At 45.1% G+C, this 57,671-nt stretch carries 53 protein-coding genes (2 of these 53 only partly in view); 42 read left to right on the top strand and 11 right to left on the bottom strand.

Features of this window, described 5'->3' with window-relative positions; genetic code table 11:
• Positions 1-684: the 3' portion of a membrane protein insertase YidC gene (gene yidC / locus ACR1R9_RS14245; RefSeq protein WP_076291022.1), read on the top strand. Its footprint begins 183 nt before the window's first position; 684 of the gene's 867 nt are visible here — the last part of the coding sequence; the start codon falls outside the window, past its left edge; its stop codon occupies positions 682-684.
• 144 nt (positions 685-828) lie between these two features.
• Here the strand turns inward: yidC and ACR1R9_RS14240 are convergent, their stop codons facing one another.
• Entirely contained in the window at positions 829-1,944 is a 1,116-nt protein-coding gene (locus tag ACR1R9_RS14240; protein WP_433923360.1) for a helix-turn-helix transcriptional regulator, read from the bottom strand.
• A 130-nt stretch (positions 1,945-2,074) separates the two neighbouring features.
• Between ACR1R9_RS14240 and ACR1R9_RS14235 the strand changes: the two genes are divergently transcribed.
• The 11 genes from ACR1R9_RS14235 to ACR1R9_RS14185 all read left to right on the top strand — a co-directional run bounded on the left by ACR1R9_RS14235 (position 2,075) and on the right by ACR1R9_RS14185 (position 14,129).
• Positions 2,075-2,782: a class I SAM-dependent methyltransferase gene (locus tag ACR1R9_RS14235; protein WP_433923361.1), complete on the top strand. Its 708-nt coding sequence runs from the start codon at positions 2,075-2,077 to the stop codon at positions 2,780-2,782.
• Positions 2,766-3,863, top strand: a complete 1,098-nt coding sequence (locus ACR1R9_RS14230) for a saccharopine dehydrogenase family protein (RefSeq protein WP_433923362.1) — start codon at positions 2,766-2,768, stop codon at positions 3,861-3,863. Before ACR1R9_RS14235 ends, ACR1R9_RS14230 begins: the two co-directional genes overlap by 17 nt.
• An 89-nt stretch (positions 3,864-3,952) precedes the next feature.
• On the top strand, positions 3,953-4,246 hold the full coding sequence (locus ACR1R9_RS14225; RefSeq protein WP_076291026.1) for a hypothetical protein: 294 nt from the start codon (positions 3,953-3,955) through the stop codon (positions 4,244-4,246).
• 86 nt (positions 4,247-4,332) lie between these two features.
• Complete coding sequence (locus tag ACR1R9_RS14220; RefSeq protein WP_433923363.1) at positions 4,333-5,625, top strand: amidohydrolase; 1,293 nt, start codon at positions 4,333-4,335, stop codon at positions 5,623-5,625.
• Positions 5,626-5,813: 188 nt separating this feature from the next.
• A complete protein-coding gene (locus ACR1R9_RS14215; RefSeq protein ID WP_076291028.1) occupies positions 5,814-7,778 on the top strand; it encodes an ABC transporter ATP-binding protein/permease in 1,965 nt (654 codons plus the stop codon).
• A 44-nt stretch (positions 7,779-7,822) separates the two neighbouring features.
• Positions 7,823-8,491, top strand: coding sequence for a response regulator transcription factor (locus ACR1R9_RS14210; RefSeq protein ID WP_099852690.1), 669 nt, complete (start codon positions 7,823-7,825; stop codon positions 8,489-8,491).
• Positions 8,488-9,825: a sensor histidine kinase gene (locus ACR1R9_RS14205; protein WP_433923364.1), complete on the top strand. Its 1,338-nt coding sequence runs from the start codon at positions 8,488-8,490 to the stop codon at positions 9,823-9,825. Before ACR1R9_RS14210 ends, ACR1R9_RS14205 begins: the two co-directional genes overlap by 4 nt.
• A gap of 278 nt (positions 9,826-10,103) precedes the next feature.
• The gene (locus ACR1R9_RS14200) at positions 10,104-11,939 is read left to right on the top strand and encodes a UbiD family decarboxylase (RefSeq protein WP_433923365.1); all 1,836 of its coding nucleotides are present in this window, start codon (positions 10,104-10,106) and stop codon (positions 11,937-11,939) included.
• 277 nt (positions 11,940-12,216) lie between these two features.
• The gene (locus ACR1R9_RS14195; protein ID WP_099852681.1) at positions 12,217-13,308 is read left to right on the top strand and encodes an HD-GYP domain-containing protein; all 1,092 of its coding nucleotides are present in this window, start codon (positions 12,217-12,219) and stop codon (positions 13,306-13,308) included.
• Between the two features lie 182 nt (positions 13,309-13,490).
• Positions 13,491-13,940, top strand: a complete 450-nt coding sequence (locus ACR1R9_RS14190; RefSeq protein WP_433923710.1) for an SRPBCC family protein — start codon at positions 13,491-13,493, stop codon at positions 13,938-13,940.
• Between the two features lie 27 nt (positions 13,941-13,967).
• Positions 13,968-14,129, top strand: a complete 162-nt coding sequence (locus ACR1R9_RS14185; RefSeq protein ID WP_157258459.1) for a hypothetical protein — start codon at positions 13,968-13,970, stop codon at positions 14,127-14,129.
• Between the two features lie 6 nt (positions 14,130-14,135).
• Here the strand turns inward: ACR1R9_RS14185 and ACR1R9_RS14180 are convergent, their stop codons facing one another.
• Positions 14,136-15,356, bottom strand: a complete 1,221-nt coding sequence (locus ACR1R9_RS14180) for an MFS transporter (protein ID WP_433923366.1) — start codon at positions 15,354-15,356, stop codon at positions 14,136-14,138.
• 244 nt (positions 15,357-15,600) lie between these two features.
• Between ACR1R9_RS14180 and ACR1R9_RS14175 the strand changes: the two genes are divergently transcribed.
• The 3 genes from ACR1R9_RS14175 (at position 15,601) to ACR1R9_RS14165 (ending at position 17,635) form a co-directional block, all read left to right on the top strand.
• On the top strand, positions 15,601-16,185 hold the full coding sequence (locus ACR1R9_RS14175; RefSeq protein WP_076291034.1) for a TetR/AcrR family transcriptional regulator: 585 nt from the start codon (positions 15,601-15,603) through the stop codon (positions 16,183-16,185).
• A 33-nt stretch (positions 16,186-16,218) separates the two neighbouring features.
• Complete coding sequence (locus tag ACR1R9_RS14170; protein ID WP_433923367.1) at positions 16,219-16,470, top strand: hypothetical protein; 252 nt, start codon at positions 16,219-16,221, stop codon at positions 16,468-16,470.
• A 190-nt stretch (positions 16,471-16,660) separates the two neighbouring features.
• Positions 16,661-17,635 carry a D-2-hydroxyacid dehydrogenase family protein gene (locus ACR1R9_RS14165; RefSeq protein ID WP_076291036.1) on the top strand — a complete coding sequence of 325 codons (975 nt, stop codon included), beginning with the start codon at positions 16,661-16,663 and terminating at the stop codon, positions 17,633-17,635.
• A gap of 135 nt (positions 17,636-17,770) precedes the next feature.
• Here ACR1R9_RS14165 and ACR1R9_RS14160 read toward each other — a convergent pair whose 3' ends face one another.
• On the bottom strand, positions 17,771-18,811 hold the full coding sequence (locus tag ACR1R9_RS14160) for a LacI family DNA-binding transcriptional regulator (protein ID WP_433923368.1): 1,041 nt from the start codon (positions 18,809-18,811) through the stop codon (positions 17,771-17,773).
• Between the two features lie 420 nt (positions 18,812-19,231).
• On the opposite strand from ACR1R9_RS14160, the gene ACR1R9_RS14155 reads away from it, so the two are divergent.
• The 4 genes from ACR1R9_RS14155 to ACR1R9_RS14140 all read left to right on the top strand — a co-directional run bounded on the left by ACR1R9_RS14155 (position 19,232) and on the right by ACR1R9_RS14140 (position 23,862).
• Complete coding sequence (locus ACR1R9_RS14155; protein WP_433923369.1) at positions 19,232-20,281, top strand: 2,3-butanediol dehydrogenase; 1,050 nt, start codon at positions 19,232-19,234, stop codon at positions 20,279-20,281.
• 281 nt (positions 20,282-20,562) lie between these two features.
• The gene (locus ACR1R9_RS14150) at positions 20,563-21,876 is read left to right on the top strand and encodes a hypothetical protein (protein ID WP_433923370.1); all 1,314 of its coding nucleotides are present in this window, start codon (positions 20,563-20,565) and stop codon (positions 21,874-21,876) included.
• 322 nt (positions 21,877-22,198) lie between these two features.
• On the top strand, positions 22,199-23,299 hold the full coding sequence (locus tag ACR1R9_RS14145) for an NADH:flavin oxidoreductase (protein ID WP_433923371.1): 1,101 nt from the start codon (positions 22,199-22,201) through the stop codon (positions 23,297-23,299).
• A 116-nt stretch (positions 23,300-23,415) separates the two neighbouring features.
• Positions 23,416-23,862 carry an Lrp/AsnC family transcriptional regulator gene (locus ACR1R9_RS14140; protein ID WP_175382618.1) on the top strand — a complete coding sequence of 149 codons (447 nt, stop codon included), beginning with the start codon at positions 23,416-23,418 and terminating at the stop codon, positions 23,860-23,862.
• Positions 23,863-23,934: 72 nt separating this feature from the next.
• On the opposite strand, the gene ACR1R9_RS14135 is transcribed toward ACR1R9_RS14140, so the two are convergent.
• The gene (locus ACR1R9_RS14135) at positions 23,935-25,488 is read right to left on the bottom strand and encodes an acetamidase/formamidase family protein (protein WP_433923372.1); all 1,554 of its coding nucleotides are present in this window, start codon (positions 25,486-25,488) and stop codon (positions 23,935-23,937) included.
• 482 nt (positions 25,489-25,970) lie between these two features.
• Here ACR1R9_RS14135 and nagZ point away from each other — a divergent pair, with 482 nt between their 5' ends.
• The 10 genes from nagZ to ACR1R9_RS14085 all read left to right on the top strand — a co-directional run bounded on the left by nagZ (position 25,971) and on the right by ACR1R9_RS14085 (position 37,640).
• Complete coding sequence (gene nagZ, locus ACR1R9_RS14130; protein ID WP_433923373.1) at positions 25,971-27,308, top strand: beta-N-acetylhexosaminidase; 1,338 nt, start codon at positions 25,971-25,973, stop codon at positions 27,306-27,308.
• Between the two features lie 75 nt (positions 27,309-27,383).
• The gene (locus tag ACR1R9_RS14125; RefSeq protein WP_053782085.1) at positions 27,384-28,088 is read left to right on the top strand and encodes a response regulator transcription factor; all 705 of its coding nucleotides are present in this window, start codon (positions 27,384-27,386) and stop codon (positions 28,086-28,088) included.
• Positions 28,085-29,071: a sensor histidine kinase gene (locus ACR1R9_RS14120; protein WP_064638807.1), complete on the top strand. Its 987-nt coding sequence runs from the start codon at positions 28,085-28,087 to the stop codon at positions 29,069-29,071. Before ACR1R9_RS14125 ends, ACR1R9_RS14120 begins: the two co-directional genes overlap by 4 nt.
• A 277-nt stretch (positions 29,072-29,348) precedes the next feature.
• The gene (locus ACR1R9_RS14115) at positions 29,349-30,119 is read left to right on the top strand and encodes an ABC transporter ATP-binding protein (protein WP_072732602.1); all 771 of its coding nucleotides are present in this window, start codon (positions 29,349-29,351) and stop codon (positions 30,117-30,119) included.
• Positions 30,094-32,046, top strand: coding sequence for an ABC transporter permease (locus ACR1R9_RS14110; protein ID WP_433923374.1), 1,953 nt, complete (start codon positions 30,094-30,096; stop codon positions 32,044-32,046). Before ACR1R9_RS14115 ends, ACR1R9_RS14110 begins: the two co-directional genes overlap by 26 nt.
• Before the next feature lie 196 nt (positions 32,047-32,242).
• Positions 32,243-33,670 carry a 4-hydroxyphenylacetate 3-hydroxylase family protein gene (locus ACR1R9_RS14105; RefSeq protein WP_433923711.1) on the top strand — a complete coding sequence of 476 codons (1,428 nt, stop codon included), beginning with the start codon at positions 32,243-32,245 and terminating at the stop codon, positions 33,668-33,670.
• A gap of 221 nt (positions 33,671-33,891) precedes the next feature.
• Positions 33,892-34,599 carry a response regulator transcription factor gene (locus ACR1R9_RS14100; protein ID WP_433923375.1) on the top strand — a complete coding sequence of 236 codons (708 nt, stop codon included), beginning with the start codon at positions 33,892-33,894 and terminating at the stop codon, positions 34,597-34,599.
• Positions 34,577-36,028, top strand: coding sequence for a HAMP domain-containing sensor histidine kinase (locus ACR1R9_RS14095; RefSeq protein WP_076291047.1), 1,452 nt, complete (start codon positions 34,577-34,579; stop codon positions 36,026-36,028). The genes ACR1R9_RS14100 and ACR1R9_RS14095 overlap by 23 nt, the downstream gene beginning before the upstream one ends.
• Positions 36,029-36,128: 100 nt before the next feature.
• Entirely contained in the window at positions 36,129-37,208 is a 1,080-nt protein-coding gene (locus tag ACR1R9_RS14090) for an AI-2E family transporter (RefSeq protein WP_076291048.1), read from the top strand.
• A gap of 33 nt (positions 37,209-37,241) precedes the next feature.
• Positions 37,242-37,640 carry an Asp23/Gls24 family envelope stress response protein gene (locus tag ACR1R9_RS14085; RefSeq protein ID WP_433923376.1) on the top strand — a complete coding sequence of 133 codons (399 nt, stop codon included), beginning with the start codon at positions 37,242-37,244 and terminating at the stop codon, positions 37,638-37,640.
• 78 nt (positions 37,641-37,718) lie between these two features.
• Here the strand turns inward: ACR1R9_RS14085 and ACR1R9_RS14080 are convergent, their stop codons facing one another.
• Positions 37,719-38,564 (bottom strand): AraC family transcriptional regulator, encoded by an 846-nt coding sequence (locus ACR1R9_RS14080; RefSeq protein ID WP_433923377.1) that lies wholly within the window; start codon positions 38,562-38,564, stop codon positions 37,719-37,721.
• Positions 38,565-38,767: 203 nt separating this feature from the next.
• On the opposite strand from ACR1R9_RS14080, the gene ACR1R9_RS14075 reads away from it, so the two are divergent.
• The 3 genes from ACR1R9_RS14075 to ACR1R9_RS14065 all read left to right on the top strand — a co-directional run bounded on the left by ACR1R9_RS14075 (position 38,768) and on the right by ACR1R9_RS14065 (position 43,015).
• Positions 38,768-39,772 carry an aldo/keto reductase gene (locus ACR1R9_RS14075; protein WP_099852647.1) on the top strand — a complete coding sequence of 335 codons (1,005 nt, stop codon included), beginning with the start codon at positions 38,768-38,770 and terminating at the stop codon, positions 39,770-39,772.
• Positions 39,773-40,048: 276 nt separating this feature from the next.
• Positions 40,049-41,659: an acyl-CoA synthetase MbcS gene (gene mbcS / locus ACR1R9_RS14070; protein ID WP_433956451.1), complete on the top strand. Its 1,611-nt coding sequence runs from the start codon at positions 40,049-40,051 to the stop codon at positions 41,657-41,659.
• A gap of 111 nt (positions 41,660-41,770) precedes the next feature.
• The gene (locus ACR1R9_RS14065) at positions 41,771-43,015 is read left to right on the top strand and encodes an aminopeptidase (protein ID WP_099852643.1); all 1,245 of its coding nucleotides are present in this window, start codon (positions 41,771-41,773) and stop codon (positions 43,013-43,015) included.
• A gap of 94 nt (positions 43,016-43,109) precedes the next feature.
• Here the strand turns inward: ACR1R9_RS14065 and ACR1R9_RS14060 are convergent, their stop codons facing one another.
• Positions 43,110-43,574, bottom strand: a complete 465-nt coding sequence (locus tag ACR1R9_RS14060) for an AraC family transcriptional regulator (protein WP_076291054.1) — start codon at positions 43,572-43,574, stop codon at positions 43,110-43,112.
• 237 nt (positions 43,575-43,811) lie between these two features.
• Between ACR1R9_RS14060 and ACR1R9_RS14055 the strand changes: the two genes are divergently transcribed.
• Positions 43,812-44,972 carry a leucine-rich repeat domain-containing protein gene (locus ACR1R9_RS14055; RefSeq protein WP_326064439.1) on the top strand — a complete coding sequence of 387 codons (1,161 nt, stop codon included), beginning with the start codon at positions 43,812-43,814 and terminating at the stop codon, positions 44,970-44,972.
• A 38-nt stretch (positions 44,973-45,010) separates the two neighbouring features.
• Here ACR1R9_RS14055 and ACR1R9_RS14050 read toward each other — a convergent pair whose 3' ends face one another.
• Positions 45,011-45,643, bottom strand: a complete 633-nt coding sequence (locus ACR1R9_RS14050) for a nitroreductase family protein (protein ID WP_090805861.1) — start codon at positions 45,641-45,643, stop codon at positions 45,011-45,013.
• 129 nt (positions 45,644-45,772) lie between these two features.
• Here ACR1R9_RS14050 and ACR1R9_RS14045 point away from each other — a divergent pair, with 129 nt between their 5' ends.
• On the top strand, positions 45,773-46,048 hold the full coding sequence (locus tag ACR1R9_RS14045; protein ID WP_326064438.1) for a hypothetical protein: 276 nt from the start codon (positions 45,773-45,775) through the stop codon (positions 46,046-46,048).
• A 251-nt stretch (positions 46,049-46,299) separates the two neighbouring features.
• Here ACR1R9_RS14045 and ACR1R9_RS14040 read toward each other — a convergent pair whose 3' ends face one another.
• On the bottom strand, positions 46,300-46,914 hold the full coding sequence (locus ACR1R9_RS14040; protein WP_433923378.1) for a TetR/AcrR family transcriptional regulator: 615 nt from the start codon (positions 46,912-46,914) through the stop codon (positions 46,300-46,302).
• A 155-nt stretch (positions 46,915-47,069) separates the two neighbouring features.
• Here ACR1R9_RS14040 and ACR1R9_RS14035 point away from each other — a divergent pair, with 155 nt between their 5' ends.
• On the top strand, positions 47,070-47,840 hold the full coding sequence (locus ACR1R9_RS14035; RefSeq protein ID WP_076291058.1) for an alpha/beta fold hydrolase: 771 nt from the start codon (positions 47,070-47,072) through the stop codon (positions 47,838-47,840).
• Positions 47,841-48,047: 207 nt separating this feature from the next.
• Here the strand turns inward: ACR1R9_RS14035 and ACR1R9_RS14030 are convergent, their stop codons facing one another.
• Both ACR1R9_RS14030 and ACR1R9_RS14025 read right to left on the bottom strand, forming a co-directional pair.
• Positions 48,048-48,824, bottom strand: a complete 777-nt coding sequence (locus ACR1R9_RS14030) for a M15 family metallopeptidase (RefSeq protein ID WP_433923379.1) — start codon at positions 48,822-48,824, stop codon at positions 48,048-48,050.
• A 246-nt stretch (positions 48,825-49,070) separates the two neighbouring features.
• Complete coding sequence (locus ACR1R9_RS14025; protein ID WP_310852799.1) at positions 49,071-49,433, bottom strand: iron-sulfur cluster biosynthesis family protein; 363 nt, start codon at positions 49,431-49,433, stop codon at positions 49,071-49,073.
• A 167-nt stretch (positions 49,434-49,600) separates the two neighbouring features.
• Between ACR1R9_RS14025 and ACR1R9_RS14020 the strand changes: the two genes are divergently transcribed.
• The 6 genes from ACR1R9_RS14020 to ACR1R9_RS13995 all read left to right on the top strand — a co-directional run bounded on the left by ACR1R9_RS14020 (position 49,601) and on the right by ACR1R9_RS13995 (position 56,242).
• A complete protein-coding gene (locus ACR1R9_RS14020; RefSeq protein ID WP_326064436.1) occupies positions 49,601-50,185 on the top strand; it encodes a TetR/AcrR family transcriptional regulator in 585 nt (194 codons plus the stop codon).
• A gap of 128 nt (positions 50,186-50,313) precedes the next feature.
• Positions 50,314-51,165, top strand: coding sequence for an NAD(P)H-binding protein (locus ACR1R9_RS14015; RefSeq protein ID WP_411835976.1), 852 nt, complete (start codon positions 50,314-50,316; stop codon positions 51,163-51,165).
• A gap of 234 nt (positions 51,166-51,399) precedes the next feature.
• Complete coding sequence (locus ACR1R9_RS14010) at positions 51,400-52,443, top strand: ABC transporter ATP-binding protein (protein WP_433923380.1); 1,044 nt, start codon at positions 51,400-51,402, stop codon at positions 52,441-52,443.
• A complete protein-coding gene (opuFB, locus tag ACR1R9_RS14005) occupies positions 52,436-53,950 on the top strand; it encodes an osmoprotectant update ABC transporter permease/substrate-binding subunit OpuFB (RefSeq protein ID WP_433923381.1) in 1,515 nt (504 codons plus the stop codon). Before ACR1R9_RS14010 ends, opuFB begins: the two co-directional genes overlap by 8 nt.
• A 39-nt stretch (positions 53,951-53,989) precedes the next feature.
• Complete coding sequence (locus ACR1R9_RS14000; RefSeq protein WP_310852802.1) at positions 53,990-55,333, top strand: dihydrolipoyl dehydrogenase family protein; 1,344 nt, start codon at positions 53,990-53,992, stop codon at positions 55,331-55,333.
• Positions 55,334-55,633: 300 nt separating this feature from the next.
• Positions 55,634-56,242, top strand: coding sequence for a DUF1349 domain-containing protein (locus tag ACR1R9_RS13995; protein WP_433923382.1), 609 nt, complete (start codon positions 55,634-55,636; stop codon positions 56,240-56,242).
• Positions 56,243-56,435: 193 nt separating this feature from the next.
• On the opposite strand, the gene ACR1R9_RS13990 is transcribed toward ACR1R9_RS13995, so the two are convergent.
• Positions 56,436-56,909 carry an SET domain-containing protein gene (locus ACR1R9_RS13990; protein WP_076291147.1) on the bottom strand — a complete coding sequence of 158 codons (474 nt, stop codon included), beginning with the start codon at positions 56,907-56,909 and terminating at the stop codon, positions 56,436-56,438.
• 245 nt (positions 56,910-57,154) lie between these two features.
• Between ACR1R9_RS13990 and ACR1R9_RS13985 the strand changes: the two genes are divergently transcribed.
• On the top strand, positions 57,155-57,671 hold the 5' end (the start) of the coding sequence (locus ACR1R9_RS13985; protein WP_063563476.1) for an ABC-F family ATP-binding cassette domain-containing protein. The gene runs 1,040 nt beyond the window's last position; only the first 517 of its 1,557 coding nucleotides appear in the window; its start codon is at positions 57,155-57,157; the stop codon falls past the right edge of the window.

The following is a 57,671-nucleotide window of genomic DNA, read 5'->3' as shown; positions in this document are numbered from 1 at the left end:
CAGCACATCGCAACGATATTTAATGGAAGTTATGGGGTAGCCATTATTGTGATTACCCTCGTTATTCGTCTTGCGTTGTTGCCATTGATGATGCGACAAGCAAAATCTCAGCAAGGCACCCGAGTGATCATGAATGCTATGAAGCCGGAGATGGATGCGCTCAAGAAAAAGTATGAGGGCAAAAACGACCCAGCCGATAAGCAGAAGCTTTCGCAGGAAACGATGGAGCTGTACAAGAAGCACAAGTTCAATCCGCTGAATATTGGATGCTTGCCACTGCTGATTCAGTTGCCCATTCTGTCAGGTATCTACACGGCTATTCGGCTTACGCCGGAGTTGTCATCTCACTCCTTTCTGTGGTTCAAATTAGGAGCGCCTGACTATGTGCTTGCAGTCGTGGTAGCAATAATTTATCTGATCCAAGCCAAGGTATCGCAAGCCAATATGGCGCCGGAACAGCGAAAACAATTCGCAATCATGGGATATATCTCTCCTTTGATGATGGCCTTTTTCTCGCTTTCGGCACCTGCAGCGATGCCACTGTATTGGACGATCGGCGGTTCATTCCTGGTCTTGCAGACGTTATTGTTCCGCAAATTGTATCCAGTTGAACACCCGCAAGAGCCCGTGGCTGTGCAGGTAAAGAACAAAAACATCAAACCTGCGAAGCCCGCTAAGTCCTAAGTTTTCACTCATGAGAATGGTGCACTAGAATTATATAAATTTAACGTATGTGTTGATATAACGGATGTTCTGCACCATCATGTAGCGCAAAGATGCCTTGTCCCATGGGACAAGGCATCTTTTTGTATGTCCAGGTTATGACATTCAAATTGCCGGCATATCAGACAACTGGAAACGGGATACAAAATACCAGATTAGCTCACGGCGGGAGGATACGTCTGTTTTGGCAAAAATGGATTTCAAATGATCCTGTACCGTGTAGGCTGATATATGCATCGCTTCCGCAATTTCTTTGGAAGAATAACTGCGCAGCACGTAACCCAATAGTTCCCGTTCCCGAATGGACAACCCATGACTCTCGGCGAGTAAAGGCAGTAAGTCCTGGGGCATAGCCTGTTCAAGCCTGATCGCAATCTGATCCGGACCTGAGAACTGTTGCATGCGGCTGGCATGAAGCACAAGGTAACGGCCATCCAGGAGTTGAATGCAAACTTTGGAAGGCGAATGAAGGATAGGTTCTTGCGCAACCATCAGGTCGGAATCTGTACGAATCTGACGCTGTAAATGCGAACTGACTGCCCGGACTGGGCGTGGCAATACATCTGGTCCCACATGCTCCAGTAAACGTAATTGCGATAGCCAATACTGAGCAGGAGCGTTCACGGATAACAGCTCGAAAGCGTCCGATGTGATCATAATACCTGGATCCGTGGGACTTCCGCTCTTAATCTCGTCCACAAGAGTCAGACTTGTGGATCGTAACATCGATGCAATAGAAGGAGTCCAGGCCTGAATGCTCAGTCGCTCCTCTTCCGTGAATAAGGGTTGTTCCGTCTTGCGATATAGTGTCAGATACCCCCAACAGGCTCCGCCACTGACCAGTACAGCCCGAAGTTCATCACCGAAACCTGCGGGTTGAAGGATGTTATGATATCGAGCGCTGGATACTGGGTTTCCGCTTATCGATGCATGAAGGATCGCTGTATACTCACCGCTGCGAATCAGATCAGCATACTTATGTATGTCTTCTTCCATGTATTCATTAACGAACAGCCGATCATGAATGGCTTCAATGCCGTCTTCTGTCACGGCACCCGTTGAGAGAAGAGTTTGTGGATCAACCGTTGTGAAGCAATACGCGTCATAGGGAACGATATTCTGAATTTGTTTTAGGACAGCTTCCCGGTAGGTACGTGAGGTCCAGGTTCCTTTTTCGAGAGAAGTAATGAGTCGCAGGTTCGGTTCCATACTTGATGTCATTAAAGCTATCTCCTCTCCTCATGCAGATATCCCATTGTTCTGGGATTGTAGGCTCTGCGTATCCTTTTATAATGAAATTAGACGAATGAAGAGTCAAGTCTAACTTGAATCCATGAGGAGTGTAGTATTGATGGACCATAATCAACCATCTATGAGCTGGGATACGGCAGATGAAAACCGTTACGAACAATCGATAGCCCTGAAAATTCCGGGTTATTCTCATATGCATGATCTGATGGAGCAGCTGCTTGTCGCTTCTATCACGGATAACAACGAGGCTAAAATACTAATTGTCGGAGCCGGTGGAGGTAAGGAAATAGCTCTGCTTGGTTCTCGCCATGCGGGATGGACGTTTACTGGAGTAGATTCTTCCCAGCCGATGCTTCAGTTAGCAGAGAGAAGAGTCCAGGAAGCGGGAATCGAAGCCAGAGTTCAACTTAAATTCATGATGCTTGAAGCGTTACCGGAAGATGAGGTCTACGACGGGGCAACAAGTATGCTAATGCTGCATTTTATTCAGGGGATCGAGTCCAAAAGACGGTTCCTGTCCAATCTAGCGGCCAGACTCAAGCCTGGGGCGCCACTCATTATTGCAGCAGTGAATGCCGATCTTCATTCGCCTGTATATCCAACCATGATGCAAGCCTGGCAGGATCACATGTTAAGTAATGGTATTCAGCTTGAAGAATGGGAGCGGTTTGCAGCTTCCCTTGGCCGAGAATCGGATCCAATCTCATCTGAACAAATGATTGGGCTGATGAAAGAATGCGGATTCTCGCACATTACACGTTATTTCGGAGCATTTTGGGTGGAGGGATATTATGCGAAACGAGACTAAAACAGATTCTGTGAAAGACCAGATTTGGGTTGTTGGCGGATACGGTCAGGTGGGGCAAATGATATGTACGCAACTGGGACGATTGTTTCCCGGCAAGGTATGGGCGGCAGGTACGCGGATGAATCGGGCTGAGGAATTCAGCCGATCTACGGGTGGTATAGTCCAGCCGCTTCAATTGGATGTACGAAAAGCGATTGATCCTGTTGTGCTTCAATCGGTCAAGTTGGTGGTCATGTGTGTGGACCAGACGGATACCCGATTTGTCGAGGCTTGTGCGAAAGCAGGGACAGATTATATCGATATTTCAGCCAATTATGACTTTCTGGGTCAGGTCGAACAGCTGCATTCCAAAATGCAGCGTTCCAAAGCAACAGCCATGCTTAGTGTGGGACTGTCGCCTGGTGTGACCAATCTGCTTGTGCGTGAAGCAGGTGCCCATATGGAACGAGTAGACAAAGCGGACATTACCGTTATGCTGGGACTGGGTGAGAAACACGGGAAAGCCGCGGTGGAGTGGACTGTGGATCAAATGAATGCTACCTATCAGGTCATGAAAAAGGGCAAGCCAGTCGAAGTGCAAAGTTTTCACGATGGTAAATGGATTGATTTTGGGGCAGACCTGGGCCGCAGGAAAGCGTATCGGTTTAACTTTTCGGATCAACACGTCGTTGCTCGTACACTTCGTATTCCAACGGTTTCCACTCGGTTATGTCTCGATTCCCGTTGGATGACCAGATCCATGGCAATCTCGAAACGTATTGGGCTGTTCAAACTACTGCATATTCCCTCCCTTCGTAATGGTACGGTCAAGGCTTTTGGGGTTATTCCCGGAGGGGAGCCGATGTTTGCAGTTAAGATAGATGCAGTGGGATGGAAAAAGGGCAAACAAGTCCATGTCGAGCAGCTGCTGGTTGGTGAGCGTGAAGCAGATGCAACAGCAGCAGTTGCGGCAGCAGTAGCGGAGCGAATGTATCGGACGGAACTGCCGCATGGTGTTTATCACATTGAACAATGTCTTTCTTTGCAGCATATTCAGGAAGCACTTCGTTTTCCATTGAAAGTAACAACGAAGATCACGTAAATCATATATGTGTTTGGATCATTTTTTTTGCTCAGGCTCTCCGATCTGCTATGATGGAACAAATAATCATGCTAGAACGGAGGGAGATCATGAACTGCATTGCTGTATTGCCTTATTACAAAGTACAGAGAGAAGTGACGGGTCTCGCACAGGAAGTACTGCAGAGCGATCGGTCCATGATCCTTTACTCGGACAAGATTGTAACGAAATACCGCGAGTTTAACATTACGGAAGTGTTCGACATGTCCTTTCGGAGAATGGGGAATGAAGGTGGTTTCTTCTATCTACATACCAGCACCGGAGTCTATCCTTATATGGTCAACATAGATCCCAAACCTTTTATCCAAAGTTTCAGAACAATGACGACTCAAAAATTAACTTAATCTTGACCTTGACCTTGCCGTTACGTGAAGGCTTATCCTCGGATTTGGAAGTAAGACAATCCAAACCTAGAGGAGTTGGAAAACGAATGAGTATTTTAATCCAGCAAGCCACAATCTTAACGATGAAAGACACCGATTCCCCCTTCAAGGGGGATATTCGCATTGTAGGTGACCGTATCGCAGAGATTGCTCCCCACATTCAGGCTCAACCGGGTGATGACATTATGGATGGTCAACATAAAGTGGCAATGCCGGGCTTGATCAATGCTCACCAGCATACACCGATGAGTCTGTTACGAGCATTCTCGGATGATCTGAAGCTGATGGACTGGCTTGACCGTAAGATGCTGCCTGCAGAAGCCCGGATGACACCCGAAGATATATACTGGGGAGCACAATTATCCATCGCCGAGATGATCCGTTCAGGAACTACAGCTTACGCTGATATGTACATTCACATGAATGAAATTGCAGAAGCGGTAACGAAAACTGGTATTCGGGCATCGCTCACACGCGGCATGGTATTCGTGGAGGATGACGGGGGGCGCAGATTACAGGAAGCTGTCGATTTGGTGCAGCGTTGGTCGGGTAAGGCAGAGGGTCGAATTACGACGATGTATGGCCCGCATTCTCCCTATACTTGCCCAGTAGAACCTTTGCGGGAAGTCATCACGATGGCGGAACAGGAGCACGTGCCTATCCACATTCATCTGGCTGAGACGAAAGAGGAAGTTGTGAAGATTCGTGAACGCTATGGCATGACGCCAACGGAGTACTTGGAAGAGGCAGGTATGTTCGAAAAGGCACATGTACTGCTTGCCCATGGCGTACACCTGAATCGCAGAGATATTGGCAGATTGAAAGGCATGCGTGGTGGAGTAGCGCACAATCCGGTCAGCAATCTGAAGCTGGGCTGCGGAATTGCTCCAATTACCGAGATGATTGCACAGGGAATTAACGTGGGTCTTGGAACCGATGGGGCAGGAAGTGCGACAACCATCGATATGTTTGAAGAGATCAAGGCTGCAACCTGGCTGCAAAAGCTGGATTATGGTGACCCTACCCGCTTGTCGGCAAGAGAGGTACTACACATGTCTACACGGGGAAGTGCAGGTCTGTTGAACCTTCAGGATGAAGTGGGTGTGCTGGAAGCTGGGCGCAAGGCAGACCTGATTCTGATTGATCTGCAGAAACCGCATTTGCAGCCGGTTCACGAGCTGGAATCATTGCTTGCATACAGCGTGAATGGAGCTGATGTAGATACCACCATTGTGAATGGTCGTGTACTGATGAGAGGCAGGCAGCTGCTAACGATAGATGAGGAAGAACTTTTCCGTCAGGTAGAGGTTCGGGCGAAGCGTATTGTTGAAGGGATTTAATGTCCCGAGCGAAACTAACAAACGGAGTCCTAATGAATGTAGGGCTCCGTTTGCTTTTTCTTACATCGTGTATTTCTTTTGCCAGGCAGACGCGGATTGTCCAGTTCATTATCAGTTCACACAAATTTGTTAGAATGTGAAATGGCCAATATAGATAGGGTGTATGACTTGGAGAGGAAGAGATCAAGATGACTATATTAGAAGTTAAACATGTGAAGAAATCATACACGCTGTATGGTAAGGAAAAGGTCCCTGTGCTCCACGATGTGAATTTGAGCTTTGAAACAGGAGAATTCGTCTCGATCCTTGGTGAATCGGGTTGCGGAAAGTCAACCCTTATGAATATTATTGGTGGAATGGACTCCGATTTTGAAGGGGAGATCCTTGTTCGTGGAAAGAATTTAAGTGCCATGACTGAGAAGGAAATGGATGATTATCGGAAAAATAATATCGGCTTTGTGTTTCAAAATTTCAATCTGATCCCGCATCTGTCTGTGCTGGAGAATGTTACGATTGCCATGCAAATGACGGACACAAGTGAAAAGGAACGCAATAAGCGCGCTATAGATATTTTGACCGAGGTCGGGCTGAAGAATCATCTGAATAAACGGCCCAACCAGCTGTCGGGTGGACAGAAGCAACGGGTTTCCATTGCTCGTGCACTATCAAACAATCCAGACATTATTTTGGCGGATGAACCAACAGGTGCTTTGGATAAGGAAAATGGAGATCAAATCCTGGCTTTGCTGGACAGTATTGCGCAAAAAGGAATGCTGGTCATTGCGGTAACTCACTCGCAGAAAGTAGCTGATTCCGGTACGCGTATTGTAAAGGTAGAAGAGGGGCGGATTAAGGATGATATTCATCTAAAAGATCGTTCCTTGACCACTTATGAAGGCAGTCGTGGTGCTTCCAGAAACTTGGGCTTACTGGCTTCTTTCAAAATGGCTCTCAAAAATATGAAACTTAACGGCAAGCGTAATGTACTGGTTGCATTGGGTGGGTCGATCGGGATTTTAAGCGTACTCCTGATGCTCTCCTTGGGTAATGGGATAACGAGTTATATGAACGACGAAATCAATTCAAGTATGGACCCTTTGCTTGTGGATATAACGAAGCCCAGTGCAGATGCCAAAGATATGCAAGGCCCGCAAGCCTTGATGGCAGCAGGCGAACCTTTTACAGCGACCGATATTGAGACCATTCGCAAATTCCCTAATGTGGATCATGTAGAGACGATCACTACCATTACAGGAAAATCGACTATGGTTCATGCAAAGCAAAGTGTGGCACTTACGCAGTTAACGACGTTAACGGATGCTTTTGATCCAGCAATGATAACAAAGGGTACGCTTCCGGGAGAAAATGAGATGTTGTTACCCCTCGATACGGCGAATAAATTAAGCGGAAATGACCAAGCTGAATCCATGATCGGCAAGTCTGTGGTTCTATATATCAATGAGATGGATGGCAATAATAAACCGGTAACTTTGGAGAAAGAAATAACCATATCTGGTATTTATGAAGCGTCAGATCAAAGATCACCCATGCAGCAATCTCCGGGTTACATTTCACCACAGACGTTGGAACAAATGTATACGGACAAAGGAATAACGATTGGGCCAATTCAGGTTAACGCTTATGCAACCGATATGAAATATGTCAATGATATTAATGCTGCTGCTGTTGATGCTGGCTTCTCTGGCTCCCAGACGGCAAAAATTATGGAAAATATCACGACTTATGTGAATATGGCCACGATCGTTCTGTCTGGTATTGCAGGCATTTCGTTGCTCGTATCCGGTATTATGATATTGGTTGTGCTTTACATTAGTGTCGTGGAACGGACGAAGGAAATCGGCATCCTTCGGGCGATTGGAGCCAGAAAGAAGGATATCAAGCGAATCTTCTTTTCCGAATCTGCTTTGTTGGGAGTGTTTAGTGGTATCATTGCGGTAGTCTTTGCCGTCATTATTAGTTACGTGTTGAACATCCTTTTGGTCAACGCTTTTGGAGCAAAACTAATTAATTTATCCGGATATTATATATTGTTCGGAATCATTGTAAGTACAGTGATTAGTATCATCGCTGGTTTGATGCCATCTTCCAAAGCTGCCAAGCTGGACCCGATGGAATCCTTACGATATGAATAAATACAGTTGTGAATAATGAAAATTGCGGAAAGGATAATGCATAAATGAACACAATTCTTGTGGTTGATGATGATTCCCATATCCGCAAATTGATTCGAATATACCTTGAAACTAATCAGTTTTCCGTTGTGGAAGCGCCGGATGGCCAAGAAGCACTGAATATCTTGTCTCATACCAAAATTGATTTAGCGATTGTAGATGTGATGATGCCGCGTGTAGATGGTATTGAACTGACCGAAGATATTCGATCATATATGGATATTCCGATTCTGATGGTGACTGCCAAAGGAGAATCCAAGGATAAAGTCAGAGGATTCAATGCAGGGTCAGACGATTATTTAGTAAAACCTTTTGATCCTGTAGAGTTAATCTTGCGTGTAAAATCTTTAATGAAGAGATACAACAAGATTTCATCGAATGTTATTCATATAGGCGGTGCAATGATTAATCTGAGCAATTTGACAGTGGAGGCAGGAGCTCAATCGGTTGAATTGAAAAAGAAGGAATGTGAATTATTGTTTGCTTTGGCCAGTTTGCCAGGGCAAATATTCACACGTACACAGCTTATAGAAGATATATGGGGTATCGATTATGAAGGTGATGAGCGTACTGTTGACGTGCATATCAAAAGGCTAAGAGAACGGCTTGAACCGATCCCCGAGCTTATCATTTCGACGATTAGAGGACTTGGATATCGTTTGGAGAGTGTATGAAAATCGTGAGGAAAAGCCTGCGTCTACGAATCGTAGTTACTTTTTTTTGTATAGTGATCGTTAGTTTAATTCTCTCCTTTATTTTAAATATACGGTCTCAAGAAAACACACCGAATCACTCCATGGTCACGATTGCTGAAGATATCGCTACGATGATAAATCTGATTGATGATCCGGAAAAAGTGAAGACAAGTTTGAATATCTTTGCGCGATACGGCTTGAATATAACTTCCGTGAACGAACAAAGTGAAGTGCTTGCTTCCTTACCAGATGATAAAGTTCATGAATTATTCGATGAAAATACCAGGGAAGCGTTCATTCTATCCAATAAAGATGAAACAGCGATTGTCGGTGTTCCTAGGATGAATGAAGAGAAAGATGCGCTTCTGATCAAAATTAATTTTTCATCGATTTTCCATAATGTGAAACGTACATTAGTTATATCGCTATTAACTGTCTTAATCATAGGAAGCTTATTAATCATGTTCATGTCTGGGTACATTGTGAAACCGATCAAAAGGCTAACTGCTGCAGCTAAGAAAATGGCATCAGGCGATCTGTCTGTCCGTTTGAAGCATAATAATCCAGATGAGTTTGGTGAGCTGATGGAGAGTTTTAATCATATGGCTCGTGAGTTGCAAAAAATAGACTCGGTGCGTGATGATTTTGTCAGTAATGTCTCTCATGAAATGCAGTCTCCACTAACATCGATTAGAGGGTTTACAAGAGCGCTGCAAGATGGTGTCATCCCATTGGAAGAGCAGAAAGAGCATCTGGATATCATATACGAGGAAACATTGCGCCTTTCCAGGCTAAGTGATAATTTACTCCGGTTAGCCTCACTGGATTCGGAGCACCATCCGTTTAATCTCACTACCTTTCAATTAGATGAACAATTAAGAAGAGCGATCGTAATAGCAGAGCCCCAGTGGGCGCACAAAAATATCAAAATTGAATTGGATTTATTACCTTGCGAAATTACCGTAGATAAAGATCTGTTTGAGCAGGTCTGGCAGAATTTAATCAACAATGCGATAAAATATACCGGGCCGGATGGGGTCATTCACGTCGCAATCGAGATGTCCCCGTCATCTGTGAAGGTATCCATTAGAGATTCAGGACAAGGTATACCGGAGGGAGACCTTCCGTATATTTTCGATCGATTTTATATGGTGGACAAAGCACGGAGCAGTGCACTTAGAGGCAATGGATTAGGACTTTCCATCGTGATTAAAATTTTGAAATTACATGAGTGTACAATTGATGTGGAGAGCAGGGTTGGAGAAGGAACGCAGTTTACGGTTACGATCCCAAGACCTTCGATTGCATCTTAAGTAAACTCAATTAGCAATATTTAAGCAATTGTGGTCCTTATGAATGCAGGACTCCTATTGCCTGAATATTGCTTTTTGGTGTGCTGCGTAAGAGATTTAATATATTGTTTTGTTTAGTGGCAGATGATTTGATAAGATAGAAGAGATGCGAGCATCAATCCATTTGTAGTGTGACGAGAATGAAGTAGATTCAACGTTTGATTCTATCCGCTACCCTTGCACATCTATGTGAATATATGAACATAAACAATTTATTATATAAAGAATGGAGCCATCCAATGAAATATCGCAATATGGAAGATTGCATTAATGATCTGGAGCAACATGGACATTTGATTCGAGTGAAGGAAGAAGTGGACCCTCATTTGGAGATGGCAGCGATACATATGAAAGTGCATGAGGCGAAAGGCCCAGCTCTGCTTTTCGAAAATGTGAAAGGCTCGAAGTTCCAGGCTGTTTCCAACCTGTTCGGTACACTGGAACGAAGCAAATTCATGTTCCGTGGAACGCTTGAAGGTGTACAACGTGTCATGGCTGTTCGGGATGATCCAATGAAGGCACTCAAGACGCCATTTCAGCATATCAGCACAGGTCTTGCCGCCTGGCAGGCTCTACCTAAGCAGAAGTCCATCAGTTTGCCTGTAACTGCGCAAGAGATTCAGATTTCGGATCTGCCGTTGATCAAGCATTGGCCCATGGATGGTGGAGCATTCGTTACACTGCCTCAAGTCTATTCAGAAGACCCGGACAAGCCAGGCATCATGAACTCCAATCTGGGCATGTACCGGGTACAGCTAAGTGGTAATGATTATGAACTGAATAAGGAAATTGGACTTCATTATCAGATCCATCGCGGAATTGGTATTCATCAGGCCAAAGCAGTCAAAAAGGGAGAACCTCTGAAAGTGAGCATCTTCATTGGGGGGCCACCGGCACATACACTTTCTGCTGTGATGCCTTTGCCGGAAGGCCTCAGTGAGATGACTTTCGCAGGACTACTTGCCGGCCGTCGTTTCCGTTACAGCTATAAGGATGGGTATTGCATCAGCAATGACGCCGATTTTGTCATCACGGGTGATATTTACCCGGACGAGACGAAGCCTGAAGGACCGTTTGGTGATCATCTCGGATATTACAGTCTGACCCATCCGTTCCCGCTAATGAGAGTGCATAAAGTGTACGCCAAGCCGAATGCGATCTGGCCATTTACCGTGGTGGGTCGTCCTCCACAAGAGGATACTGCATTTGGGGATCTGATTCACGAAATTACGGGTGATGCCATTAAACAGGAGATTCCGGGTGTAAAAGAAGTCCACGCTGTCGACGCAGCAGGAGTGCATCCGCTTCTGTTCGCGATCGGAAGTGAGCGTTATACGCCCTATCAGTCGGTAAAACAGCCAACAGAGCTGCTTACGATTGCGAGTCGCATTCTGGGTACAGGCCAGCTCAGTCTGGCGAAGTATTTGTTTATCACAGCAGAAGATCAGCAACCGCTGGATACGCACCGGGAAGTGGAATTCCTGACGTACATCCTGGAACGAATGGATCTGCAACGGGACATTCATTTCCATACCAATACAACGATCGATACGCTGGATTACTCGGGAACCGGGTTGAACAGCGGCAGTAAGGTTGTATTTGCAGCCTATGGGGACAAGAAACGGGAATTGTGCCGTGAAGTACCAGAGACATTGAAGGATATCCGGGGGTATAGCAATCCGCAGCTCGTAATGCCAGGAGTTGTAGCCGTTCAGGGTGCGCCGTTCACCAGTTATGCGGATACAGAACAAGAAATGAAGGCATTTACGGATATGCTAAAGGAAAAAGGAGACCTGTCTTCTTGTCCAATGATTGTGTTATGTGACGATAGTTCTTTCCTGAGTGCGAACCTCAGCAACTTCTTGTGGGCGACATTTACCCGCAGTAATCCGTCCCATGATATGTACGGTGTGAACAGCAGTTACAACTATAAACATTGGGGCTGTGACCAGATCATTATTGATGCCAGAGTGAAGCCGCATCAGGCGCCACCGTTAATTCCGGACCCTTCTGTTGAGAAAGGCATTGAACGCTTTTTCGTACAGAGTGCGAGTCTAAGCTCGATCAAAATATAGATGAATTCAATAAAAGCCCAAAGATTTTTTTGGGCTTTTTGGTTATATATGTGTAAAACAAGATCTCCGTTATCTAAATACAAAATCAAACCGGGACTTTTTTGAAAATGGGACTGAGAATAAAGTCTTATACGTTCGTATTTCCTTTTACGATTAAGGTCGTTTGGACTATGGAGAAAAAGAATGTATTTATCGATATAAAGTAGTATAGGGATTTTTGGGACCCGATCTAACGGGTACTGTTGACTATAAATGATTGTTCAGGGGGAATACCGATTTGAGAATCCATATTATGAACCTGCAAGATGGAGACCGTCTAACTGCGGATACATTCAGCGAAGCGGGATTACACGTTCTGGGTCAGGGTACTGTGATCAAAAGTGAAGATATCACCTTGCTGATGCAGCACCGCGTAGACTATGTGGATATTGAACCACGCGAAGAAGAGATCACGGAAGCGGAATTCTTTGCTGCTGCAGCAAAATTTGCATCTGGAGCAAGCACAAGCACCAAGGAAGAACCGCCTGAAGAAGAAATGAAATCTCAATTTATACAAACTGTACATAACTATCAATCCGCGTTTCTAGAAGCATTGACGGTGGGTAAGTTCAACGCTACGATGGTGGACGATGCGCTTCAACCGATGGTGGAGGGACTGGACGAGCAAAAGGATGTCGTACATCTCCTGATGATGCTGGAACGGGATGATGTCAATAACTACACACATTCCATTCAGGTTGGACTGTTGTCATTTTACCTGGCTAACTGGCTTGGTTATTCCCAAAAAGAGAGTTACCAGATCAGTCGTGGGGGCTATCTTCACGATATTGGCAAATGCAAGGTATCTCATCGGATACGCAACAAGATGGAACCGTTAACCGCAGATGAACAGCTCGAATTGCAGCGTCACACGATCTATGGACATGATATTATCAAAAGTTCCATGACGGATGAAGCTACTGCGTTGGTAGCTCTTCAGCATCATGAACTTGAGGATGGTACCGGATATCCGATGCAACTGAAGAAAGATGAGATTCATCCATACACACAAATCGTATCTGTCGCTGACATATACATCGGAATGAGATCTGGCAGTCACGGAAGCAGCAATCCGAACCTGATTAACAACTTGCGAGATATCTATGCGATGGGATTCGGCAAATTGAATGAAAAGCCGGTTCAAGCCTTGATGCAGCATCTACTTCCTAATTTTATTGGTAAACAAGTACTGCTGAGCAACGGTGAGCGGGGTGTTATTGTCATGAACAATACATCCGATATTTTCAAACCACTGATCAAGGTGGAATCGGAACAATATCGTGATCTGTCCAAAGAACGAACTCTTGCCATTAATGAATTAATTATCTAAGTTTGCATATCAAATGAATTCACACAGAAAACGGGCCTCCTATAAGATAACAGGGGACCCGTTTTTCATTTTGATCATGCGCTGCGTTGTTCTTCATGGAGACCAGGAGTATACTTTGCAAAGACCTTAATCTTCCTTTTTAGGAAAAGGAAACAGAAAAGGAGGGATCGTCCTTGATTGAAGTGGTAACCGAGATTACAATACATGCGCCCATCGAGCGATGCTTTGACTATGCGCGGGACATTGATATTCATACCCGGACGGTCTGGAAACATACCCATGAGCAGGCTGTAGCAGGTGTGACAACGGGCAGAATTGGTGAAGGTGATACGGTAACTTTCGAAGCGAGCCATTTTGGGATAAGGCAGAAGCTGACTTCCCGGATCGCCGAGTACAATCGGCCGTATCTCTTTGTGGATCAGATGGAGAAAGGTGCTTTCAAGAGCATGAGACATGAACACAGCTTCAGCAAGCTTGGCGAGCAGACCACTTGTATGAGGGACACACTGAGATTTGAAGCTCCCCTTGGTGTTCTGGGTTGGGTCGCAGAGCGGATTGTGCTCAAGAGGTATATGCACGCTTTCCTGGAGAGCCGTAATTTGAAGCTAAAGGCGTTACTAGAGAATAAATAGAGCTGATCTGTCAGGAGGAGATGATGTTTGATGGAAAACGAATATTTTGTGGGTTGGGGTACACTTGCTCTTATTAATGCCGGACTTGCCCAGGGAAAAAACAGAAGTGGTCGTAACTGGTTTCTGATTTCCCTGTTATTTGGTCCGTTAGCCACTCTGTTTATCGTGGTATGGAATAAGCTGGATTAAGTTCATTTATTGATCCGAATTCCGATGGATATACCGATCAAAGGCCCAGAACAGAAGCGCAGCGGCACTAACGCCTGCACCCAGCCAGCAAATGCCAGTCCAACCTGCCCATGCGTACACTTGAGTAGAAGCAATGGAGCCGGTAGCACTTCCTATTGAATAAAAGATCATGTAGGCGCCCGTCAAACGGCTCTGCGCCTCAGGTCGGACTTCATAGATCAGACTCTGGTTGGTGACATGTACGGCCTGCACGGCAAGGTCAAGCATAATTACCCCAGCTATAAGCAGCCATAATGAGTGGTGAACATAGCCAATGGGCAGCCAGGATAGAAGCAATATGACAAGAGCGACGCCCGTCGTCTTTTGTCCCAATCCCCGATCAGCCAGTTTTCCGGCACGTGCAGCAGCCAGGGCACCAGCAGCTCCCGCAAGACCAAAGGCTCCAATAGCAGTATGTGACAGGGAAAGTGGCGGAGCGCTAAGTGGCAACACCATGGAAGTCCACAGAATGCTGAAGGCTGTGAAGATCAACATGGCGAGAACGCCGCGTGTACGCAGAATAGGCAGCTCTCGGTATAGTTGCAGGACAGAAACGATCAATTGGGTGTAGCTGAGTTTCTCTCGTTTGGGTTCGTGTTTTGGGAGTACCAGAAACAGGGCGATAATCCCGAGTAATGTCAGACTGGCAGAGAAGAGATAGACTGATCTCCAGCCGATCCAATCGTTCAAGGTGCCTGCTATAGTTCGCGCCAGTAATATGCCAATGACGATTCCGCTAGTGACCAGACCGACGATACGCCCTCGTTCAGAAGGTGCAGCCAGGGAGGCGGCAAAGGCAACGAGTGTTTGTGTAATCACGGCAAGCAACCCAATCGCTGCCATTCCAATAAATAAGATTTGACTGGATGATGAGGTACCTACAGTTATCAGGGCGATTACGGATAAAAGCATCTGGATAATGATCAGCTTGCGTCGATTCAATAGATCACCAAGAGGGACCAGTAATAACAATCCGAGGGCGTAACAAATCTGGGTTACGGTAATAACGATTCCAATAGAGGAATGAGAGATACTAAACTCTTCAGCAATGGAGTCGAGCAAAGGCTGGGCATAATAAATGTTGGCTACCGCCAGTCCGCTGCATAGGGCGAATAAAAGCGCGACAAGGCGGGACATGCCTGAACGTCCTTCGCTGAAGGGATGTGCTTGATGAGATGCATTTTGCATGGATGATTCACCTTTCTGTATTCGAATGTGCTAAGTTAGGGGAGCAGAAAGAACACTGTTGAATTTAAATATACCGATCAGTACATTATGATTCGGAATAAACATACTTCACGCTTTGACGAGATGTCAAGAGTTGAATTGAAATGTTTGATTGTCTTCTTTATATATCGAGATGGATTTGACATGAGAATTGGATCTAGATAAAATAGTTATATACTGATCGATACATAAAGAAGGTGAATACATGGTTAGACAACGGGAATTTGATACGGATCAGGCATTGGAAGCGGCAATGCAGATTTTTTGGGATAAGGGCTTTGAAGCGACATCCTTAAGTGATTTGACAACAGCTATGGGGATTCAGCGTCCCAGTCTATATGCGGCTTTTGGTGACAAAAAGGAATTGTTTGAAACGGCACTTCGCAGATATACAACTTTGCATGCCGCTCAAGTCAGATCCAGGCTTCAACATACATCCTCTGTAAAAGAAGCCTTCCGTGCCTTATTTGAACATATCGGAGCAGAAGGGGATGTGACAGATGCTCGTCACGGCTGTTTTTGCATCAATACGATGGTTGAATTGGCTCCGCATGACCCCAAATTCGCTGTTCTGACACGCGAGCACCAGATGTATCTGGTAGCGATTTTCAAGGAGACGATTGAACGGGGGCAGGAAACAGGGGAATTGTCTAATGATCTCGACTCAAGTGCGTTGTCCAAGTCTCTGGTTGTATCGATGATTGGATTGACCGTGATGATGAAATCGGAGCCAGATCGCTCATTTGTACAGCAGAGTATTAAGGTTACGTTATCGTTACTTGAGGAATGAGGGAAGGATTTCATTTTTAGAAAGGGTGTTCATATGAAACGTTATTTTCATAGGATCTACCTTATCGTTTTATATATTATAGGTGTGCTACTGACAACATACGGCGGGATGGGGATTATCCAGTTCAGTTTGATTGTGATTGGTATACTTGCTTTTATTGCTATTGTGGGTTCGCTGACAGAGAATGATCAATCAAAATTAGATACGATTTTTTGGAAAATACGGTCCTTGCTTCAAGTGGCGATGGCCATACTGATCACGGCGCTGCTTTTCAAGCTATTCTGAAGTGAGAGCGACAAGCGGGAATCTGTTCCTGCTCTTTTTGTGTCTGAGGACATTGGGCAGATGAGGGCTTGAGTTGATACAATACAGATAGGGTATAGATTAAATTAGGGTGTATACTATGATTTACATATTCGGGTAACATGTTCAAAGAATGTTTGATGATGCACATATATGAGGAGGAGATTCAACCATGCAGACGAAGTTGCGTTGTGCCATATTGGATGATTATCAGAATGTAGCCCTTTCTTCAGCGGATTGGACTCCTATCCTGGATCGAGTTGAGGTTCAGACGTTCAATAATTACTTGGGATCAGAAGAGAAGGTCGTTCAGGAACTGCAGGATTTTGAAATTATTGTCTTGATGCGTGAGCGTACACCTTTTCCTGAATCCGTGATTACTCAATTACCCAATCTTAAGCTTCTGATTACAAGCGGCATGCGCAATGCCTCCATTGACCTCCAGGCTGCGGAAGAAAACGGTGTAATCGTGTGCGGCACGGAAGGCAGCTCGAACCCTCCGACTGAACTCACATGGGCGCTGATACTGGGTCTGTCCAGACAGCTGGTAACTGAAAATAACGCACTGCGTTCCAATCGGAATTGGCAGAGTACAGTTGGCATGGATTTGTACGGAAAGACATTGGGATTGCTCGGTTTAGGCAAGATTGGCAGCCGAATGGCAGAGATTGCACAAGCCTTTGGCATGAACGTGATCGCCTGGAGTGAGAATTTGACACAGGCAAGAGCAGAGGAACAGGGAGTCCAGTGGGCAGAGACCAAGGAACAGCTGCTTGAACAAAGCGATATTGTTTCCATTCATCTGGTGCTCAGTGATCGCACTCGTAATCTGATCGGACGAGCCGAGTTGCAACGGATGAAAAATACCGCTTTATTGATCAATACGTCCCGTGCAGGCATTGTGGATCAAGAGGCGATGGTCGAAGCTTTACAGAATGAGTGGATTGCCGGGGCAGGTCTGGACGTATATGAACAGGAACCTCTTCCTGTGAATCATATGTTGCGTACACTGCCCAATCTGCTGGCAACGCCGCACCTGGGTTATGTGACTCAAGGCAACTATGCGATTTATTTTAACCATACCGTAGAGGATATTGAGATGTTTATGAAAGGAACACCAATTAGACAATTGCTTTCGAAGAAGTAGTTGCTCGGAGGTGGGTTTGATATAAAAGGGTGTGAATGAAGATAAAAAAGGTGTTTCTCAGGAAGAAGTTCATTCCTGGTGAACACCTTTTTTGTGATTATCGGGGGTTTGGATTGTCCATTAAATCCGGTGACTTCACACTGTGGGTGGTTCTTGTGAAGATGAGCGGATCATGGCAACGCTGGAGCCGCGCACAATTAACCGTGGCTCAAATTGAATATGTTCGTAATCCGTGGTGCTCATCTCTCGAATCCGTTTTAACAGCAATTCCGTAGCAAGTCGGGCCACTTCTTCGCCCATAATGGAGACAGAACTGATCTGCGGAGACGTAACGGTAGTCCATTGGTTATTATCGACACCCACAACAGCGATATCTTCAGGGACACGAACGCCGAGTTCTTTAAACCGATTTACCAGTCCGATCGCGACCATATCGTTAATCGCGTATACGGCATCTGGCATGTGAGTCAGCCCATAGAAATAATCCGCTGCATTAGCTCCCGTATTCAATGAGAAATCTTCTCCGAAGTAAACAAGCGAGATATCTACATGTCCCAGTGCCTGCTCATAAGCTCGATAACGTTCTTCAATAATATCTTTGGGGGCACCGGCGTATGCGATGCGGGTCCGTCCAATCTTAATCAGATGTTCCATCACCAGTTTCCCTTCTGGCTGTGAAAGAGAAACGACATCTGCTTTCATGCCAGGGTCCAGCTTTTTACCGTAATTGATCATGGAAATGGGAAGGGGGGCTTTATCAATTAAGCCAGGCAACGTTTTGGGATATGCCAAAGGCATGAAAATAAGCCCGTCCACATGCAGTTTTTTGATCGTACGAATGGTTTCCAGTTCCGTTCGTGCATTACCAGCCGTATTGATTTGAACCACATGATACCCATGCTGCTTCGCCGTTTGTTCAACAGACCAAGAGATCTCGGGAATGATGGCATTGCGGATGTCGGGTACAACCAGTGCGATCTGATGCGTCTGGCGTATTTTCAAACTCTGGGCAGAGGTATTGGGGACAAATCCTAACTGCTCAATGGCCTGCATGACTTTATCCCGTGTTTTGTTGCTGATGCCATCGGAATTGTTGATGGCTCGGGAGACGGTAGCGATACCTACACCTGCAAGTTCTGCAACGTCCTTGATCGTAACCTTCTGATCTTTACTCACGTTTAGTTAACCTCACTTCATCGGAAACGATTCCGAATTTTGAAAATATGTACGAATGAAATGACAATCCTATACCTTGATTATAACATTTGAGCCAATAAGTATCCTGTGAATACGATTAAAGAGCAGAGATGTCTGTTGCTTTCCAAAAGAACCGAATGGATAAATAGAGATAAATCGCGCATTCTATATCAATTGAATTAAATGTACACGAGAGAAAACGTACAGAAAGGCATAGAGCAAAAAAAATGATCAATACATTGAAAACGCTGGCATTACACCAGGATTATCGACGTAATATTCATAAGATAGACATATGTGTGACAAATTATGTTTGACAGCCTATTTAAAATGTGACATATTTAACTTACGGAAACGTTTCCGATTATATCAAAACTTATGATCTGGGAGATGAAACAAATGAAAGCATTGCGTTGGCATGGAGTAAAAGATTTGCGTCTCGAAAATATTGATGAACCCCGCCCTGAACAGGGGGAGGTTAAAATAAAAGTGGAGTGGTGTGGAATCTGTGGCAGTGACTTGCACGAGTACACTGCTGGCCCGATCTTCATTCCGGCTCAAGCACCGCATCCGCTAACAGGGGAACAAGCACCTGTTGTGATGGGGCATGAATTTTCAGGACAAGTCGTTGAAGTAGGAGAAGGCGTGACACGTTATAAGGCAGGTGACCGCGTTGTAGTGGAACCGATCTATGCATGTGGTCATTGTGAAGCCTGTAAACAAGGGAAATATAATTTGTGCGATCAAATGGGTTTCTTGGGCCTAGCTGGTGGAGGCGGAGGTTTCTCGGAGTATGTAACAGCTGAGGAATATATGGTACATGCCATCCCAGATTCCATCTCATACGAGCAAGGAGCGTTGGTGGAACCTTCCGCAGTAGCTCTTCATGCTGTTCGTCAAAGCAAACTGAAAGTTGGCGACACTGCAGCTGTTTTTGGTGCGGGTCCAATCGGGTTGTTGGTTATTGAAGCATTGAAAGCTTCTGGCGCATCGGATATTTATGTAGTGGAATTATCCGAGGAACGTAAAGCCAAAGCGGAAGAACTTGGCGCCATTGTTATTGATCCTACACAATTCAATGTGGTGGAAGAAATCCATGCACGTACGCAAGGTGGCGTGAATGTAGCTTATGAAGTAACGGGTGTACCACGGGTGCTGCAACAAGCGATTGATTCAACGCGTATTGGCGGTGAATTGATGATCGTCAGCATTTTCGAACAGGAAGCACCAATTCTGCCAAACTCCATTGTTATGAAGGAGCGTACGGTCAATGGCATTATCGGTTACCGTGACGTATTCCCGGCTGTAATTAGTCTGATGGCTAAAGGTTTCTTCCCAGCTGATAAGTTGGTAACCAAACGAATCAGCCTGGACGAAGTGGTAGAGCATGGATTTGAAGCACTGCTGAAAGAGAAAAACCAGGTTAAAATTCTGGTGAAAGCAGAGTAACTTTACCGAGCGAATCACAAGCCAAGAAATAGAGTGGAAGTCAGCGGATGGAAACAGGCACCTAGATAGAGCTCAATTGGAACTGATCCGCAATCGGTAGGCAACCACCAAAAAATTATGACAAATAGACAACGTATCTTCGGATGCGATTGTCTATTTTTTTTGCACGGAGCGGGCGGAATTTGTTGCAAGTACGTTTTGTTTTACATAATATGAAAAGATACAAATTGTATCTTTTTGCTGTAAAGGTGTATCTCATAAAAATGAAGGAGGAAGCGGACATGCAGAGGAATACGAAGTGGGCGGCCGTGATTTTGACGGTTATTGCAGGCATGGGCTGGCTGCTTATGGGTAGTTCGAAACCCAAAAACAATGTTTCCACCGATCAGCAGCCGACTGCCGAACGGGCACTTGCTAAGGTGTCCAATGCACCCATCACATCAGCCGATGTGACGTCCAAGATCGAGTTGCTTGGAAAACCTTTTAAGAAAGCACCGTATGCCAACAATGTCTGGGATTTGCAATTGTACAGAGGAAAAATATATATGGGTCATGGGAACAGCAGTAATTTAGGTGTTTCACCTAATGCGGGTCCGATTCCAGTCATCTATTACGATACAGCCAATCCCAAATTTATAACCCAGGCCGTCACCAATAACAATCCGAGCATCGTTCCTTCGACCAAATTATTCGTAGATGAGGAACAGATAGACATTTATAAAGTGCTGAACGACAAATTGTATATTCCCGGAAATGATTCGGACGGTGAGCAGTGGGATATGGGGAACTTCTACCGGCTAGACGGAGATGTATGGACAAAGTATCGTAATCTGCCGCTAGGTGTACACGTATATGATTTGGCGTCCTATCAGGGTAAACTGTTTGCAGCGCTGGGTACCGAGCAGAAACCTACTGTGTTAATCTCTCATGATCAAGGGGAAAGTTGGCAAAAATTCGCAACCATCAATACGTTTGGCTTCAGGGCATATACGCTATTTGAGATCAAGGGCAAATTATATGCTTCAGGCATGATGTATCCTGCCAATAATATTTGGGGCGATAAAACCAATATATTAGAGATTAATGAGAAGCTTGAAAAGAAAGACGTCGTCATCTATGGTAGCAAGATGCTCCCGGGATTATCCTATCAAACGGGCACCGTCCCGTATAATAAAATAGGGAAAAACATTAATTTCAACAATAAGCTGCTTTATATTGTCGGAGGGGTATTCAATGACGGGCAACTGTTACCCAAATCCTTGAATGTAATGACCGACATTAATCAGGTAACACGCGTCATTTTGCCAGATACTCAAGCTCTTCCTACGGATCTTCTGCTTCGGGAAGGGAAGGTCTATGTGCTTACCTACACTCGCAAAAGTGCGAATCTCTATATAAACCGGGTATATCAATCCACAGATCTGACCACATGGAATGAAATTCTCCGTTTTAACCAGGACACGTACGCTAAGTCTTTTGAAGAACACGAAGGTGATTTCTACTTTGGACTGGGCACAGACCCCGATGTTCTATCGACTTCATCAGGCAAACTACTGAGAGTTAATCGCAATGATATCCCTGTTAATTCTAATTAAACGAAAGGAAGATTATGGATTATATACTATGCTTCATCCACATTTTTGGTTACAGAGAGAGCCGTTTAGGTTAATTGTACAGGGCAGGCCGAGATCGTAGAACTTCTTAGCTGAAGCTACATCGGGCTTGCCCTATTTTGTGTTCAAGAGATGGGTAGTGCCTCTTTATCGAAAATTTGAAAATAAAAATTAGAAACTTTAAAATAGAAAGGTGATATATGTTAATCAATTCACAGAATAACTTCTGTGGTAGTAATACAAGAGCATGTGCAAGAAAGTATACATGTTTTCTTCCAATCTAATCGTAAAGGAGCATTACACAATGAATGTACCGTCAGCTTTGTTTAAACCATTTACCTCGGACAAGCTTACCCTGTCCAACCGGATCGTCATGGCACCCATGACTCGTGGATTTTCGCCCGAAGGAGTACCCGGACCAGAGGTCGTGGAATACTATCGTCGCAGAGCAGCCGGAGGTGTAGGGCTGATTGTTACGGAAGGAACGGGTATTAACCACCCTTCATCCATTAGTGGCGCGAGCATTCCGCTGTTCCATGGCGAAGAATCACTGCAGGGTTGGGCGAATGTAGTCAAAGCAGTCCATGAGGCAGGTGGCAAAATCATGCCACAATTGTGGCATGTGGGTACAGCCCGCCGTTCAGGCGATCTGCCTAATGCAGAAGCTGAGCCGGTAGGCCCATCGGGAATAAGCATGGCAGGTGAACCTGAAAGACAACCATTGTCAGAAGACGAGATCAGGGGTCTTATCGAGGCGTTTGCCCAAGCAGCAGCAGATGCCCAGCGCATTGGTTTTGATGGTATTGAGCTTCACGGGGCACATGGCTATCTGATTGATCAATTCTTCTGGGGGCATACCAACCGTCGTACGGATAAATACGGAGGCGATCTGACACAGCGCACGCGTTTTGCTGTTGAAGTTATTGAAGCATGTCGCGCCGCAGTAGGTCCTGACTTCCCGATCGTACTTCGTTTCTCCCAATGGAAAATGGGGAACTACGACGCACGGCTGGTGGAAACATCAGAACAACTGGAGCAATTCCTTGCACCCCTCACGGCTGCAGGTGTAGATATTTTCCACTGCTCGACCCGTCGATTCTGGCTGCCGGAATTTGATGGCTCAGAGCTGAATCTTGCAGGCTGGACACAGAAAATAAGTGGCAAGCCGGCGATCTCTGTTGGATCAGTAGGGCTCGAAGCTGAATTCGTGGACAGAGCGAACGAAAACCAGGGAACAGGTGACGCTCATCTGGATCAGTTGAACGAGAAAATGGAGAATCATGAATTTGACTTGATCGCGTTGGGGCGTGTACTGCTGAGTGATCCGGAATGGCCAAACAAAGTTCGCGAAGGACGTCAGTCTGAAATTGTTCCGTTTACAGTAGAAGCATTGAAAACACTCTAAACTGAAAACAAACCTGATGCCGCCGAAAGGCGGCTTTCGTATGATCAGGTAAGCAAGTAATTAGGAGTTGTCTGTTTTTCTGTTACAATATATAGTACATAGAGGGGTGAATGACGGTGCTGGATACGATTGATAGCCATATTTTGCGGCGTTTGGCCCAGAACAGCAGAATCTCGTACACTGATCTGGCCAAAGAGGTCGGCCTTTCAGGGGTAGCGGTTAAGGAACGTATTGAACGTCTTGTAAATCAAGGGATTATTGAGCAATTTTCAATTGTAATCAGTGCCGAGAAGCTTGGGAAAAAAATTTCTGCTTATCTTGAGCTGGAGGTTGAACCCAAGCATTTGGACAAGATTGTGGCGGCGCTGAAAGAAAACGAGCGGGTGGCCGTGCTTTATGAAATGACGGGGGCTTGCATCCTGCACACCCACATTCTTGTGGAGAGCATCGAGGAAATGGAACACTTCATGAACGAATCGATTTACTCTCTGGAAGGGTTGCTTCGGGTGGAAAACCAGATTTTGTTGAAGCGACACAAAAACCAGGATGGATTGAATATTTAACGAACAAGAACCGTCAGGCTCTGAAGACTAACGGTTCTTGTTTATTTCCTTTACAGAAACAGAAGAGTGTGATTATTCCGTCTTGGACAATTTTGCCCGGTAGAAGGTTACGAAATATTCGCTGACTTCTGCCAGTTTCTGATCGTTCAATTGAATAGGCGCCGTCAATTTGATCGTTTCCTCATTAAACGTAGCTGTTGTGGCACCGATTTTGGCCAAGAGTGTATTGTCGTTATATTGAATGGTGATCATTTTGGTTGCTGGGTCCCATCCGATGTCTGCCCCGAATTGTTCAAAGCTGTTGCGCAGCAGTGCACGCTTCTGTTCTTTTTCCCCGAAGATTTTTTTGTTGATGATGCCATGAATGCCCCAGTTACCGTCAACAACCTGCGTAATTCCGAAATCCGTTGAAACGGACATCAGTGAATATGCTTCATCTTCAGTCAAATCCATGCCTCTCATCAGAAAAGACTTCGTTTTGTTGGCAGCGTCCTTCATCGCTTTATCCAGGGAAGACTGCTTGAAAATTTCTGTTTGTGCATCCTTGCCCAGTTCGGCCAAATGGTTCGCATAGCTGAAGCCGTGAACAACCCATTCGTTTTCATTCTCAAGAAGTGGGAAGTTGAGCGCCTTCAACTTGTTGACCAGCTCCGCTTTTTTGTGAAGAATGAGCTGGATATCCCCGGTCACTGATGTTTCGATCGCTGTTCCGTTCAATTCGGAATCACCTTGACCTGCGTGCGGATCACCCACAGAAAGCAGTGCTCCAGGTACAGATACCGGATAATACATCGTTGCCCCTTCGGTTACGCGCCAATCATCGATATTCCCGCCATAATACGATGGTGGAACGGAATCGACAACATCAGCTTCTTTGGGGGCCACGCTCATTGTGCCAAAATGCAGCCGGACAGGGACGTGAATGCCTTTTAGCACATCATGGTTCTCTTCCACCGTCGAGTGATCAACGATAACACCTGGATAATCTATGGTTGGATGTACTGTGCCGCTTGGATCGGTCTGTGGTGTCCAGCGATAACTGTACAGTGCCTTGGCGTAATCATTGCCACCTTTCGTCTCCATTTCATATATTGTAACAACCTCACGTGTATTCGGCGTTTCTTCCATCTCACCATATAAAAGGCCCCAGTTTGCAGCTACATTCGAACCATAGGTTTTACCGGCATATTCCCCGTTTCCGCTAGGGCGCAGCTTCATGTCCAAAATCTTCACTTCGAGTACATCGCCAGGTTCAGCGCCCTCGACTGCAATTGGTCCCGTCATGATATGTACGCCAGGTCCACGATCAGCCTCATGTTTTTCCGTTTCGCTCCAATGGAAAATATCTTCTGCGCCGGCATCACCTTTGATCATGCGCTCATAATCATCGCCGGAGTGGTGCGTAACAGCTTCCACCGTGACGATATCCCCCGAATTAACCGTAAGCACGGGATCATCTTTCCCGATATTACCCCAGCGTACGTTTTCCGATTTTGCTTCAAGATAATGTGTTTTCGGAACGTTTCTAACTTGAACTGTGTCAGCATTTGCAACATAAGAGGCTGGAATCATTAATATAACAGCAGACAACGCAGAGGAAACCTTCCATTTAAACCGATTTCTCATTCAAAAATCACTCCCATTCGATATAATGTCATTTTACTTAACATGATATGAATCAGAGTATAACAGATGTGTTTTAGGTTAACAATATAAAGTTTTTGTTTTATTTTTCATATTTTTTAAAGTTATTTATCCAATATTCTTAAAAATATTAGATTTCCAAATTGAAATGCTTAGTGAATATTAGCTGCTTTTTGCCTTCCTATAATAATAATTTCAACATATGAAAAATTCACAACAGAAAACCATTTTTCACACCGCTGATACCTTTTCTCATCCCCTTCAATCACACACGCCTTAAGGAATAACACCATGAAGTACCACACATTTACCCGAAAAGGGGAAATTTTTTGCGTTTTTAGGCTGTATTTTTAGAATTTGTACTGGAGCTGTCTCCATTTTGAAAATGAACCACCTTATGATAAGGTTATGCCTGAACCACATTCAGACTGAATGACAACAATGCTTAAGGAGGATGACCATCCTTGTATATCGATAATCACAAGTTAAAAAACAAACACATAAACACGCTTCAAATGTTGTTCCTGCTATTCGGAATAGTGTTGCTCTTATCCGCATGTGGGGAGTCACAGAAGCCCTCCTCGTCAGAGCAAAATAACAATAATGCCGGAACGGAGACCAATGCGAATTCAAACACAGGTGCAAACAATCAGAATGGTCAGGATGATCAACAGAATACAGTGCCTCCTCAGGAAGAGAAAGATTCGGTAAAAGAGCAGCTCGGCCAATTGTCTTTGGATGAGAAGATTGGACAAATGATTCTCGCGGGTGTTCAGGGGACCACTTTGGATGCTCAAGCGAAACAGATGATCACGGATCAGAAGGTGGGAGGGATTATTTTCTATGCGAATAATGTCTCGACCGTGCCAGGAACGGCAAAGTTCGTGCAATCCATTAAGGATGCCAATCGTTCCAATCCTGTTCCAATTTTCATGAGTGTGGATCAGGAGGGTGGCAAAGTTAGTCGAATGCCAGAAACGGTAGAGTCTATACCTTCCAATGGGAAAGTGGGGAAGACGAAGGATGCTGATTTGGCTGAAACGATGGGCAAATTGTTAGCAAGACAAATTCAGCTGGTAGGTTTTAACGTCGATTTTGCTCCAGTGCTGGATGTAAATAGTAATCCGAATAACCCGGTAATTGGGGATCGTTCATTTGGAAGTTCGGCCAGTCTGGTTTCACAAATGGGCATAGCTGAGATGAAAGGGCTGCGCAGCGAAGGGATTATTCCGGTGGTGAAGCATTTTCCCGGTCATGGAGACACGTCAGTGGACTCCCACTTGGATCTGCCTGTCGTGAACAAAACGGAGAAGCAACTTGCCCAGCTGGAGTGGATTCCGTTTGAGGCAGCGGTGAAGGAACAGGTGGAAGCGGTTATGGTAGCCCATATTTTGTTTCCCAAGCTTGATCCCGACCATCCGGCATCCTTGTCGGACGTCATTATTGGTCAGCAGTTGCGTGGCAAATTCAAGTATGACGGTGTGGTCATCACAGATGATCTGAGCATGGGTGCGATCGCGAAAAATTATAAGTTGAACGATGCCGCCGTAGCGACAGTTCAGGCAGGAAGTGATATTCTGCTGGTAGCTCACAGTTATGAGAGTGCCAAGACTATTTTTGATACATTGAAGAACGCAGTGAAGTCAGGGAAGATTTCAGAATCCCGAATTAATGAAAGTGTATATCGAATTCTGGCGTTGAAGCAGAAGTATAACTTGTCCGATGAGGAGCAGCCGTCAGGAGATTTGAAGCAGTTGAATGCTGACATTGTGGATTGGCGTAAGCAGGTCGATGCCCGATAGTACCCACCTGTGTTATGATTTTGGAAAGAGAATTGCATATTCCATTATGACAGGTTGGAGGCGAGACCTTTTTTTATGTATACGATAATGATTATTGAAGATGATCCGAAAATTGCAGGTTTACTCCAATCCCATATTGAGCGATATGGTGACAGGGCCGTTGCGGTTGAGGATTTTGAGCAGGTCGTCCAGCAGTTTGAACAAATTAAGCCGCATGTCGTGCTGCTGGATATCAACCTGCCGAGTTACGATGGGTTCTATTGGTGTCGCCAAATTCGTTCCATTTCCACATGTCCGATTATTTTCATCTCGGCCCGGAGTGGCAAAATGGATCAGGTTATGGCGCTTGAGAACGGTGCGGACGATTATATTACGAAGCCGTTTGAGCATGAGATTGTCATGGCCAAAATTCGAAGTCAGCTACGCCGGGTGTATGGCGATTACGCTGCGCGTCATGAAGAGCGCAAGGTGGAACTGGATGGACTAACTGTTTATCTGGAAAGATTGGAGATGGAGCTCGGTGATCGCAAGATACAGCTGACCAAGAAAGAAACCATTTTGCTGGAGACGTTGCTGCGTCGGAGTCCCAAACTGGTTAGCCGTGAAACCATTTTAGAAAAGCTGTGGGATGATTCCTTTGTGGATGATAATACACTTAGCGTGAATGTGACCCGCGTGCGTAAACGATTGACTGAGCTGGGCATTACAGATGCGCTGGAGACGGTAAGAGGTTCAGGTTATCGACTCAACAGCAATTGGAAGGCATCGTCGCCCTCATGAAGTTGTTTATCAAAGAACATATTGTACTGACTTGTTGGGTAATCGTTGTGCTGCTCACCGTGGTTGCGGTCTTCTGGTACGACGGCTATGACCACTGGTTAACGGCCACGTATGCGGTATCTCTGGGGTTAGTCCTATACGCAGCCTATCTCATTTATCGGTATCTGTCCCATCGCATGTTTTATTCCCGGATGTCCCATCGAATGAATGATCTGAAAGAATTTGTTCCATTGAATGAGCCTGCTCCCTTGCCGCAGGCATTGTCAGAACTGTTGGACTCACAGTACGGTCATTATTATGCGCATCTGCATCGTCTGGAACAGCGTCAACAGGAATACCTGACTTTTATGAATCAATGGGTTCATCAGATGAAGACACCTTTGTCCGTCATTGAACTGACGGTTGAGGATCAGGAGGATGAGGACCCCCGTTTCATCAGCATTCGAGAGGAAGCAGACCAGATGAGACGAGGACTGGAAACGGTGTTGTACATGGCACGGCTGGAGACATTTGAACAAGATTTCAGTGTGGAACCGGTATCCCTCAAGGCGGCCGGAGAAGAAGCCATCCATGAGCTGAAACGGTTCTTCATTCGCAATCACGTGTATCCCGAGATGAAAATTGATTCTGCGTTAATGGTTCAGTCGGATGCGAAGTGGATTCGGTTTGTCCTCGTGCAGCTGTTATCCAATGCCATCAAGTACTCTTCTGGGGGGAACGGGCAAAAGGTAACCATCCAGGCCCATGAATCCACAAGATCCATTATTCTTGAAGTGAAGGATCAGGGAGTCGGTATTCCAAAGTCGGATCTCAACCGAGTGTACCAGCCTTTTTTCACCGGAGAGAATGGGCGTCATTTTAAAGAATCCACGGGGATGGGATTATATATTGTAAAAGATGTCCTGACACGAATGAACCATCGGATCGACCTTACATCCGTTCAGGGAGAAGGGACAACGGTAACCATTACTTTTGAAATCTAAATATAAGCGCATAATGCGGAACGAAATGAGAAGACGTCTGGTGCCCTGACAGGGATCGGCGTCTTTCTCGTTTTCTACATATGAGAAGACGATTTTTGGATAGTGAGACATGTAATCTTACAATAATGTCATGAAGATGAAAGGTTAATCCATAGGAGAATGGTCGAAACTTCGATAGACTGAAGTCAGAAAGTAGAGAACGACCTCGATTTGCGATGAAGTTCAGCCCAACTTGGTTTAATTCAAAAATCCGAAATCTAAAAGGAGACATTAACCTATGGAGATATGTTCAGTGAAACAGATTAGCAAAATTTATAAAGGGATCGTATCATACGAAGCCTTGTCAGGTATTGATCTCAGTATTCAGGAGGGTGAATTCGTTGGCATCATGGGTCCATCCGGCAGCGGCAAAACAACGTTGCTAAACATGATTTCAACTATTGATCACCCTACTTCAGGGGAACTGAAGATCGCGGGTAAGAACCCGTTTGAACTGAATCACGATGAACTGGCTCTGTTCAGACGCCGAGAGCTGGGGTTCGTATTTCAGTCGTTTAACCTGCTCAACACACTCACAGTTAAAGAAAATATTGTCCTGCCGCTCACGCTGGATGGAGTACCGGTTGAGGAGATGAATGAACGTGTTGATCGACTCGCAGAGAAGCTGGGCATCGCATCTCTTCTGAACAAACGCACGTATGAAATTTCCGGAGGTCAGGCCCAGCGGACAGCAATCGCACGAGCCCTGATCCATTCTCCCAAGCTGGTGCTGGCCGATGAGCCTACAGGAAATCTCGATTCGAAGGCAGCGCGTGATGTAATGGAGATGCTGGAACGCCGCAATCAGGAAGATCGGGCCACCATGCTGTTGGTCACGCATGACGCTGTTGCGGCAAGTTATTGCAGCCGGGTTGTATTTATTAAGGATGGACGACTTTACAACGAAATTCATTATGGAGATAACCGATCGACATTCTATCAACGAATCATCAACGTATTATCCCTGATGGGAGGCTCAGGACATGAATTTTCGCCAGTTCGCCATTAATAATGTTGTTCGGAACAAACGAATTTATTTGGCCCATTTTCTGAGCAGTACGTTTTCCGTCATGATCTTTTTTACGTATGCACTTCTTTTGTTTCACCCGGATCTGAAGGATGGACTGAAGGGTTCAAGTGGGACAGTGACCATGCTTGCGAATCAGGGGTTTCTAATTGCTGAGATCATTATTTTCATCTTTTCGTTTCTGTTTCTGCTCTATTCCGTAGGTTCATTTCTAAAGACGCGTAAAAAAGAATTCGGCATATTTCAAATCATTGGCATGACACGTAAACAGATGAACCGACTGTTATTCATGGAAAACTTGTGCATTGGACTTGCCGCCATTGTGGCAGGCGTTGGATTAGGAATGATCTTTGCCAAGCTGATCCTGTTGATCTGCGGTTCGATGCTGGCGGTGGAAGAAAGTCTCCGATTCTATTTTCCATTAAAAGCAATCGCACTTACTGTCGGAGCATTTCTGCTGCTGTTTGTTGTGATTGCGCTGAGCTCATCGCTGCTGATGCGAAAAGGGTCATTGATTGACCTTGTAAAATCAGAGGAAAAACCAAAACCCGAGCCAAAGGCTTCTCGTCTTTTAGCACTTCTCTCCGTCATACTCATTGGGGGTGGATATGCGGGTGTATTTGCCTTTGTATGGATCACATACTCTTTCCCTTTGCTGCTTGGTAGTGTTGTTTTGGTTATTGCAGGCACGTATCTGTTATTCACCCAACTTAGTGTGTATGCCATTCGGGCGCTCAAAGGCAATAAGCGTTTGTTTTTCCGTAAAACGAATTTGCTGTTTCTGTCCGAACTTACCTATCGAATGAAAGATAATGCGGTCATGTTTTTTATGGTGAGTGTGATTTCGGCTTCCGCCTTTACAGGCATCGGTACGATGCTGGCGATCGCTGATCCGGGATTGTCATCGATGTCAAATCCATATGCGTTTACCTACCAAAATTCATGGGATACACCTAGCGCAGAACGGCACATCAGGAAGATTGAAGAGACACTGATTGATAATGAGGTTCCGTACCAGAAAGGAAGTTATATTCCGCTGTTTGATGACGAAGGGGACTATATCATCAAATTAAGTGACTATAATCATCTTGCCAAGGCGCTCGGTTACCAAGAGCGAACTCTCGAGAATGTTAACGATTCCTTTATGACTCCGGGCAATCTTACGAGTCGCAAGACATTACGAGCAGAAGCCGGAAAGGGTTCAACTCAGAAAAATATCAGTATGTGGGAAGTTCAGGAAAAGGTCAGATTAACAACACCTGCAACCGATATCGTCATCCCTGTTGAATTCAAAAGGGAAGTTTATGTGGTATCCAATGAGCTGTACGACAAGATGAATAAGGAATTTAATATTCAAATCGAGGCTGATGAAAATTATTATCCCGATAAAAAAACTCAATTTGTTGTGACAGATTGGATGGGAACGCGGAAGTTTGCTCCTGATCTGGTCGAATCCATTCAAAATGACTCAGATGGTCAGGGGTACTTCGAGATCAGCGCTCTCGTGCTGGATTGGCTTAATTCCAAACAAACTAATGGTATTATCCTTATTCTGAGCGGATTGATTGGCATTGTCTTTTTCACCTTTGCTGCAAGCTTTACCTACTTCCGGTTATATGCAGATCTGGAACGGGATGAAGAACAGTACCGCATGATTGGTAAGATGGGACTGAGTCGCCCGGAGCTTCGCAACATCGTAACCAGACAGCTGGTGTTAATGTTTTTCCTGCCAATAGTGTTGGCCATTATCCACAGTTCCGTTGCATTTGTTGCATTACAGCAGTTGGTTGATTTCTCTGTTATGGGTTATACTTTGCGCATTTTCCTCGTATTTGCATCTATGCAGATTCTATTTTTCCTGCTGGTACGCTGGCGTTATCTGCGTCATATGTATGCCAAATTGATCTAATATTAATCGAATAGAACAGACACCAGACCTTAGGTTCGGTGTCTGTTGACTTTTTCCTCCAAAGCAAAGTACTATTTCAATAGATACAATATGTATCGTTTTGGTATAACTTAAGTTTCGAAATGATTAAAAACAATATCAACATTGAGTTTCCTAGCCTTTCTAACCGAGAAGGAGGATTACATTGAGCATAACGATGTCCCGTGGACAAGCTTATCTGCAACGCTTGAACGATGAACGGAATGTATGGCTGGATGGAGAGCGTATTCGCGTAACAGAGCATTCTGCCTTCCGGGGAACTTTACAAACGATTGAAAGTCTGTTCAATCTGGTGGATGGTGCGGACACGAGAGAAACAGTGGCTTATTGGGATGAGCAGACGAATGGATATGTACATCAGGCTTTTCGAGTACCCCGCAATGCTCAGGAGATCAGCAGCAGGGCGGCAGCCTTTCGATTGTGGTCTGATCGCACCTACGGGGTAATGAGCCGTCTCTCGGATTATGCCCGATCCCGCCTGACCGGATGGTATGCCACACGGGATGCGATGGCTGCATATGACCCGGCATATGGAGGTAAAATCGCTGCCTATTATGATGAGGCAAAACGGAAGGATGCCTTCCTGACCATTGTCCAGCGTGACCCGCAAATTAATCGTGCTCTGCCCGTAGGGGAAGATGAAGATGCGATGCTTCAAATCATTCGTACCAATACAGAGGGTGTTGTCCTCCGTGGGGCGAAGATGGTGGCGACCGCTGCTCCATATGCGGACGATATCATTGCATATCCGATTCAGCGCATTCCTGGACATCGCCCGGAACTCGCGCATATGGTTATTGTGGCAGCAGGAAGTCCAGGATTACATATGGTATGTAGAGAATCTTTTGCAACATTAGATTCAGATACTGCTCATCCGCTCAGTAGTCAGTATGATGAGATGGATGCTGTATTATTTTTTGACGATGTATTTGTACCTTGGGAGCGTGTACTGCTTCACAACAATCCGGAAGCGGTATGGCAGATTCGCTGCAACGTGGCATCCTCCAGTCTGGCTTACCATCAGAGCATTATTCGGCTGCATTCGAAGCTGGAATTCATTACAGCCATCACGTTTTCCATTGCCAAGGAGATTGGAGTGGATGCCTTCCTGAATGTACAGGAACAGCTTGGGGAGATGATCAGCCAGATGCATACGATTGAAGGACTCATCATCGCATCCGAGGCACAAGCTGCGCCGGATGTTCATGGGAACTGGCTACCATCATTCAAATATATTGAAACAGCCCGTAATCTGGGGAACCGTTATTACCCGCGCGCTGTTGAGATTTTGAAGACTATTGCTGCAGGTGGCCTTATTCAGATCCCTTCCGGGAAGCTGGAGCTCGAAGGAAGTATCAGCCCCATGATGAACAAGTATCTTGGAGGCGTAACGATGCAGGCACCAGAGAAGATTCGGTTATTCCAGCTCGCCTGGGAGCTGACAGGAAGTCCGCTGGGAGCCAGACATGATCTGTATGAACGTTTCTATGCCGGTGACCCGGTACGTAATCGGGCGAGTCAGTATGTGCAATATGATAAGGACCGATTATATGCCCGGGTTGAACCCTGGTTACGTAGCAAGTGATGAATGGTACTGAAACTTTACTTATTTTAGCTTTATATTTGAAGCTCTGGCCCTGATGCCCGGGCTTTTTATTTAGGTTATCTTTAGAAATGGTTTAGATTGATTTAAGAGACGTAGTATATAGTAGTAACGTATAGACATATGAGCAATAACAAATGGAATGTACGGATACGAATTTGAATGAAAACTGAATTTATTGAAATAGGAATGAGAGGATTCGCATGAGATACACACTATTAATTGCAGATGACGAACCCGAAATTGTGGAACTGCTTCAGCTGTACCTCGAGAAGGACTACAACATTGTGACAGCCGTTAATGGAGTAGAGGCGCTAGAGTGTATCCGTTCAACTCAGATTGATCTGGTCATACTGGATATTATGATGCCTGTGATGGATGGACTCCAGTTGATCAAACAAATCAGGTCCACACATCATATGCCTGTTCTGTTCCTGTCGGCCAAAAGCCAGGACCATGACAAAATCCTTGGACTCGGACTGGGTGCAGACGACTACATCTCCAAACCTTTCAATCCTTTGGAAATTGTCGCCAGAGTGGAAGCTTTGCTCAGAAGAGTCAATCAATTTGATGCACCTGACGTGCCTGCTGCTAAGGAGTTAAATCTTGAGCTGGGTGAGCTCAGGCTTGATCGATCCCAATGTATCCTTTTTCGCTCGGATAAACCTGTGACATTGACCTCAACAGAGTACAAAATTGTGGAGCTTCTGCTTGAGCAGCCAGGCCGTGTCTTCACCCGTAAAAAAATATACGAAGCCGTCTGGGGAGATTATTACGCTCATGAGGACAGCACGATAATGGTACATATCAGTAACATTCGGGAAAAGATCGAGCGCGACTCCAGGCAACCGGAATATTTAAAAACGATAAGGGGACTGGGATACAAAATTGAAGCGCCCATGGAAAGCTAGAGAAAAGAGACTATTGCAAACGTCCCTGACACTGGACTTTTTGCTGTTTAACTTCTTTTTGTTGTTACTGGTAGCCATCGTGTACATTATCATTAATCTGGATGTGGTCGATTTCCGCATTTCGGATCAGGTGGTGGATCCTGATCTGAATGTGGAGGCACATGTGTATGTGACAGAACTGGAGAACGAGTGGCTGTCCGGAAGTTCCGATGAGGCCAATAATACCGAGATTCAGCGTCTCAAGGACAGTGGGGGATGGATTGAAGTGCTGGATGCGGAGCGGAAGGTCATTCGTTATATCGGGGACAAGCAGGATACGTTCACTCAATACAGTGAAGCTGAGCTGTATGCAGGACTCGAAAACCGAAATGAACAGCCTTACTATTACTCCATTAGTCCGCTTTCAACAGAGGGAGCTGCAAAGTACGTTTTGCTGAAGATTCCTCGTGACTTGGTCAGTGTACGAATTAATGATAATCAGCTGATTACCAATTTGAAGCATCCGTTATCGTTCTACATTATGATCGGGATCGGATTGGTCTTGCTGCTGATATTTGTATACAGCTACTGGGTCGCCCGTCGAATCAAAAAGCCGCTGAGTATTCTCTCTCTAGGTCTTACCCAGATGATCCAGGGAAATTATAGTACACGCATGTCCATCTCGGCAGAGAGGGAATTTGTCCAGATTGGAGAAACCTTCAATTATATGGCGGACGTCATTGAGAATACATCTGCGGAGAAACGTTATGCCGAAGAGAGCAAACAGCGATTAATTGTGGATTTGTCGCATGATCTCAAGACCCCGATCACGAGTATTCAAGGATACGCCCAGGCTTTGGTGGAAGGGCGAGGGGAAGATAAGGACAGGCAGCAGCGATATCTGGGATATATCTACAACAAGTCCGTTCAGGTCGCGCGTATGATTCAGAACATGCTGGAATTGCTCAAAGTGGATTCACCTGACTTCCGTATGCATATTCAACAGCGGGAAATCGGCGAATTTGTACGTGAGATTATGGCTGATACGTATGGTGAGATTGAGCAGAATCATTTTGGCCTGCATGTGCTCGTTCCTGATGAAGAGATCTATGCAAGGTATGATCCGGAGCTGTTGTCCAGAGTGATTCAGAACCTGATTACAAATGCCTTGTCCTACAACCCGCGGGGGACGGAGCTGCGTGTGGAGCTAATCCCACTGGACAACCATGTGGTTATCGAGGTTGCTGATACCGGTGTGGGTATCCCTCAAGAGTTATGGGCAACCATCTTTGATCCATTTGTGCGCGGGGATGAGGCTCGTACGGGAACCGGGGGTACAGGGCTTGGACTGGCAATTGCGCGGCGGAACACCGAGAAAATGGGTGGACGATTAACACTTTCCCGTCGTGGACGGGAGACGACGGTGTTCACTATACAGATTCCGAAATAAAGGACCGACATAAAGGGTAAGGTTGATATAAACATTTTGTCATTCTGATCACCATTTGCAAAATGCTCATATAGAAAAGGTTAAGTGGAGGGGAAACTTTTTGTTCAAAGTAAATTCGTTTGTACGTTTCAGTATTGCACTGGCACTGATACTGATTAATATCTATCTGTTATCACGTGTCAGCTTTATTTTCCAACCGCTTGTTACCATGCTTACGGTAATTACCGTGCCGATGATGCTGTCCGTATTCTTTTATTATCTGCTGCGGCCGCTCGTCAATTACATGGAAAAAAAGAAGCTGAATCGCACACTTAGCATTTTGCTGATCTATCTGGTGTTTGGTATACTGTTCGCCCTGTTTATTATAGGACTATGGCCTTCCCTACGCGAGCAGTTGATCAACCTGGTAGAAAACGCACCAAATTTAATCAATTCACTGAGTTTGCAGCTTAAAGAGCTGGAGCAGAACGGTGTCATTACAGCTATGTTCCCGGAAGGATCGACCCCGTTTTCGCAGATCACGGATTACATTAACAAAGGCTTTACCTTTGTAACAAACTATGTGAGTGGATTCTTCTCACTCATCTCAAGCTTTGCGATTGTTCTGTTCACTTTCCCGATCATATTGTTCTACATGTTGAAGCAGGGCGAGAAATTTGGTCGTAAGCTGGTGCACATTGCACCAAAACGCTTCCAAAAAGACAGTCGTGACGTGGTACTTGAGATCGATCAGGCGTTAAGCGGCTTTATCGTGGGACGAGTTCTCGTGAATCTGGCTTTGGGCGTGCTGATGTATATTGGTTTCCTGATCATTGGTCTCCCGTATGCACTGCTGTTAACCGTAATTGCGGTCATTATGAACTTTGTTCCGTTTATCGGGGCGATTCTGTCCTCCGTTCCTATTGTCATTATGGGACTGGTGGTATCCCCTTCGGTTGCAATCTGGTCACTCATTATTATTCTGGTAGCACAGCAAATTCAGGATAATCTGGTTGCACCGTATGTATTCGGCAAAAAACTCGATATTCATCCGCTTACCACCATTATATTGGTGCTGGGTGCAGGGGACCTGGGCGGCATAATTGCCATTCTAATTATCATCCCTGTCTACATGATCGTTAAAATTATTTTGGTTCGAATCTATCAGCTATTCTTCAAGGACAAATGGCAGAATGCTTAAACATTTATAAATGATATAGAAGGAGTGGAAATCATGTCTGAAATCATCCCACAACCATACACTGAACCTGAGTATATTGAGCCACAATCTGTTCAAATGGGCGCCATTCATATTTCCAATGATGTAGTATCCAAAATTGTCGGCATGGCCGCTCAAACTACAGAGGGAATATCCTCCATGTCTGTTGGTCTTACCGAAGGAATCGCCAAGAGTATCAGCGGAAAGAGCTTGCAGAAAGGAATTGACGTTGAAATCAAAGATGATCAGGCATCTATCCAACTGCGAATCAATGTTCAATTTGGCAGAAAGATGCATGAAGTCTGTCAGGAACTTCAACATAATGTGCAGCAAGCTGTCGAGCAATTAACAGGCATTATGGTCAATGAAATTAAAGTTCAAGTGGTAGGCGTGACCATGCAGGAGCAGGTTTAAAGCAGAAGGAACGAATGGAATTCAGTCATAGGCAGGTAGTGATACCCTGTGTAAAAATACAAAAACAGCACTTTCCCATTAGCTGCATAAATGGGAAGGTGCTGTTTTGTGTTTGCGATAATACGTAGGGGCTTCGCCCATAACTTTTTTGAACATTTTCGAGAAAAGCAGCTGGTCGGCATATCCAACGGAACGGGAGATATCCCCAATGGTCAAAGCCGGGTCCAGCGTCAGCTCAGCCGCCCTGCGCATGCGGTAATTGACCAAATAAGACTGAATGCTGGTGCCCATCTTGTCTTTGAAGAGAGAGCATAAGTAACTGCGCTGCAAGCCAACATGAGACGCAATGGACTGTACGGTTATGGTATTGGCATAATTAATCTCAATGAAATCCATCACCTGAGTGACATAGGTTTCTTTCGTATAGTCTTGGAGTGGAATAGGTCTGTCCTCACCGGCTCGATCAATCAAAATGGAGAAAAACTGAAAGAGTAATCCCGTCATGCTAATCTCCCACCCCTTATGGGTGTTGCGAGAGCTAATCATGCGGTGCAGGCAGGAGCGCATCTCGTCATCTTCATTGCCCATCTCAAAGATCGGATGGTGCTCAGACAGGCAAGCCTGCTGCAATAACGAAGGGCAGGTGCTTCCTTGGAAAGCAACCCAGCTATACTCCCACGGATCATCCTGATCTGCTTCATAATGAACGACAGAATGGGGCACGATGAGGAACCCCTGTCCTTTGTGCAGCGTAACCTTTTTGCCTCCGACTTCGAAGGTGCCTTTGCCGTCCAAAATATAATGGATTTTGTAATAATCGCGCATGGCCGGGCCGAAGTGGTGACAGGGTGCGCAAGCTTCTGTGCCGTAATGAAGGAGCTGCAGCTCCTGAAAGTGATTGTTTTTGCACATATACGTAATCAAGGCTATTCACTCCTGTTATGAGGTCGTTATAACTTGCATTTTAACATATAAAAGGTGAAAAGGAATCGTTTTATAAATATCATTTGATGAAGATACCAATCATTTTTCCATATCGTTGTAGTGAAATGCCATATCGTTTTACATGGAAAGTGTCTAAGATGAAAGGGTATTCAATAACTTTTACAGGAAAAGAGAGATTAACGATGCCTTATACTGCGAGTGAACAACGATACAGTGAAATGAAGTATGCCCGCTCTGGCAAAACCGGAATTAAGCTGCCGCAAATAGCACTAGGCTTATGGCAAAACTTCGGTGGAAATCGCACCCTGGATATTCAGGAAGAGATGATTCTGCGCGCATTCGATCTGGGGATTAACCATTTCGACTTGGCCAACAACTATGGACCACCTCCAGGATCAGCCGAAGAGAATTTTGGTGTCATTCTCAAAAAACATCTGCGTCCTTACCGCGACGAACTGCTCATCTCCACCAAGGCAGGTTATCATATGTGGAACGGTCCATACGGTGAATGGGGTTCCCGCAAAAACCTCATTGCCAGTCTGGACCAAAGTCTGAGCCGGATGGGACTGGATTACGTAGATATTTTCTATCATCACCGTCCAGATCCGGAAACACCGCTCGAAGAAACGATGACTGCGCTGGATCATATCGTTAGACAGGGTAAAGCTCTGTATGTAGGCTTGTCCAACTATGATGCTGAACAGACCAAAGAAGCAGTTACTATTTTGCGTCGTCTCGGAACACCTTGTCTGGTTCACCAGCCAAATTATTCGATGCTGAATCGCTGGATTGAGGATGGATTGCAGGATGTACTGGATGAGCACGGCGTAGGATCAATTGCATTCTGTCCGCTTGGCCGCGGTCAGTTGACGAATAAGTATGTGGACAAGATCAAGGAAGAGCGCGCTAACCCAACAGGCAATCTGAGAAAAGAAGCCTATACGGACGAACGGATCGCCAAGTTCGAAGCACTTCAGGCGGTTGCCGAACGTAGAGGTCAAACGATCTCCCAGTTGGCGCTGAACTGGATTTTGCGTAGCAACCGAGTTACTTCTGCTCTGATCGGCGCAAGCCGTGTGTCCCAGATCGAAGAAAACGTAGCCGCACTTCAGGCACCAGACCTGACGACGGAAGAGCTGAGTGAAGTCGAAAGCATCTTGGATGGCATCGGGAACTACGCTTGGTAAGATTGAACGCAGAGAAACGACTCTGGAAATTCAGAGTCATGTCTACAATGATTAAATCAATCTATATTTTATAGATATGTTGGGATAACTAAGGTGTCTTCCTGTGGTCGGGAGGACACCTTTTTTTGTCTTACTTATCTTCTTTATATGTAAAGAAACACCTTTTGGAACTTCGTCTTAATTGACCTGTGTTTATTTTTTTCTTAAACTATTTCATATCATAGCACCAGGTCCTAGGATTTAGGGTATAATATATAGATGCTATACATTTGAAATATGAAGGAGAGGCTCCATTTGAATTTTCAACAGTGGATTTCGCCTGAAACCTATAACCTGACATCCGAGATGGAGAATCACCCGTCGGATCGGGTTGCACTTAGATGGCTAAGCGATCATAAAGAATTGGAAGAGATCACTTATGGTGAGTTACTGAAGCAGGCAAATCGTTTTGCTGGAGGCTTGCGTGATCTTGGTTTGGAGAAGGGCGACCGGGTGCTGGTCATGGTACCACGCCGAATTATTGCCTATGTTATATACATTGCCTGTCTGAAACTGGGCATTGCTGTTATTCCTTCTTCCGAAATGCTGCGTGCGAAAGATCTGGAGTATCGTCTTCGGCATTCCGATGCCCGGGCTGTCATTGTCTGGTCCGAGACGACTGCTGAAGTTGAAAAGATAAATGCAGATCTGCCAGCATTGGCACACCGCATCGTTGCATCACCAAATGGTGATAATAGCGTACCTGGAGAAGGCTGGGTCAATGTACTCCAGTTAATGCAAGGCCAATCCGATACGATGGCTGCGGTGGAAACACATCGTGACGATATGGCTATTCTCGCTTATACCTCCGGTACGACTGGCAATCCAAAAGGCGTGGTACATAGTCATGGTTGGGGTTACGCTCATTTGCGGATCGCTTCATCGTTATGGCTGGATATTCAGCCTTCGGATACGGTATGGGCAACGGCAGCACCTGGATGGCAAAAATGGATCTGGAGTCCGTTCCTGTCTGTACTCGGAAGAGGGGCGACCGGACTGGTTTATAATGGATCATTCCAACCGAAACGTTATCTGGAATTGTTGCAGGAGCATCAGATCAACGTCTTGTGCTGTACGCCGACGGAATATCGGTTAATGGCCAAAGCAGACGATCTGGGTCACCATGATCTGTCCGCACTGCGTAGCGCCGTGTCTGCTGGTGAGCCGTTGAATCAGGAAGTAATTGAAATTTTCCAGCGTCACTTTGACCTGACGATTCGGGACGGATATGGACAAACCGAGAGCACGCTGCTGATCGGCAGTTTAAAAGAGGCTCCCGTACGAATCGGTTCTATGGGGCAGTCCATTACACCAGGTCTTATTGAGATCGTCAATGAAGAGGGACAACCTGTACCTGCCGGTGAAGTAGGCGATATTGCCGTGCATAAGGACATGCCAGCCTTGTTCCGTGCCTATTATCAGGATGAGGGACGGAAGGAAGCGAATCAGCGTGGGGATTATTTTGTAACAGGTGACCGCGCACGTAAAGACGAAGAAGGCTACTTCTGGTTTGAAGGTCGCAGTGACGATATCATCATCAGCTCAGGTTACACGATTGGACCGTTTGAGGTGGAAGAAGCGCTGATGAAACACGCCAGCGTGAAGGAATGTGCGGTCGTAGCAAGTCCTGATGAGATCCGTGGTAACGTAGTGAAAGCATTTGTAGTGCTGAGAGACGAGTCTCTCGCATCACCAGAACTGGCGCGCGAACTGCAAAACCATGTGAAGGAATGGACAGCACCCTACAAATATCCACGCAAAATCGAGTTTGTAGCCGATTTGCCAAAAACAAACTCCGGTAAAATCCGCCGGATCGAGCTGCGTGAGCAAGAAAAACGCAAGGCTTAAATGAAAAACAGTGCTCGAAAGAACGATCCTTCACTGTAACGGCCACTGGGCAGATCTCAAATCATTGTGCAACAATACTCGTTTAAATATGAAATAGGAGTGAACACAACCATGAGTAATTTTGAACAAACCTTCGAAAAATCGTTGGAACAATACGCAGAGCTGGTTGTCAAAGTCGGCGTAAATATTCAGAAAGGCCAGGATCTGCTCGTAACGGCACCCATCGAAACATTGGAATTCACCCGTCTGATCGTGCAAAAAGCGTATGCGGCTGGCGCCAAGTATGTACAGGTTGATTTTGATGATGACGATATTACACGCAGTCGTTTTGAACATGGCTCTGATGATAGCTTCGATTATTACCCGGCCTGGAAGGCGGAAATGATGGAGAAGTTTGCAGAAGCAGGCGGCGCTACGCTCACGATCAAAGTACCTGACCCTGAATTGTACAAAGGCATCAATTCCGACAACGTGTCGCGTGCAACCAAAGCGGCGGCTCATGCACGTCGCGGATATTCGAAATATACGCGTAACCACGAAATTAGCTGGTGTCTGATCAAAGCGCCAACCAAGGCGTGGGCGAACAAAGTGTTTGCCGACATTCCAGAGGAAGATCGCATTAACGTCATGTGGGAAACCATCTTCAAAATGAACCGTGTCGATGGCGGAGACGCTATTCAGAACTGGAAAAAACATCTGGACACCCTGAATGCCATGAGTGATTTGCTGAACAAGAAAAATTATAAAAGCCTGCACTACCGTGCACCCGGAACGGATTTGAAAATCGAACTGGTGAACAACCATATTTGGGGTGGCGGCGGTAGCGAAAACAAGCAAGGTGTGTATACCGTTGCGAACATGCCGACAGAAGAAGTATTTACAATGCCGAAGCGCAGTGGAGTCAACGGATTTGTCAGCAGCACGATGCCGCTGAATCTGAATGGACAACTTGTAGATCAGATGAGAATTACGTTTAAGGATGGACAGGTTGTTGCGTTTACAGCAGCTTCGGGTGAAGAGCATCTGAAAAACCTGTTTGCCACCGATGAAGGTGCACGTTATCTTGGAGAAGTGGCTTTGGTGCCGCATGATTCCCCAATTTCCAACTTGAATCGTATTTTCTATAATACCGGTATTGATGAGAATGCATCCTGCCATCTGGCTGTCGGCAGTGCATACCCGTTCAACATGAAAGATGGTACAACGATGTCTAATGAGGAATTGCTGAAACATGAATGTAACGTGAGTCTGACCCATGTGGACTTTATGATCGGCTCCGCAGAGCTCGACATTGATGGTGAGTTGCAGGATGGTACGGTGGAACCTGTATTCCGCAAAGGGAACTGGGCATTTTAATTGGTGAAAACAAGGAAATAAGTTAGAAACAAAGGCGACTTCAACATTGAAGTCGCCTTCGTTCTTTTTGGCATCCTCAACAACTATGAATAATTTATAGCGGCTTAACGGGTACACATATTTCGCAAAAATCCAGAAGAAGCAGATCACCGGCATACCTTTCCAAGATGGGTTTGTTGTCCATGGTACAACCATTGCTCTGCAAATACGGGAAAATCTCGGTCCAGGCTTGCTGCACATCTTCTGCTGTGTGTTTGACTTTGCAAACCAGATATTGCCCGCCAGGAAGTTCAGCTTCTTCAAGTTGGGGAGTCGACTCATCCAGGCAGTAATCCTCTGATATGACAATACATGCATCATACCTGCATTGAGAGGGGAGGGTGGTTTCCGGGTTATCCTGCGGAATGCCGAACAAGATGGTCGAGCTTGTAAGCAGGCCTTGGGATCTTGCCCAGTTCTTTAATGTTTCCATCGCGTGACTGTTAGCAGGACCATACGGACCGACTTGTCGTACATAAGCAATTCGGGATGTTGTCAGGTTTTCGATGTGGAATTCCATTGGTGTTCATTCCTTTCGTTACGATTATGGGTTACATCTCGAATGCTATCATGGTATAAAAAAATATTCATATGTATTTTTGGGGAAAGAGAGATCGTGGGACTTTAAGTCTATTTTCAGTGGTAATGGGTTAGTAGGACTTGTGGTATTCTTGTATCCGCATCAGCAAACACTTAGAATTGAAGTAATAATCATGACATTTGGAACGTAGCAGAAGTTAGGGGGAGAAGAATTGTAATGGATATTACCCGAGATTTTACGGACGAACTTTTTAAGCAATGGGTGCTGGTGCATTTCTGCGATAATCGAGGAACCATTCAGTCAAGCGATATCAATAACGTAACTTCACTGTCACTCGCGAATCAAAATTTTTCCAGTCTGGCGGGTTTAGAACACTTCAGTATGCTGGAAGAGCTGGATTGCTCGTATAATCAATTAACTGTGCTGGAAATAAGCCGTAATCCAAACCTGAAAACGCTGATTTGCAAAGAGAATCTACTTCTGTCACTAGATTTGAGTGAAAATTCGAAGCTGGAGATTCTGAATTGCAGCTTTAACCGACTTCGAGCTTTGGATGTAAGTAACAACCCCAAGCTTGTGAAGCTGGAGTGCCATTGGAATATGCTGTCGAGATTGAACCTGGATCATAATCCTTCTTTGAAGGAACTTAGCTGTAGCTATAACGCATTTTTTTCGCTCGAACTGCATCACAATAAGCTGCTGGAACGGCTCGAGTGCTCCAACAATTACATATTACATCTGGATGTCTCAAGCTGCATGAACTTGCTGGAAATCCGGTGCAATCATAATCATCTAACCGAACTGGATACGTGTAACAATCCGAAATTGGAAAGTGTACGATGTTTTAATAACCACATCTCAAAGTTGGACTTTAGTCAGAACGAGCGGCTTCAAGAGCTTTATTGTTCAGAAAATAAACTAACCGAACTGGATTCTGAACTCCACTCCAAATTGCTTAGAATCCAGTTTGGGAACAATCTGATCATTGAACCGGACATTAGCATTTCGGGGGTAGGAATCTTTCAATATGATGTTTCGATGTCATGCTATACAGCTACCTTGACGTACAAGGGACAAAATTTGGTCGTTACTACCGATGCTTCAACGAAAGCAGCTATGGACCAGTTGTCTCCAGTGATCGAGGAGGCCTGGAAACAGTTCGACGAATTATGTGAACAAACGCTTCAGGTTATAGGGAAGGCCCATCCGGACGAGGATGTAAATGGATTGATACTGGCTGACGTAGTATTTGAGGAAGGTGGCTGCTTCAGAATAGGTTATGATGCGGGTGATACACCTGCTGGAAGGCTCTATCTGTATGCTTCGTTTAACGAAAAAATGGATATTTCTGATGCGCTTATCTATGAAACGTATTAAAGCCACGAGAACGTGGCTTTTTTGTTTATAACTTTTAGTTATTCTGCATGCATTTTGTTGAAGCTGACATATTCGTTAATCGGTTTGCGGTATCCGCGCGGACGTTGTTTGGCTTCCGACTTTTTGCCGATTGTAATTAGCATGGCAGGGACATAATGGTCAGGAATATCCAGACTGCGTTGCAACTCTTCCGCATCGAAGCCAATCATGGGGCAGGTGTCCCAACCACGATCCTGAGCGATAAGCATCAATTGCATCGCTGACAGGCTAGCATTACGAATTGCATCTTCTCTCTGGAAGAACCTTCCCCGCGTTTCGTAAAATTCGATGACACTCTGTGATTCTTGCTCGTATTGAAACGGAGTCATCGCACCAAGGTTCAGCAGGCCCTCATTGATTGTGCGGATGTGATGGTGTGCGTTGACATCGCCGAGGACAACAATGACCGCAGAGGCCGTTTTTACTTTATATTGCTGGGAAGCTTCATAGACTTTTTCTTTCTGAACTGGGTCCGTCAGCACAAGATAGTGCGTATGCTGGAGGTTAAAGGCGGAAGGTGCGAATTTGTTCAAAGCAAACATCTCTTGCAATTCTGACTCTGGAATCTCAATTCCTTCTTCAAAAATAACGGCCGATCTACGGTTTTTGACCAGATTCTCCAATTCACTCATGGTAGTTCCCTCGCTTATGTATGGTTTATGAACTGACTATAACACACTAAGTTACTTTATGTAAGTATTGTTTTTGAATAGGACAAGATCTGCCTGCCATACGATAAAATAAAACAGAAGAGGTGATTCATGAAAACATTCATCACTAGGTACAGAGCTGGAAAGTCACGAAATGAATTTCAGGTATACGTCATCGAATCCTCCACGCTGAAACGTTTTTTGGTGGTGGAGATGGTACTGGGAACCATCGCGTATAATGTTGCACTTTTTTGGTTTCATAATGCACTTCTTGCTGGCGTTGGTTCCTGGGCTGGAACGGAGAGTGTGAAGAGGCTGCCAGTCGTTTTCAGAAAAATGACAGGTCGGCAGGAAGGTTCAGGAAGCATGAGCATGTTTTTTACTTAAGGAATAGACGGCTTATGGTTCCTTGGCTCTCTTTTTCAATTGCAAGGGACACCGGACACGTTATTTCCTAAAATGCTCCAAAACGTTACATATGGCCTAAACCCCGTTATAACGTGTCTGGGGTTCCTTAGCATTTTGCAGGCGCTTCTTCAACCTCTCCTACACGTCTCATCTTTTTTACACTCCATGTCTTCTGCTCCAACCCGAACGAGGAGAGAGGAACGCCATTTTTATATAAGTCTGGCGGCTAATCATCTCACCATTGTACCTCGCAAAAAAATTTCGACAATCTCCTTACCTATATTTAAATTGGAATCATATTCTCTTAATGTATCTACCTTATTGCCGATGACCATCATTGTTGAGAACGTTTGCGCGAGAAGCATGGAATTGTTGCTTCGAAGCAGGTTATTATCCATCGCATCTTTAAAATAATCAGCCAGCTCTACGTAAATTTTATTTTCCGCTACTCTGATTTCCTCAATCTGTTTCTCACTCAAATATCTCTCCGCATCTTTGAGCAGAGTCTCAATCTCCGCATGAGGATTAGCTAACCTTGCTTCTGCTACATGTAGCAGTCCTGTTTCCAGATTGTCTGCTTCTCTTAATAATCGTGACGTAGCTTGGTGCACATGTTTAAACATGGTCGTAACCGCGATCTTAAAAAGTTCCGGTTTACTGGTGAAGTGATAATAAATGGATGGTTTAGACACATTGCAAGCTTTAGCGATTTGTTGGAGTGAAACAGGTTCGTACCCATGCTCCATAAAGAGTTTGGCGGCCGTTTGAAGAATTATTTCTTGTACGGGTAAATCATCTTCTGCTTGTTTCGGTCTTCCTGGTGAGCGTTGTGAATCTGTATTCATTTTCATCATTACCTCCGTGAATATTTTATGACAACTTATCCATTGAATAAGATTAGACTTGTAATTTTACTTACCGGTAAATATAATTTACTAGAACTGAAGCAGCAAATCAATGATAACCTAATCCAAAATAATGATTGAAAGAGGTTTTAACTTTGGCAAAAACAGAGAAAAAAAACAAATGGACTAAAATATTGATATGGGGAGTTTCCCTCATCATAATTGTAATCATTGGCTTATTGGTATACCTCAATTCGATAACCTACAGTCCTTCCAATCAAGCGGAACTCGCTTTTCAGAACGATAATCAGGTCAAAGTAACAGAGGTCAAAGACGGTTATAAATTTGAGCCACAAACCGGGAAAGTAATCGAACCGAATATTATTTTTTATCCTGGAGGTTTAGTAGAACCGGAAAGCTACTCACCATTTGCCAGAGAACTGGCTCAACGGGGGCATCGCGTATATATTGCGGAAATGCCACTGAATCTAGCCATTTTCGGTCAAAATAAAGCGGACTCCTTTCTTGAAGAACACCCAGACGAATCATTTGTTATTGGGGGACACTCTTTAGGAGGTTCATTCGCAGCTAGATATGCTTCAGAACACAGTGAGAAGCTTGAGGGTGTATTTTTCTTGGCATCTTATGCGGATGAGGGCGGATCCATAAAAGACACTGATTTATCTGTTTTGCAAATTACAGGTACAGCAGATGGAGTTCTCAATAAAGAAGCTTGGGAAAGTGCCAAAACCAATCTACCTGCTGACACTTTGTATGTCAGTGTAGAAGGAGGAAACCATGGGCAATTTGGCTCTTATGGGAAGCAAAAAGGGGACAATGATCCAGCGATTGAGGAAGAGCAGCAATTAAAACAGGTTGTTGATGCTGTAGAGGAATGGAGCACAGAACTGAATAGTAAACCTTAGTCTGCTATGAATCTAACTTTACCTTTACATCAATGTGGTTGAACTGATCCTTATCTATTCGATTTGGAGAACGATTAAAATGTAGTAGATATGCAACAACAGGACGGGGCCCGAAATCGGGCCCCGTCCTGTTAGTTATCTGTCATTTACATACGATAGTTATATGAGAGTGGAATGAATACCTTTTGTCATCAGATTTCTACGGGTTTATTTGGCGCGCTCCAGGTACTGTTCAAGTGTAAGGTTCTGACTCGTAATTTCCCCCGCAATATACACGCCAACATAACGCACATGCCATGGCTCATAAGAGTAGCCTGTCAGTTTCTCCTGATCTTTGCCATAACGAATGATAAATCCGTATTTATGTGCATTGGCTTTCAGCCATTTGCCTTCCTTGGTGTTTCCAAAGCTTTGTTGCAAATCATATCCCGCTGATGCACTGGAGATATCCATCGCAAGACCCGTCTGATGTTCACTTTGTCCAGGACGAGCACTGGTTTTATTCGCAACGGCTTCGCCTTTGATACTTGCATTACGGTCAAAAATGGATTTTTGGGTAGCATAAGAGCGATAACCGGACACGGCTTTGATATCAATGCCGTCTTTTTTTGCTGCTGCGAATAAGTTCTCAATTGCGGTAGAGGCTACTTTACGCATTTGCTTTTTCGGACTGGAGCCGGAGAAGCTAAATGGGATGTTAGGAACAACCAGATCCTGAGGGGCATAGGTTGAAGGCAAGTTTCTCTTTTTATTCACTAGCACAACTGTACTTGATAGATTCGTTACCGTTGCCAAGCCACTGCTACTCGTTTTAATTGTGCGTCCAGGTGCATTATCGTGCAGGAATTGAGTGAAGCTGGAGCTGGCAGCAGATGCGACCGGATTCAGTTCCTTAGTGAAGGGCAGCGTTGTGAATGCTGAGCCTGCTACGACAGAACCTATAAGTATCGTGGATACGATGGATTTACGTGTAAAAGATTTCATGATGTGTGTTCCTCCTCGGGTTATATCAATCTCGTGCTTTGCTATATACCGAGTATACTAGAGGATTATATCCATAGGTTCTCCAATTGTTTCCGAGTTGTAAACAAAGTTTGCGAGATTCATAGCTTTTATTTGTCTGACGAGAAAAAGAGCACAAAAAAAGACTCTGCACCTTTTGTGCAAAGTCTTTCTGTATACATAGATAGGCGAATTAAATACTCTTTATTTCAGCCACGAACTTTTGAATTAAAGCTCGCATGAAACAGAATTTCCGGATTTTCCAGCCGTCACTGCGCGGGCATCCCGAACACGGACATTGCTGCTGAGTACACCGGAATCACTGCTTAGTTTGAAGGAAGGATAGTTGAGTTCCGTGTCCAGCTTCATGTGCTGCTCCAGGTTTAACTGTTGTTTCGGATCGACATAGAATGGCACCAGATTGGTTTCAATTTGTACATCCAGATCTTCGGGTTCGTCCACGATAAGTATGGCGATAATTCCGTTACAGCCACAACCTTCCATGTCATAGATCACTTTGAAATAGCCGGGCTGATCATTCAGGCTTTCAGTTAATCGCGCAGCAGCCAAATCTGTAATTTGAATATGCATATCGCTACACTCCTTTATATGTTGGCATGATTGTAATGGTAAATGGATTAATTCAACTTCTAATGTCATTATACCATTTTGGCAAAAAACAAAGCATTTATTTTCTTGACTGATCAGTCTGGAAAAGTGTATTCTTGTCTTAATCAAGCGGGAGGTGAGGTCTGAAATTGGGAAGAGCCAAGGAATTTGACACCGAAAGTGTTCTAAGAAAAGCCACGGCTGTATTTGGAGCCTATGGTTATGAAGGTACTTCGTTGACTGTACTGCTGAATGAGCTTGGTATTGCACGTCAAAGTTTGTATGACACTTATGGAACCAAGCATGATTTATTTGTCTCTGCCCTTAAATTTTATATTCAACAGAAAACAGAGGCGGGTATTCAGCTGTTGAATGAATGCACGAGTGTAAGGCAGGGGATGGAACAGCTTTTCAACGAAGCCGTTAATGTATTGACGGATGAGGAGCGTCGCAATGAATGTTTTATTATCAATAGCGCCGTGGAACAAGCACCCCAAAATCATGAGATTGCCGACTTTATTCAAGCGAGCAACAAGCTAATGGAAGATACTTTTCTTGCGGCGCTTATCCGTGGGCATAGAAACGGTGAATTTAACCATGCCGAGCATGAATTGCCCGGTATTTCCCGTTTTCTGAATTATTCCCGCCTGTCATTGACCTTCACGGCCAAGAGCGGTGCCAATACAGAGGTGTTGCGGGAGCTAGTGCGTACAACATTAAGAGTATTGAATTAATAGCAGTATATAAGCAAGGATTATGGTTGGATTTCTGAAAATGAACGCTTAGGGCGTTTATTTTTTCACCATTCTAGACTGATTAGTCTGGAAAGTGAACATAAAGCAAACCGAAGGAGGCAATGAAAATGATCAACGATAAACCTTTAACACTTATTACAGGAGCGAATGGAAAGACAGGAAGCCGCGTTGTTGCCATGCTTCAGAAGCACCACTATCCGGTGCGTCTGGCAGGGAGAAAGAAACCAGCTTCTTCTGATTCTGCCGACAACTATGTCTTTTTTGATTGGTACGATTCAACCACTTATGGTCCAGCGCTGAAAAATGTGGATCATGTGTACCTTGTCGTGCCCGTCATGGACAAGCACCCGGAAGCCGTAATGATTCCGTTCATCAAGGAAGCGTTATGGAGCGGCGTTAAACGATTCGTCTTGCTTGGCAGTGCTTCCGTTGATGAAGACGGACCTATATTTGGCAAAGTACATCAAAGCTTGAAGGAGCTTGCTCCTGAGTGGACTGTACTACAGCCTTCCTATTTTATGGAGAACTTTACAGAGGGACCGCATCGGGAGACGATGAAGCAGTTGGGTAAAATCTACAGTGCTGCTGGTGATGGTAAAATTGGTTTTGTCAGCGCAGATGATATCGCAGCAGTTGCCTTCTTTGCTCTGACAGATGTTGTCCCCCATAATACAGCTCATATCATTACGGGGCCAGAGACATTGTCTTATGGGCAAGTTGCGGACATCATTAGTCGTTTATTGGATCAGCGTATTCAGCATGAATCATTGTCGGATGCAGAACTGAGAAATAGCCTGATTCAGGCGGGAATGTCAGAAGATTACGCCACGGCTCTGGCAGGGCTGGATGTATTCATCCGTGAGGAAGGAAGAGAAGATCAAACGACGGAGACGGTATTGAAAGTCACAGGGCAAAGCCCGGTTTCGCTGGAGCAATTTATTAGGCAGCATATGCATTAAGGGAAATGATATAAGAATTATTATAAAAATATTGGAAGCAAATTCTGCTGAATAACAAGAAGACGATGCCGGAAGGCCCGTCTTTTTTGCTGATTGTTCAACCTTTACAGGTATCCGTTCGTATTCCAATTTCTACAGAAACAATAATACCCAATCCAGCACGGTGATTATATGCGTACGCTTTTGGGGAAATAGATGAGAATGAATGTTTGATAAAAGGAGAGAAGAGAACGGATGATTCAGTTCGAAAATGTATCCAAGCAATACCCTGATGGAACCCATGCTCTGCGTCAGGTTAATCTCAACATTAATAAGGGAGAGCTGTTCGTCATGATTGGTCCGAGCGGTTGCGGCAAAACCACAATGCTCAAAATGATTAATCGCCTGATCGAGCGGACAGATGGAACCGTACGAATTAACGAACGGCCTATCGATGAATATAACATTCATGAATTGCGCTGGAATATCGGATATGTGCTGCAACAGATTGCACTGTTCCCACACATGACAATTGCCGAAAATATTGCTGTTGTTCCTGAACTCCGAAAGTGGAAGTCAGAGCAAATCAAGGAGCGCGTACATAATTTGCTGGACATGGTTGGACTGAAAGGTACCACATACAGTGATCGCAAGCCTGCTGAGCTATCTGGTGGACAACAACAGAGAATCGGTGTATTGCGCGCACTCGCTGCCGATCCCGAAATTGTACTGATGGATGAACCGTTCAGTGCACTTGACCCGATGAGTCGCGAGAAATTACAGGACGATATTCTGGATATTCAGCGTCAGATGAAGAAGACGATTGTGTTTGTTACCCATGATATTCAGGAAGCGATGAAGCTGGGTGATCGTATCTGCATCATGAAGGACGGGCAAGTGTTACAGGTAGGCACCCCGGAAGAACTAATCCAGCAACCAGCCAATGAATTCGTACGTGACTTTGTCGGCAGTTCTGGTCCGGATAGGAGTTCACAGCCTGTATCTGGTGGAGGCGACCCGATGTATGAATTACAAACGACCTCCGGCGAACAAGAACGACTGATTTCTATATTTGATCTTGAATCGATCATGTCACCGCTCTCACCTGGACATGTGCCGAAGTCGGCCAAAACGGCTGTTCCCGTATCGATTACGCTGCCTGATTTTGTGGAAATCATGGCATCTCATGATCATTTACTGGTCGAGAAAGACCACCAGATTATAGGTCAGGTCAGTCGAGCCGATTTAATCCAGTACTGGTCCGGGCAGTTGCAGGAACGGGGTGAAGCGCATGAGTAGATTTACAGAGGTGTTCAGTGAGCGCAAAGGACAGTTATTATCCGCTCTCCTTGAGCATATTCAGATCTCATTTATCGCATTGTTCTTTGCCGTTCTGATCGCGATCCCGCTGGGCATTTATCTGACACGTAAACCAAGAGTGGCTGAGCCGATTATTGGGGTAACAGCCGTACTGCAAACAATCCCGTCCCTGGCCCTTCTCGGATTGCTCATTCCGTTATTCGGTATCGGTACATTTCCTGCGATTATTGCGCTTGTAGTGTATGCCTTGCTTCCGGTACTCCGCAACACGTATACGGGCATATCGGAAGTTGATCCTTCCATGGTCGAGGCAGCAAATGCAATGGGCATGAACAGTCGTCAACGTCTGACCAAAGTGGAGCTGCCACTCGCGATGCCTGTCATTATGGCAGGCATTCGTACCGCAATGGTTCTGATTGTAGGTACAGCCACGCTTGCTGCCCTGATTGGTGCAGGGGGGCTGGGTGAACTCATTTTGCTTGGTATTGATCGAAATGATACTTCATTGATTACTCTGGGAGCCATCCCAGCCGCATTACTTGCCATTTTGTTTGATGTGCTGCTCCGTCAGTTCCAACGTTTATCATTCAAGAAAACGCTGGTCACTCTCGGAACGCTCGCTCTGGTGGCCGTCCTGGTAATCACGATTCCTTGGCTCTCCCGTGGAGGGCAAAAAGATCTGGTTATTGCCGGCAAGCTGGGTGCCGAACCGGAGATTTTGATTAATATGTACAAATTGCTCATTGAAAAAGATACCGATCTGAAGGTTGAATTGAAACCAGGGTTGGGGAAAACCACATTTCTGTTCAATGCACTGAAATCAGGTGACATTGATATTTATCCGGAATTTACAGGTACCGCCATATCTGAATTTATGAAGGAAACCGCAGTTAGCACTGATCGCACAGAAGTGTATGAACAGGCAAGAGACGGGATGTTGAGCCAATTCAATATGGTTCTTCTGAACCCGATGGATTACAACAATACGTATACGTTGGCTGTGCCTCAGAAGGTTGCGGATCAGTATAATCTGAAGACCATATCGGATCTTAAGTCGGTACAGCAGCAGATCAAGGCAGGATTCACACTGGAATTCTCTGATCGGGAAGACGGATATGTTGGTATTCAGAAGAAGTATGGCATCAAATTCCCGAACGTGGCCACAATGGAACCGAAACTGCGTTATTCAGCCGTACAGCGTGGAGATATCAATTTGCTGGATGCTTACTCCACAGACAGTGAACTGAGACAGTATAAACTCGTTGTGCTGGAGGATGATCAGGAATTGTTCCCGCCATATCAGGGAGCGCCGATGCTCCGCAAAGAAACGGCAGATCAATATCCGCAGCTGGTAGAGGTACTGAATCAACTTGCAGGCCGAATCACGGACGATGAGATGCGTCAAATGAATTACGAAGTGAACGTTAATGGAGCGATTCCAGAACAAGTGGCAACGGACTATCTGCAAAAAGCAGGGTTATTATAGTTTGATATTTACGGTTATACATGAAGAGGAGGAACTAACATGACACAACCTTATGATCTGATCGCGATTGGAACTGGGAGCGCTGCAAGCTCGGTTATATCCCGCTGCGCTGAAGCCGGATGGAAAATTGCCGTAATTGATGAACGAGAGTTTGGCGGAACCTGTGCATTACGAGGCTGTGATCCCAAAAAAGTGCTTGCAGGAGCGGCTGAACTGATCGACTGGAATGAACGAATGAAGGGCAAGGGAGTGGAAGGTAACGCTTCTATTCAGTGGTCGGAACTTATGGCGTTCAAGCGAACATTTACGGAGAGTATTCCGAGAGCAAGTGAGGATAAGTTCAAGCAGGCCGGGATGCATACGTTCCATGGTAAGGCTTCATTCGTTGACGAAGATCACGTTCGTGTAGGGGACGAAATACTGCAGGGAAAACATATTCTAATTGCAACAGGTGCGCGTCCAGCACCACTTCCTATTGATGGTGCCGAGCATCTGAAATACAGCGATGATTTTCTTGATCTGGAACAGCTGCCGGATAAATTGGTTCTGGTCGGTGGCGGTTACATTGCTTTTGAATTTGCACATATTGCGGCAAGAGCTGGCACGGAAGTCCATATTATACATCGAGGCGAAGAGCCACTGGAACAGTTTGATTCGGAACTAGTGGACCTGCTGCTGCAAAAATCCGAAGAAGTAGGCATTCACGTACACTTGAATGCGGAAGTGAGGGCGATTCGTCAGCAGGGAAACACATATGTGGTCAGTGGAACCCGCAATGGGGCTGATCATCAATGGCAGTGTGGACTTGTCGTTCACGGAGCAGGGCGTATTCCGAATGTAGATGGGCTTGAACTGGAGAAGGGAAATGTCAGCTATACGAAAAAAGGCATCTCCGTTAATGAGTACTTGCAGAGCGAAAGCAATCCAAGAGTCTACGCGGCCGGCGATGTTACCGCAACGGAAGGACTTCCGTTGACTCCCCTTGCAGGCCAGGAATCACGCGCCGTATCCTTGAATCTGCTTGAAGGCAATCATAACAAACCTAATTATAAAGTAATGCCCTCCATTGTATTTACCGTGCCATCCCTGGGTTCTGTAGGTCTTACTGTGGAGCAGGCCAAAAAAGAGGGCTACGAGGTGAAAGTAAATGACATGTCGAAATGGTATACTTATAAACGTACGAATGAAAAATTTGCCATGGCCAAAGTTATAATCGACAAGGAAACAGGACGTATCCTGGGTGCCCATGTATTGGGTGGCAAAACAGAAGAACTGATTAACCTGTTCGCCATGGCAATTCAGTTCGATTTGACGACCGATCAGCTAAACACCATGAATTTTGCATATCCTACAGCCGCATCGGATATGGGCTCCTTATTTTAGATGAACTCATGTGTTGTGATTTGTGTCTATATAAAGTAAAAAGAAGATTACACGAAACGGAAAGTGCTGAACCCATCTGAAGAAGCGGAGCTAAAAGCTTTATGTAAGAAAGCTACTTCGGAAGCATTTGCCCCGCTTTTATCCCCGGATTTTTCCATTTGAAAATGGATCAAAAAAATCTGGGGATAAAAGCGATCGGAAGATGGTTCTGCAATTGAAGTATCAGAGTGTTATAGTCTTCAGTTCATTTTATATAGTAACGAGGTTACAAGACGTGAATGTGGAAGGAAGGGAAGAATCATGTCAATTAATTTCCATCGGATTCATGATGCCGAATGGACAACTGAACCGGTCCAAGCGCGAACGGAAGGTGACCGTCTGATTGTGGAGGCACAGGAGGGCAGTGACTTCTGGGAGAAGACCTTCTATGGTTTCTGCCATCAGAATGGACATGCCATGCTTGCCTCATGGGATGGAACCAAGGCAATTGAAGTATCATTTGATCTGAGTTCATTTACGGAATTGTATGATCAGGCAGGGTTAATGCTCTGGCATGGACAGGATCAATGGATCAAGGCGGGGGTAGAAGTAAATGACGGCGTGGCTCATGTAGGAGCGGTCGTAACGGATCGCTTTTCCGATTGGTCGCTTTCTCCTGTACCGGAGTGGGGTGGACGCATCGTTACCATTCGGGCTTCATACCATGATGAAGCCGTAGTTATTCGTGCCCGCACGGATGAGCATCCTTGGCGTACCATTCGGGTCGCGAGGTTTGCCTATCCGACGAACAAGCAAGCAGGCCCGTTTCTCTGTTCTCCGAAGCGTGCCGGGTTCGAGGTTGCGTTTACCAAATGGAAATTGACTGAACCGGATCAGGATCTGCACACTGACCCTCCCATTGCCGATTAATATGGGTTTGGTTGGGAAATGTGACGCTATCGAAAAAAACGAAAACAAGCAAGTCTTCCTTGGTGGAGGACTTGCTTGTTTTCGTTTGCATTAGGCAGCGGCATTTAGCCCTACAACGGATTATGGTGAAATTTTTTGAGTTTTGTTTTGTCCATAAGAAGTTGCACTACTGTTGTCGTTTATCTTCAAGGTCTTATTTGCTTGAGTCCGTATCCTTGGAGTCAGATTCGATGCCATCAGCATCCTCTTCACCATCATTTGCTTCGTTCAACTCACGCATACGTTCTTCGTAATCATCCAGAAACCATAAGGGGTCCATGTTATCTTCCTCGCCATTATAATTGATCAATACTTCTTCGCCAGCTTTGATATCTGTATAAGCATAGAAGTCAAAAGTGTGGTTTTCGAAGTTGATATCATAGGTGGCATTAGGCTCGTAGGAATGGTTGATCAAACTGCCATAGCCCAGCAGGATAGCCGTATGATTGGCTCCATATTCAAATACGTAATCTTCGAGAATTGTTTTCTCAACATGTTCGTGGTCTTCATTGGGATAAGGGACAACCGGAGCCTGATGGATCAGCTGGCCTTTTGGAATGTCTACGGTCGCAAATACGCCGCGGTTAAATTCGCCATCACCCAATTTGGATTGTTTCACTTCAATCATGATTTTCACCTGATGCTCTCCAAGAGAGCTCCATTCTTATAGTAGTAAGTCGTTTAAGGAAAAATTTTAACTCATCCATACCTATAAGGCAAATGTCATTGATTTCAGATTGAGTGGATTCGGAATCAAAACGAAGGACATTTCATCGAAAAATGGTGCTAAATTTACAATAGGGCGTTGAGTTGTGCATGATATAACGCTTATAATATACAAAGAATTAAGTCTATATAGAAAAGGTGTCATGAATGAGCATATTAAATGTCGAAAAATTAAGTCATGGTTTTGGTGACCGTGCTATCTTTAACAACGTTTCTTTCCGCCTCCTGAAAGGCGAACATATTGGTCTGATCGGGGCCAATGGTGAGGGTAAATCTACCTTCATGAACATTATTACAGGCAAACTCCAGCCGGATGAAGGCAAAGTGGAGTGGTCCAAACGTATGCGTGTCGGATATTTGGATCAGCACGCTGTGCTCAGCAAAGGACAATCCATTCGTGATGTCCTTCGTGGTGCGTTCCAGTATTTGTTCGACATGGAACAAGAAATGAATGATATGTATGGCAAGATGGGCGATGTAACTCCGGAGGAATTGGAACAACTGCTGGAGGATGTAGGTACGATTCAGGATACGCTGACTAACCAGGATTTCTACATGATCGATGCCAAAGTCGACGAGACAGCACGTGGTCTGGGTCTAACCGATATCGGTCTGGACAAGGACGTTAACGACCTTAGTGGTGGACAACGTACGAAGGTATTGC

Source organism: Paenibacillus taichungensis (genome assembly GCF_050994985.1).
GTDB lineage: Bacteria > Bacillota > Bacilli > Paenibacillales > Paenibacillaceae > Paenibacillus > Paenibacillus taichungensis.
This window is presented reverse-complemented; position numbering and strand designations above follow the sequence as displayed.

Coding starts and splice junctions, on each gene's coding strand:
- ACR1R9_RS14145 (WP_433923371.1), top strand. CDS start 22,199: ATGAATGTACCGTCAGCTTTGTTTAAACCATTTACCTCGGACAAGCTT.
- ACR1R9_RS14180 (WP_433923366.1), bottom strand. CDS start 15,356: ATGCAAAATGCATCTCATCAAGCACATCCCTTCAGCGAAGGACGTTCA.
- ACR1R9_RS14205 (WP_433923364.1), top strand. CDS start 8,488: ATGAAAATCGTGAGGAAAAGCCTGCGTCTACGAATCGTAGTTACTTTT.
- ACR1R9_RS14055 (WP_326064439.1), top strand. CDS start 43,812: ATGGATATTACCCGAGATTTTACGGACGAACTTTTTAAGCAATGGGTG.
- ACR1R9_RS14085 (WP_433923376.1), top strand. CDS start 37,242: ATGTCTGAAATCATCCCACAACCATACACTGAACCTGAGTATATTGAG.
- ACR1R9_RS14105 (WP_433923711.1), top strand. CDS start 32,243: ATGTCCCGTGGACAAGCTTATCTGCAACGCTTGAACGATGAACGGAAT.
- mbcS (WP_433956451.1), top strand. CDS start 40,049: ATGAAGGAGAGGCTCCATTTGAATTTTCAACAGTGGATTTCGCCTGAA.
- ACR1R9_RS14220 (WP_433923363.1), top strand. CDS start 4,333: ATGAGTATTTTAATCCAGCAAGCCACAATCTTAACGATGAAAGACACC.
- ACR1R9_RS14210 (WP_099852690.1), top strand. CDS start 7,823: ATGAACACAATTCTTGTGGTTGATGATGATTCCCATATCCGCAAATTG.
- ACR1R9_RS14065 (WP_099852643.1), top strand. CDS start 41,771: ATGAGTAATTTTGAACAAACCTTCGAAAAATCGTTGGAACAATACGCA.
- ACR1R9_RS14015 (WP_411835976.1), top strand. CDS start 50,314: ATGATCAACGATAAACCTTTAACACTTATTACAGGAGCGAATGGAAAG.
- ACR1R9_RS14025 (WP_310852799.1), bottom strand. CDS start 49,433: ATGCATATTCAAATTACAGATTTGGCTGCTGCGCGATTAACTGAAAGC.
- ACR1R9_RS14010 (WP_433923380.1), top strand. CDS start 51,400: ATGATTCAGTTCGAAAATGTATCCAAGCAATACCCTGATGGAACCCAT.
- ACR1R9_RS13995 (WP_433923382.1), top strand. CDS start 55,634: ATGTCAATTAATTTCCATCGGATTCATGATGCCGAATGGACAACTGAA.
- ACR1R9_RS14050 (WP_090805861.1), bottom strand. CDS start 45,643: ATGAGTGAATTGGAGAATCTGGTCAAAAACCGTAGATCGGCCGTTATT.
- ACR1R9_RS14000 (WP_310852802.1), top strand. CDS start 53,990: ATGACACAACCTTATGATCTGATCGCGATTGGAACTGGGAGCGCTGCA.
- ACR1R9_RS14165 (WP_076291036.1), top strand. CDS start 16,661: ATGCAGACGAAGTTGCGTTGTGCCATATTGGATGATTATCAGAATGTA.
- ACR1R9_RS14060 (WP_076291054.1), bottom strand. CDS start 43,574: ATGGAATTCCACATCGAAAACCTGACAACATCCCGAATTGCTTATGTA.
- ACR1R9_RS13990 (WP_076291147.1), bottom strand. CDS start 56,909: ATGATTGAAGTGAAACAATCCAAATTGGGTGATGGCGAATTTAACCGC.
- ACR1R9_RS14120 (WP_064638807.1), top strand. CDS start 28,085: ATGAAGTTGTTTATCAAAGAACATATTGTACTGACTTGTTGGGTAATC.
- ACR1R9_RS14135 (WP_433923372.1), bottom strand. CDS start 25,488: ATGAGAAATCGGTTTAAATGGAAGGTTTCCTCTGCGTTGTCTGCTGTT.
- ACR1R9_RS14215 (WP_076291028.1), top strand. CDS start 5,814: ATGACTATATTAGAAGTTAAACATGTGAAGAAATCATACACGCTGTAT.
- ACR1R9_RS14030 (WP_433923379.1), bottom strand. CDS start 48,824: ATGAAATCTTTTACACGTAAATCCATCGTATCCACGATACTTATAGGT.
- ACR1R9_RS14100 (WP_433923375.1), top strand. CDS start 33,892: ATGAGATACACACTATTAATTGCAGATGACGAACCCGAAATTGTGGAA.
- ACR1R9_RS14235 (WP_433923361.1), top strand. CDS start 2,075: ATGGACCATAATCAACCATCTATGAGCTGGGATACGGCAGATGAAAAC.
- ACR1R9_RS14225 (WP_076291026.1), top strand. CDS start 3,953: ATGAACTGCATTGCTGTATTGCCTTATTACAAAGTACAGAGAGAAGTG.
- ACR1R9_RS14155 (WP_433923369.1), top strand. CDS start 19,232: ATGAAAGCATTGCGTTGGCATGGAGTAAAAGATTTGCGTCTCGAAAAT.
- ACR1R9_RS14150 (WP_433923370.1), top strand. CDS start 20,563: ATGCAGAGGAATACGAAGTGGGCGGCCGTGATTTTGACGGTTATTGCA.
- opuFB (WP_433923381.1), top strand. CDS start 52,436: ATGAGTAGATTTACAGAGGTGTTCAGTGAGCGCAAAGGACAGTTATTA.
- ACR1R9_RS14200 (WP_433923365.1), top strand. CDS start 10,104: ATGAAATATCGCAATATGGAAGATTGCATTAATGATCTGGAGCAACAT.
- ACR1R9_RS14240 (WP_433923360.1), bottom strand. CDS start 1,944: ATGACATCAAGTATGGAACCGAACCTGCGACTCATTACTTCTCTCGAA.
- ACR1R9_RS14175 (WP_076291034.1), top strand. CDS start 15,601: ATGGTTAGACAACGGGAATTTGATACGGATCAGGCATTGGAAGCGGCA.
- ACR1R9_RS14040 (WP_433923378.1), bottom strand. CDS start 46,914: ATGAATACAGATTCACAACGCTCACCAGGAAGACCGAAACAAGCAGAA.
- ACR1R9_RS14075 (WP_099852647.1), top strand. CDS start 38,768: ATGCCTTATACTGCGAGTGAACAACGATACAGTGAAATGAAGTATGCC.
- ACR1R9_RS14045 (WP_326064438.1), top strand. CDS start 45,773: ATGAAAACATTCATCACTAGGTACAGAGCTGGAAAGTCACGAAATGAA.
- ACR1R9_RS14110 (WP_433923374.1), top strand. CDS start 30,094: ATGAATTTTCGCCAGTTCGCCATTAATAATGTTGTTCGGAACAAACGA.
- ACR1R9_RS14230 (WP_433923362.1), top strand. CDS start 2,766: ATGCGAAACGAGACTAAAACAGATTCTGTGAAAGACCAGATTTGGGTT.
- ACR1R9_RS14115 (WP_072732602.1), top strand. CDS start 29,349: ATGGAGATATGTTCAGTGAAACAGATTAGCAAAATTTATAAAGGGATC.
- ACR1R9_RS14170 (WP_433923367.1), top strand. CDS start 16,219: ATGAAACGTTATTTTCATAGGATCTACCTTATCGTTTTATATATTATA.
- ACR1R9_RS14125 (WP_053782085.1), top strand. CDS start 27,384: ATGTATACGATAATGATTATTGAAGATGATCCGAAAATTGCAGGTTTA.